We start from the raw sequence: 55,968 nt of genomic DNA on the forward strand, positions 1-55,968 counted from the left end.
GGGCTCAAAAGTCTGGTAGCACGTTATGAAACTTTGCGTTATGCATCTTAATTGAACCGCCGTATACCGAACGGTACGTACGGTGGTGTGAGAGGTCGGGAGTTAATCGCTCCCTCCTACTCGATTGGGGTTTAGATTTCCTTGTCAAAGTGGATGTGTTTCACAGTCCATTCTTCCCCGACCTCCAGAATGCCGAAGGAATATTGTTGCTGCATTCGCTTATCTGTGGGGGAACCGGGGTTGAAAAGGGTCACTCCACCGGTTTCTTTCTTTAAAGGGGTATGGGAATGGCCGAAGATGATCAGGTCAACTTCATCATGTTCAAAAGCTTCCATGGCTCGTTGTTCAGTGGTTTTCCTCAGGCCATCTCCATGGATGATTCCGATTCTCAAGTTTTCCACTGTAAGGATTTTCTTTTTGCCAAACCGGTCAACGATTTCCCAAGGATCGACATTTCCCGCTACACCGACAGTTTCAGCATAGGCCGAGAGTTCGTAAAAGACCTCCAGTGTCTGCCAGTCTCCGGCATGGATGATCAGGTCAGCCTCCTCGCAGGCATTCAATAAGATTTTCGGAAGATGTCTTGCCCGGGCGGGAATGTGTGTATCCGATAGAATGACGATTTTTTTCATTGAATAAGCCTCCTCGTACAGGAATTTATCCCCATGTTATCAAAGACGGCAAACTTAGTCTAAGGGGAATGCCCTAAAACCGGAATGGTTAATATTCCGGAAAAGGGGGAAATACATTACACAGCGCAAGTATAGATGTGGAGGGATTGAAATGGTAAGGAAAAATATAAATAAGCTGGTTTTTGCCGGAACAGCTTTTGCCGGGAGCATAGTACTGTTCAACTCGCTCAGAAAAAATAACGGAAAACGGGTTTGGGTATATGAAGACAATGACATGCGCAACAGCGTATCGGTTGATCGGGAAGAAAGCGTCAATGCCCAATACGATCATGCCGAAAAAGGCCTCACCCAATTGGATTCGGCCCATCGTTCCGAGTGGCAGGCGAACGCCTTTCCCCAAACACATCGGGAACTGGAAGACTTGGATAAGGACAGATAAAAAGCCTGCGGGCGTTTTAGGGCTTGCGTCGACCTGGAAGCTTTCAAAGGCAGGAGGTACGGATAAATGGCTGACAAAAGAAGAATCGTCTGCTATATCGCGGAAAGTCTGGACGGTTATATTGCAACAGAAGATGATTCCCTGGATTGGCTTTTCAAAGTAGACGGGGACGGCGATGCCGGGTATTCGGAATTCATGGAGACAATTGATACCGTAGTTATGGGACGCAGAACATATGACTGGGTGATGGAGATGGAAAAGGGCGAATACCCATATAAAGATCTCAAATCGTATGTTTTTTCCCGAACCATTCCTGCTTCCGAGGCCGGGGATGTCGAATTCATTGATATGGCGATACCGGCATTTGCGGAAAAACTGAAAGACGTTCCCGGTAAAAACATATGGGTGGTTGGCGGGTCAACGTTGTTGGCAGGTTTTTTGGAGGCCGGCCTCATCGATGAGTTTATCATTTCCATCGCTCCGGTAACCATCGGCACAGGAATCCCGCTGTTTCAGAAGTCCGTTCTCACCACAGAATACAAACTTAAGGACGTTAAAAGGTGCGGAGAGTTTGCTCAATTGCATTACGAATTGAAGTGAGATAATATAAAAACACTGCTTTATGAACCTGAAGAACGATAAAAAGAATTTCCTTTGAAATAAAAATAAAATGTTTAGATCTTTTCTCATAGGGAATTTCTATTTAGTAAGCAAAATTTTCCGAGTGTATTTTAAAATAAGGAAAATTTTTTTAGAATGGAGAGGAATTATGAGTATACTTAATCAAAATATATTTGGTGGAGCGGTTTTGGCCGTGATTTTTTTATGTCTTCCTCTGAGTGAAGCCAACGCGGCTCAACACAGAATTTCCGGACCAGGAGTGGAGAATGGGGATGAAATCCAGAAGCAACTGGCCCGGATGGGATATTACGATGAAGACATGACAGGATACTTCAATGTCATTACGAGCAACGCAGTAACCCGATTTCAAGAAGATTATGGATTGCCTCCAACCGGCATTGTCGGTCCCGACACCATGGTCAAGCTTGAAAATGTGGAAATGATGGCGAAGATTGTCCATGGGGAAGCCCGAGGGGAAAGTTTCATCGGCAAAGTGGGTGTGGCAGCCGTCATATTGAACCGGATTGAATCTTCAGGTTTTCCGGACAGCATCGAAGAAGTCATTTTTCAGCGCAACGCATTTACAGCGGTAATTGATGACCAATATTTGCTGACCCCGACCAAAAGCGCATACGATGCGGTGAAAGAAGCGATGGTGGATGATGCGGACCCGACCATGGGAGCGGTCTTCTACTATAACCCGGATGGTGTCAGCGACGAATGGATTTTCTCCAGGACGGTCCTGACACAAATCGGCCGCCATTTCTTTGCAGAGTAAAACAGCAACTGGAAGTTTAACAGTATGAACTCCAAAGACCACATTGAAGTGGTCTTTTTTTGTAGATATAAACGAGGCATTTTGAGATCCTCTATATTATGTATTGAAGAGAACCGCTTTCGCTTTGGTGATGACATGATCTTCGTCATCGTATATCAGGCAATCGGCATGAACCAGGTTGCGCCCTTCTTTGACTGCGAATGCACGGGCAGTCAAGACAGCGGCATTGCTGCTTTTCAAAAAAGTCACATTCAAATCCACAGTCACGGCCTGCTGCCTGCCTTGTTCATCGGGAGCGACTGTATTGCACAAAGCGACTTCGGCCAGCGTGGAAATGATACCGCCATGGATAAGCCCGGCACTGTCGATATACAATTCTTTGATCGGCAATGTTACCTTGACACTATTTTCGGTGGTTCGTTCGTATTCCATTTCGAGGAACTTATCGAATGGCTGGCGGATGAACATGGATGAAACCTCCTTCAACGCATTTATAATCTCTACAAGGATGTATTCGCCCTGCAGGGGCCTGAATCCTTTTCATCTGCCTGGTTAAAATGGCTCTGAGCTGCAGACGTACATTCTCTGCAAGTCCTGCTTGCCAAATTCCGATCTGCTACACGGCTGGTGATGCATGCGGGTCACGTGTTGGTGGGGACCGGCATCCTTCTTATCTGGCAGGGGCCATGGAGATGGGATACTCCCTGGATTGTCTTGACGCTTGCGGTGATGTTTTTGTCCGTGTTTTTCCTGGCCCGGGCATTTTCTCCGGTGCTGAGAAAATTCGAAGAGCCGGCTGCCGACCAAAATGCGCTGACCGCAAAATTGGCACGGTCGCTGTGGATTTACATTGTGCTTTTATTGTTGATGCTGTGATTTATGGTGGACAAGCCCATGCTTTGGCATTAAACAAAAAACGGGTGGCAAGCCGATAAACAGGCAAGCCACCGGTTTTTTTATTTTTGCATAAAACTTTATCCTTTCAACGCGCCAGCGGTCATGCCGGCCACGAAGAAGCGCTGCAGGAAAACGTAGGCAATGACCATCGGAGCCGATGCGATGATAACGCCGGTAAACAGCATCGGGTAATTGGTCGAATATTGGCCCTGAAAATCGAGCAAGGCAAGAGGCAGGGTTTTGTATGCATTATCCGTGATGAAAAGCAGCGGATAAAGCAGATCATTCCAGTGCATGACAAAAAGGAAGATGGCTGTCGCGGATAGGGAAGGCAGAGAAAGCGGAAGGGCGATTTTCGTATACATCTGCCAATTCCCGGCTCCGTCTATCGTCGACGCTTCGAATAATTCCTTCGGCAAAGTTTTCATGAAACCCGTCAGGATAAAGACGGCGATGGGCAGGGTAACAGCGATATTGACCAGAATCAGGCCAAGCAGGCTGTTCGTCAAATTCAAATCCAGCATCAACGAATACAGGGGGACCATATTAACCTGAGCAGGCACCATCATGCCCAATGTAAACAGGGCGAACAGGAGGTTGCCGATCCAATTGTTCAAACGGCTGATGCCATAAGCAATCATGGAGGCGAAAAACAATGTCAATGCGACGGAGAACAAAGTGACAATGGTGCTGTTCATGAAATACCCCGCCATTGTCTGCTCCTGGAAAATTGCGCTGTAATTGCTCCACTTGAAACCGTCTGCAGGAAGCCCAAGAGGATCCCGAAAAGTTTCCTGCAGCGTTTTGAGGGAAGTTAGAACAACCATCAGCAGCGGTATTAAAATCAATAAAGCATAGACTGCCAAGGAAAATTTTCGGAACAGCAAAAAATCCCCTCCTTCTAATAAGAAATCCTGTCCGAACGCAATGCTTTGAATTGCAGGAAAGTGATGGTTGCGATGATGATCATGAAAAGAACTGAAATGGAACTGGCATAGCCGAAATTGTAACTTCTGAAGGCAACATCAAAAATATAAGTGGCAATAATTTCTGTCGAATTGTTCGGACCGCCGCCCGTCATGGCAAAAACCAGGTCAAACGCTTTGAATGACTGGATCGTCGTATACGCGATGACGATAGTGGCGGAAGGAGCAAGCAGTGGCCAGGTGACTTTGGAGAAAGTCTGCCATTTGCTGGCTCCTTCAATTTTCGCCACTTCATACAGATCCTCGGGAATTGCCTGAAGACCGGCAACAAAAATGATCAGCATCTGCCCTGCATGGAACCAAACTTGAGTGATGGCCAGGGAATAGATGGCAATATCAGAATTGCCAAGCCAATTCTGCTGCAGAAAATCGAGCCGCAGCAATTCCAGTATCTGATTCAGGATCCCTAAAGATGGATCGTAGATAAATGACCAGATAAAGGCGACAGAAACCGACGAAAGAATCGTCGGAAAGAAATACAGCGCCCGCAGAAACAAATTGGCTTTCGTATTTTTCAGAACAATCAGGGCGAATGCGAGTGCCGCCAAGGTTTGGAAAATGACAACTGTGAGCATGAATTTCATATTGTTGCCGACAGTCTTGCGGAAAACCGAATCGCCGGTCAGCGCCCGTTCATAATTTTGGGTTCCGATGAATTGGAAAGTATCGCTCAGGCCATCCCAATCAGTGAAGGAATAGAACAAGGCACTGACAGTCGGGTACAGGAAAAAGATGCTGTAAAGAAAGAGCCCCGGTATAAAGAACAGGTAGATCGTCTTTGAAATTTTCATTCATTATTCCCTGTTTTCATCGACTATCTGCTGTGCTTCTTCCGCCGCTTCCATCGGTTCAGCGCCTCCCAGGACATTTTCAATCGAACTCAGGACGGCCGCTTCAATCTGGGCATTCGTAATAAGGAACCGGGGTTGGAATCTGGTTTTTCTTTCATCGATCCAATAGGCGGTATTCTGCAACACTTCAGATTCGTATTCTACGCCGTTTACCGTCAAGTGCTGTCCGGTTTCATTGGCATATTGCGAAGCGATTTCAGGTTTGCTGAGAAAACGGATAAATTCTTTCGCTTCTTCTTTCTTTTCGGATTTGCTGTTGACTGCCAACATGAAAGTGGCGGTATTGATGCCTTCATATTGTGCTTCACTTTCTTCTACTGTAATCGGAGCCATCAAGTCGAGTTCCAAATCAGGATTTAAATCGAGCAGCGATGCCATGTGATACGAGCCTGTGGCAAGCATGGCCGCTTCCTCATTGGCCACCATCGCCATGGCTGAATCCTGGCTGGTTCCGAGGGCATCAGGCTGAATATAGCCGTTTTGCTCAAGAAGCTGGAAATCTTCCAGCGTTTTTACCCACCATTCGTTGGTCAGGGATTCTTCGCCGTTCTGCAATTTTTCGAAAATGTCCTCATCGGGTGCATTGTTCATCATCATGCTGTTCATAAATTGGTTGGGCCCGATATCGGCTCCCGGGAAAGCGATGGGCGTGATGTCATTTTCCAGCAATGTATCGGCCATCTCCTGGAATTCAGTCCAGCTTTTAGGGACTTCCAGGCCAAGTTCATCGAACATGCCTTTATTGTAGACCGGCATATTGAATACCAATTGATAAGGAAGCGCCAATTGCTGACCGTCCTTTTCGCCCACAGTAATTAAACTTTCATCAAAATTATCGACGAAGTCCTCTCCGCTGAGGTCTTCAAAAAATCCGGCGTTCGCGATTGCTTCGAATTGTGCTCCTGGGAAGGAAGTGAAGACATCGCCGGTTGATCCATCAGTCAGCATCCGTTGGCCTGTGGCCTGGTATTGTTCTGATGGGTAGATATTCATCTCAACACTGATTTCAGGAAACTCATCTTCGAATTGGGCGATGATGTCATTGAAAACCTCTTTATCTTCTCCGCGCCAATGGATAAAACTGATTTGCGTTTGATCTTCGGATCCATTTTCCGTCTCTGTAGTGCCGGTTTCTGTGCTTTCTCCTGCACAGCCTGCCAGAAGGAGCGGAAACATGAAAAATAACGAGATAAATGAAGTTTTTCTGCTGATCATTTTAAATCCTCCCTTTTCATTTTTCTGTTTATTGGTTACCTTATCTACTGTTATACCGTATATTTGCCATGAATGACAGAAAAATTAGATTTTTTATTTTTGGGTTGGCGATTTCAGTATATAAAAAGAGCACAAGCGGTGACTTGTGCTCTTTTTATCATTCTTCCCTTATTAATGGAAGGGTAACACAGCGGAATGCACCGCCAGATTTAATGATCTCAGAGAAATCCACTTCGATGACCCGGAAATCATTGGCTCTCAGAAGGGCATTCACTTTTACATTCTGAGGCTGGCTGAAGACCCGGCGTCCGCCAATCGAAAGAACGTTGGTGCCGAGCGCAAATTGTTCTTTGGCATCGACAGGGATGAGTGTATATCGCCTGGAAAGCATATCAATCGTTTCTTTGTCCAAGGCTTCTTCAAAAATCAATGCTTCTGTCGGCGAAAGTATATTGAAGACACAATCCAAATGAAGATACTTTTCGTCAAACGATATCGGGATGACTTTGGAATCAGGAATCTTTTTTTGCAATTCGTCTATTGCATTTTTGCTGGTGCGGCTGCTGATTCCGACATAAATCGTTTCCCCATCGAGGAGGACATCTCCACCTTCAACACGGTTTCCGCCAAGGGTTTCCGACTTGAATTGATTGTTTTTAAGCCATTTCTGCAGGACGCCTTCTTCGCCCTTTCGGATTTCTGCAGCCATTTCGGCAATGTAGACGGTCTCGCCGACTGTAAAACCGATGTCCCGGGTGAAGACTTGCTCCGGAAAATCTTTGGAAGGTTCCAGTAAATCGGTTTCGACACCTTCACGTTGCAATGCCCGGAGAAATTCTTTATGCTGCTGCATCGCTTTTTCGGCATCAATATTTTCATCTTCATATTTCTTCTGGACGTCATTGATGACATCTCTGATTTCCATAAATTCCGGCGGGCACAGCAGAACTCTGCGTAAAGAATCGTATTCACTCTTACATTTGGCCGACGGGGAAGATTTTGTAAATGCTGTCATATTAGCTCCTCCAAAAATTCTAGTTATTAGTAGGGCTATTCCCGTTTTTGGAGTGAATTAAAACATGAAAAATGAGAAGATTGGGGTGGGAAATGGAAAAATAGAAGTAAGGGGGAAATTCATGATGGAAATTATACGTCAGGAAGTTCAGGAAGACCGCGATTTTATTCGCCGGAAAGTTATCGAGCATAACAGAAACAGCCTGCCGGAGCAGCAAGGGAGCCCATACGGCAATACCAGTTTCATGGCAAGAGATGAAAACGGAGAGATCGTCGGGGGCATCACGGGGACTTATTTCTGGCAGCATATGCACATCGATTTTTTGTGGGTCGACCCGGCTCAGCAGGGAAGTGGAATCGCCGCTCAATTGATGGCGAGGATGGAAGAGTATGCGCGTGAATTGGGATGCAGGCTGATAACGGTGGACACGTTCAGCTTTCAGGCGCCGGGATTCTACCGGAAACAGGGATTCAGTGAATTCGGAGTGCTGACAGACCATCCCGCAGGCCACAGCCAGCATTACTTTGAGAAGCGGCTGGTTGAGTAATTACAGGTGAGTTGTATATTATAGAAAACAAAAAACGGACACCCATTGGGTGCCCGTTTTGCTTTGTCCAGACTCCGGCGACCCAACTAAACGGGTGCCGTCGCTTTTCTTTATTCCTGATAAAAGACTTTATCTACATTGTATTTCGCTTTTTGCGTGTTGATCAGGTATGTTTCGTAAATTTCACGCTCCATCGGATCTTCGACGATGGAAATGGTGATGTGGTGAACTTCATCACGGTGATTTTTCAGTGGTGAGACATTGTCCTCGAAATGCTTTTTCACACGCTGGCGCAGTTTGCGGGCTTTGCCGACAAACAGCAACTCGCCGCTGTGGTTAAAGAATTGGATAATGCCGCCCTTGTCGCGTGGAATCTCATGCAGGTCGATAAAACCGTACATCGGCTTGATCACCGCTTCGTCGCCTGTAATTTCCTGTTTGCGCTGTGTAATCGTCACATCCGCTTTTGGTGGTTGAATATTAATCATGCTTATCACGTCCTCTATTATCGTAATGCTCATTTTAACATAAAAGAGAGCGGAAATCCATCCGCTCTCCAGCTGTTATATTAAACAGACTCCAATTGTGTTTCAGCGTCTTCTTCACCTTGCAATATTTCAAATACCTTGCCGTAAGTGTTCTGTCTTTCCAGGACATCCACAAGGACATGAGCAACATCCGCGCGGGGAATTGAACGGCCTTCCATCGATTTGAATCCTTCTGCCGAAACTTCGACTTTTCCTGTTTTTTCTTCATCAGATAAAGCGCCGGGGCGGACGATGGTATAGTCGAGCTTTGTCGCCTGCAGAATTTCATCGGCTGTCCGTTTTGCAACGAGGTAAGGTTTCATCTCTTCGCCGCCGGCATCGGGATTGTCCGATCCCACAGATCCGAGTTGCACAAATCGCTTCACGCCTTTGTCTTCCGCGTACTTGGCGGCTTTCACCGAGCCCCATAAATCGATTGTCAATGTTTTTTCTGCTCCGGTTTTCGGTCCGGATCCGGCGGCGAAAATGACTGCATCGACATCTTCGAAGGCTTCACTGAAATCTCCTTCGAGATCGCCCAGTACAACCTTGGCCGCTCCAAGCTCCTGCATCTTCTCTTTTTGTTCCTCTTTTCGAACCATCGCAACAGCATTGTGGTTTGTGTCAGCCAGTTCTTTTACAATGTTTCTTCCGACTTGTCCATTTGCTCCAATAACTAATACGTTCATTTAAAATCCACTCCTCATAATTATCAATATCTTATTATTATTCCCTAACTTTCAGCGGATAAACAATATATCAGCATATACACCATTTTCCTGTAAGGCATTTGCCGTTAAAGCTTTTAAAACCGGCAAGAACAAGCTAGAATAGAGACAAGACGGAGGTGGACCATATGGAAATTACAGATTTTACATTTCACAAAATTAATGATCCAACGGGCATAATGGAAAGTGACCGTTATGAATTCTTATTGACGGTTGAAGTGGATGAAGAAGACGAACTTTATACGGAAGCTGGCCTGGACCTGCGTGTGATCATGGCTGCCGACGAAAATGGAGCCCGTATCGCCCATTATAATTTCATGGACAAGCAAACCGGAAAAGCGATGGAATTCGCACTGGAAGATGATGAAGAAGCAGAAGTACAGGCGTATTGCCGCGACAAACTGCAGTTGTAAGAAAAGTGCATGCGCCCGTACAGCGCCAACAGGCTTAAAGTGAACTTCCGAAGCGGCGCTCTTTGCCGCACAGTAAGGACAGCTTAAGTCGGAGGGGCTGGCCGTTGGAGTCTGGACAAAAAAACCTCCAACCCGTAAAGGTTGGAGGTTTTCTCATGTTGTTTAAATTTTCACTTCGATATCGGCCGCTTCTTTTAATTCTTCAATGCGGTCGTATACAGCCTGTTTTTCATTCTGCTCTTCCAATGATTGGCGGATCATCGGTTTCATTTCTTCAAATTCCGGTGTTTCACCTTCGGCGGAGTCTACATAACCCTGATAGGCCGCTTCAAGTGCTTCTTCTGTCACTTCAGCGCCTTCAATCTCTTCTGCAAGATAGCTTTCATAGATCAATTTATCCCGGAGCTGGAGCTTCATGTCTTCCAGAGTGAAACCGGTTCTTTCGAGAGTGGCATTCATCTGCTCTTCATTTTCGAATTGATTTTTCATGTCTTCAAAGCGCTGCTCCAAAACTTCCGCATCCACTTCATGCCCTTTTTCAACAGCGTCCTGGATAATCAGTTTGTTGCCTATGATTACAGCAACGGCTTGTTCTTTCACTTGTTCGGCCACTTTCGGATCCGAAGCTTTCTTGCCCTGTGTAGCCAACGAGCTTTCCAATTGGCGTGCTACGCTGTTGTAGACTGTGCCATTGATCTCTTCACCGTTGACCACTACAACCACTGCGTCTGCGGCCGGCAGCTCAAGATCCGTATCCGGTGTGTCGATGACGGGTTCAGCGGCGGCATCGGAGTCGGCCGTCACTTCGGCTTTTTCAGTGTTTTCCGCTTGCTCGCCCTCCGAGCAGGCCCCCAGAAAAAGCAGCGCGGCAAGGGGGAAAACCATTAATATTATCTTTTTCATCGTGCGATTCTCCTCTTCGAATGGTTCTCGTTAAAGTAAACCATACTTGTGGGAAGGTTACAAATACTTGTTTATTATCGAACTCCCGAAAAGATGGTATGATTAACTAATTATTTTTATTACCACCCAATACAATCATGGAGGAATTTGCATGCCGAATATCAGCAACATCAAAACACGTAAAACCCTTGATATTATCCAACCATACTCCCCGGGAAAGCCGATATGGGAAGTTCAAAAAGAATTGGGGCTCGAACGCGTTATTAAAATGGCGTCCAATGAAAATCCACTTGGTCCGTCTCCCAAGGCAGTCCAAGCCATCCAGGCAAGCCTCGCGGACCTGAACCGCTATCCCGATGCAGACGCCAGTGTGCTGAGACAGGCGATCGCCGAAAAATACGGCGTGGGCAAGCAGCAGGTCATCACCACAAATGGTGCGGACGAACTGATTACCCTTATCTCGGAAGCATTCCTTGAGCAGGGAGACGAAATCATTGTTCCGTCACCGTCATTCAGTGAATACGATTTCGGCGCCCACATCATGGGAGCTGTGGTCACCCCTGTGTCTTTTGACGAAGGGTTCGAGTACAATATCGACAAATTAGTCGACGCTGTAACGGATAAGACCAAAATCATCTACATCTGTTCACCCAACAACCCCACCGGGACGTATATCTCCAGAGGGCAGATGGAGGAATTAGTGGAAAAGCTGACAGATGTACTGGTGGTCTTTGACGGCGCCTACAGCCAATTTGCAGATGAAGAGGATTACACGGATGGACTTGAGTTTGTTGCTGCAGGCCACCCGGTGATTGCGTTGCAGACGTTCTCCAAGATTTATGGAATTGCGGGCGTACGGGTCGGCTTCGGCATCGCCTCGGAAGAAATCATCACCTCCATCCTGAAAGTGAAAGAACCGTTCAACGTCAATACGCTGGCCCAAATTGCGGCAGCGGCGGCCATCACCGATACCGATCATGTCGAAGCATCATTCAATGCCAATCTGAAAGGACGCGATTTCCTGTATACCAGCTTTGAAAAGTTGGGCCTGGCTTATACAGAAACAACCGCTAACTTTATCCTTGTGCAGGTCGGCCCTGATGGCGAAGACGTCTACGGGCAGCTGATGGCACACGGAATCATTGTGCGCTACGGAAAAACCTGGGGGTTGCCTGAGCACATCCGGGTCACGATAGGCACAGAAGAAGAAAATGAGCTTTTCATCAAAACACTGACAGGCATTTTAACGCCGTTAAAATAATCGGAAACCGACTCCCCGTTTGGCGGGAGTCGGTTTTTTGATTTTCCGGGAGGGAGTTTATGGAATGCATGATAAGGGAAAAAACAGGGCAATAGCCTAAGGGGAAGAGGTGGAAAGCTTGATACATGATTGTGCCATTATTGGTGGCGGACCAGCGGGGTTGAGTGCTGCACTCGTACTGGGCCGTTCAAAAAGAAATACGCTGCTGTTCGATGATGACCATGGGCGGAATCTGGTGACGAGAGAAGCGCATGGTTTTTTGACGAGAGACGGCATTCAGCCGGAAGAATTGAAAAGGCTTGGCCGGGAAGATGTTGCGGCCTACGATTGTGTCCAGATACAAAAGAAGCGGGTTATCAGCATCAAACGCATTACGGAAACCCATTACCAGTTGGATACCGAAGATGGCGAGACTTTCCACAGTATTAAAGTCATCATTGCCGCCGGTTTGAAGGAAGAGCTGCCGAATATACCGGACATCGAAAAATTTTACGGAACCAGTTTGTTCAGCTGCCCATATTGCGATGGCTGGGAGCTTCAGAATCAGCCGTTGGCAATCATCGCTGATAAGATGGTTTACGATCTCGCGAAGAAAGTTTATACGTGGAGCAAAGATCTGGCAGTTTTTACAAATGGCGTCGGCAGGCTGGAAGAAGATGAAAAAGCGAAGCTGCAAGCCAAAGGGATCCGCGTTCACGAAGAAATGATTGACGGCTTGGAAGGCGAAGGTGGACAATTACGCAGCGTCAGGCTCGAAGATGGCACACTGATAGACCGCACGGGCGGCTTTACGACACCGACATGGAGCCATTCCACTCCTTTTGCCAAGGAGCTTGGCTGTAAAACGAACGAACACGGGGGGATTCTGACCGATGATTACGGCCGGACCAATGTCTGGAATGTTTATGCAGCAGGAGATGCCTCGTTGATTGTGCCGTCCCAGCTGATCATTGCAGCAGGTGAAGGCAGTGCGGCCGGCATCGGCGTCAACGGCGATTTGACCAATGAATACTTTGACGCTGAATAATGTTACTTGATTCGGAGTGCCGAGAAAATAAGGTTGCTTCAGTCATTTCACTCCGGGCGTCGGCAGGTTTTTGGGGGCTGTTTTGCGGAATAGCGGTTGTCATTACATCTTTCTCGACAAGCTAAAAAAAGACTGCCGTTACGGCAGCCTTTTTTGTTTTTTTATGATAAATTGCTTCCACAGGAAAAATTGCAACAGAAATATGACCAGAGCTGTGATTCCTAAGTTCAGGTAATACCAGACCCCATCTCCGAAGAATCTTAGAAGCGTATCAGCGGTCGGCAACCCTGACAGATACAAATAATTGGAGCCGGTCAAAGGGTTTACTGCGAATCCGATGACGACTGCATAGGCGACCAGCAGGCCGAACACTTTGAAAACAGAACGCAGGCTGATGATGTCAGGTTTGGAAAGGGCCGCGAACAGGGAGGCCCAGGGAATGGTCATATGAAGGATGAAAAACACCCAAAACCGGTAATGGTGATAATCATAAGGCATGTCGGGGGTGACCAAAGCGAGAAACGAAGGAACGATGCCGATGAAAAAAGAAATCTGTACCCAAATTTTCCGCAAGGTCAGTAGACCGATCATGGCAATTAAGGAAGCGATCCCGCATAAATGGAGCGGCACATGTCGCGAGAAAGACCAGATACCGTTTGAAAAAGCCCAATATTGATAAGAAGTCTCGCAGAGCACCAACACCGAAAAGAAAATCCAGCGCATGATTTGAAAAGAACGGGATTCCTTCCTCAGCCGTTCCCTGAAAAGGAGCAGCAGAATAATGCCCAGGACCGCCACAGTCAGCACAATGATATGGCTTGTCGAAAAGGGGACGAAATACTCTTCCGATGATATGCCGAACCAGCTGTCCATTCAATATCGCCTCCTTATCCAGAACTTTTGTGTGAAAATTGTATCATTTTCTTTAACCTCCCGTCCATCGGCTTTTAATAGCCCGAGTTGGTTGCCCCAGTAGCTGGGGATGGGGTAAACTGCATAAAAGAGTATGGGGAGGCTTCCGGAAAAATGGAACAATCGAATTTATTGTCTGCCATCACTTACGTCAATACGGAACGTTCCATTGAGGCGGGAGAGATGAAAATTACCAAAAGCGAGTATGATCTTCACCTGTATGAAGATGTGCTTGTTTCTTCCACTGCCACGTTGAGCCTGACGAATGTCTGGGATATTTCCTATAAATCATTTTCGGATAATGCCAATCTGCTTTATCTGCATACACATAGAGGAGTCGTTACGTACAACGTACACAGCGATCCAAATAAGTTTGTCACCACTTTCAAAAGGATCAAAAATGCCAATTACTGAATAGAATTGAAAAACAAAAGCTGCCGGGGAAACCCGGCAGCTTTTTCTGTTGGTTGAGAAAGAAAAGTATGCAATCGATATTCCGCAAAACAGCTCCGCTTGCCAAAACCCGTGCTCCTGCATCGCTGCGCTAGCTTCGTCGCAAAGAGCCGGCCTTGCAGGCTACGGCCAACTCTTGGCTCGCGCTGAGCTAACTCGGTCTCGTTGCACTTCGCCCGAGTGGATCCTGCACTTCGTCGGCATCCGCCTGCTCTCCTGGGCGTCTGCGCTGTTTTGCTCCATATCACCAATCACTTTCAATATAGGATATTCATTTCCGCTTTTTCTGTGGAGGAGTTTTAGCGGACAGCGCATAGGGAAATGAATAAACAAATGCTTTTCATTTTGACTGATTTTAAAAATCGGACTCGAAAAAGGAGTGGGATGGATGACAGGCACAATCGAAACGGCAGAGAAATGGACAGAAAAGGTGAATGCAAAAGATGTAGGCGCGGTGCTGGAGATTTCAGACCACAACATTGAATTGTTGGGGCCCCTTGGGGCATCTGAAGGACATGAGACACTTGCCGAATGGATCCGGAATTCCGACATCAGGCTTGCTACGAAATCCCATTATGCGAAAGGGGATTGTGTGATATGTGAACAGGAAGCCACCTGGGAGCATGAAAGCGGCCACGTCACAGTTTATACATTCATGGAAATAAGAGAAGGCAAAGTCCACAGAATCGGTCGCTTCGACAGCCTTGACGAAGCATTCGGCTATTGTCCTTTAAGCGAAGAGGATAAAGTGGATTAAGCAGAAAGTTCTGCTGCTCATAATATAGAAAAAACCGGCCCCGAAATTTTCGGCCGGTTTTCAGGTTGAGGACATTATTGTTTTCGACGGTGCCCAAAAGCGCTTTAAAAAATGGGGCGACACAGAAAACCGGCTGTTGATCAGCCATCACGGATTTTCTGTATCAGTTCATCTCTTTCCTGAGCTGCTCATGCAACTCGGCCCAGTCACTGAATCGGGGCAGGTTCATGTGCCGGTTATAGGACTGGTCTTTGACAAATACATTCAGGCCTTCGTCCGCCAAGGTTTCAAGCACTGCGGGCTTATCATCAAAATAATAATCGAGGCCGAGTGTCTCGATCACCTGAACTTTTTCATTATCTTTCATTCCGCAGTGGAATTGATCTTCCTGGAGCGGAAAACCCTGTTTTTTCAGCCAGTCTTTTGTGTCCTCGGCGTGTTTTGCGGGCCGTGCAGTAATGTAGTGAATTTCATGTCCTTCAGCGGCGAGCTGCTGCAATACCTCCACTGCGCCTGGATAGGCAGGACAATCCGTGTAATAAATATAATCCAGTGACCGGTTCCACATTTCTTTTCCCTCTTTATCAGTCATGCCAAATGCTTCATGGATTTCAAGACGGTCAAGGGAATGGAATACATCGATCTCCACTTCCTGTCCAAGTTGTCTATTATAATAGTGAAATGCATATTCACGCAAATTGATCAAGGTATCATCTACATCAAAGCCGAATTTCATATTGTTGATTCCTCACTTTTCAGGATAACCGGTAAATTTGAAGTCTTTGCCGATTTTTGTGAATTCACCATCGGTCAGTTCGACGGCATCTTTCATTAGCGCGAACCCGTTGCCTTCAAGAAAAGTCGGCGCATCTTTTCCGCCAACCAGTTTCGGAGCGAAGTACAGCACGACTTTATCAATCAGGCCGTTTTCAAGAAAAGCTGAATTGACGGTGCCCCCCCCTTCGATAAAGAGGGAAGAGACGCCGTTTTCACCCAAGATCCGCAGCAGATCGTTGACATCGGTGCGGGTTTCGCCTGAAGTCACGAAGATGCGTATTCCTGCATTTACCAGCTGAACTCCTTTTGCTCGGTCGTATGTCCGGCTGGTGAAAATCCAGGTCTCTGCCGCCCCGTCGTTAATCACTTTGGCTTTCGCAGGCAGCCGCAGGGAAGAATCGAGGATCACCCGAATCGGATTGCGGCCGTTTGGGACACGGGCAGTCAGCGCGGGATCATCTTCAATGACTGTGCCTACACCTACGAGAATTGCCATATTCTCACTGCGCATTTCATGGACGTCCCGGCGCGCGCCTTCGGATGTGATCCATTTGCTGTCGAGCGTACGAGTAGCGATTTTGCCATCAAGCGTCGATGCGGCTTTTAATGTGACAAACGGCCGCTTCGCCGTGATGAATTTGTTGAATACTTCGTTCATCTTGAGAGAATCGCTTTCCCTGATGCCCGAAACCACATTGATTCCGGCGTCTTCCAGCATTTTCACGCCGTTGCCGGAAACCAGCGGATTCGGGTCGAGTGCGGCTATTATCACTTCTTTTAGGCCTGCATCAATGATGGCCTGGGCACACGGGCCCGTCCGCCCGAAATGGGAGCAGGGCTCCAATGTGACGTAGATCGTGCCGCCGCGCGCCGCTTCGCCAGCCATCCGTAAGGCATGGATTTCTGCGTGGGGTTCGCCGGCTTTTAAATGGGCGCCGACGCCGACAATACGGTTATCGTTGACGATGACCGAACCGACGAGCGGGTTCGGGTCCGTTTGGCCTTTCATGGAACGGGCATTGCTCAGCGCCAGGTCCATGTAAAATTCATGACTTGGCATGGATACTGTCCTCCCCTTTAATGTGGCCGGAGCGTTTTACTTTCGTATCCAGATAAGAAGAATTGTATTCGGATTCATCCCCCCAGAGAGAAGTCCGCTCGGCAATCGCCAATCCGGCTTTTTCAATGGCGTCCACTTTCTTGGGGTTGTTCGTCATCAACGTCACAGGTTTCGTACGCAACGAGCGCAGCACAGCTATGGCATCATCGTAGTTTCTCGAATCGTCCATATACCCGAGGCTTTCGTTGGCTTCAACCGTGTCATAGCCATTTTCCTGAAGCACATACGCCATGGCTTTACTGAACAGGCCGATTCCACGCCCTTCATGATTTGCCAGGTAGAACAAAGCCCCGCTGCCGTGCTGTGCGATGCGCTTCATGGATTGTTTTAATTGGAAACCGCAATCGCATCTTTTGCTGCCGAAAATGTCTCCGGTGTGGCAGATGGAATGCATGCGGATCAACGCGTCTTCAGAGTTTTGAAAATCTCCATAGACCAATACACTTGATTGCTGATATTCAGCCAGGTTCGAGGAAGATAATTTTTCTATGATGCTCTCGTAATCTTCCGTTACTTCATCAAGGTTCAGCCAGCAATACCAGTTGAAAACAATCGTATCGCCCTCCAGATTGACGGGAAGGCGGATTGGACCGACCAGATAAATGGCGCCTTCCTGTAATTGGATCATCTTGATTTTATCTTTTAAAATCGCAAATACTTGCGGTTCCAGCTTCATTTGTGACATTCCAATTCCCCCATAAATACTGTAATAAAATTATCGTACTACATTCAGTTACTAAAAATAAGTAAACGGTACTCGATAAATGAAATGATTTCTCTAATCGATAATTATTATCGATAAAAAATGGTTCTTTTACTATTATAATTGATTATCGTTCTCAATTAAAACATTTATTCTCAATTGCTTTGCATTGGCTGTTCGTTGTGTTATATTATCCACATTAGAATAATTATAATTTAGAAAAGGGAGGAATTAATGATGTTACCAGAAAAATTAACAAACGCACTGAACGACCAGTTTAACAATGAATTACAGGCGGCTCATGCCTATACGGCAATGGCAGCGTATTTTTCGAAAAAAGGATATCACGGATTCGCCAATTTCTATTTGGTCCAATCGCGGGAAGAGCATTTTCATGCGATGAAGTTCTACCATTATTTAACGGCAATGGATGAAAAACCGGCGCTGCAAAGCCTGTCTGAACCGAAAAATCATTTTGTCAGCGCAATTGATGTTCTTGAAAGTTCATTGGCGCAGGAAAAAGACGTGACCAGCAATATTTACGCACTGGTGACTTTGGCGGATGAGCTGCAGGAACACGCCACTCTGTCTTTCCTTGACTGGTTTATTGAAGAGCAGATGGAAGAAGAAAAAACATTCCGCGATATTATTACGCGTGTAAGAGGCATTGAAGAGGGCGGCGAATACTTCCTGAAAATGGACGATGAATTTGCATCCCGAAAACTGGAATAAGAGTGAGGATAAAACAGCACACTGCTGACTGTGTGCTGTTTTTCTTTTGAAGGGAGGACGAAGTGTGACGATGGATTATAAACCGGCCATCCATTTTAACGACGTGAGCTATTCAATAGAAGACAATCAAATACTCCGGAGCATCACCGGTTCTTTTCCGGAAGGAAAAATCACGACATTGGTCGGTCCGTCCGGTGCCGGCAAAACGACGTTATTGAAATTGTGCAATGGCTTGTTGTCTCCCCAAAAGGGGGAGATTTTTATCAAAGGAAAAAAGATCAGTGATTTTGAACCGGTCGAGCTTCGCAGGAAGGTCGGCATGGCTTTGCAGAGCGCACCGATGATCGGGGGCACTGTTTATGAAAACCTGGCATTGCCAATGGAATTGAGTGGAGACAAACTCGGGAAAGAAGAGGCGGAAAGCCTGCTTCAGGATGTGGGGCTGGAAGCGAAATTTCTGGAACGCAAAATTACAGACCTCTCCGGTGGGCAACGCCAAAAGGTCTCCATTGCCCGGACGCTTGTCAATAAACCGGAAATCCTGCTGCTCGATGAAATCACCTCGTCACTGGCCCGGACTTCGCTGAAAGAAGTGGAAGAATTGATCGCATTGATCAACCGGAAATTCGGCACGACCATTATTTGGATCACCCACAACCTCCAACAGGCACTCGACATAGGCGACTATACGTGGGTCATGATGGACGGCGAAGTCGTGGAAACCGGTGAAAGCGGCCTGTTGCGTGCACCGGTCAATGACCGTGTGAAATCATTTGTTCAGGGGGGAGCGGAATGACGTATTTAACATTATCGATCACGCTGATTTTTGTCGTGATTCCGCTTGTCCTGTCCAAGACATTGAATCTGGGTCTGGAACGCGACACCATCATCGCAACAATTCGTTCCATCATCCAGCTTCTGCTGGTCGGGTTCATATTAAAATTCGTTTTTGATTCGGAGAGCCTGCTTTATATTTTCCTGATGGTGACATTGATGATTGTCGCCGCAACGCATAATGCCAGAAACAAAGGGGCGTCGATCCAGGGAATCACCTGGAAGCTGGCAGCCACATTTGTGTTTGTGGAAGTGCTGACCCAGGGAATCCTGATCGGCTTGAATATCACTCCTCCGACGGCACAGTATATCATCCCCATCAGTGGCATGGTCATCGGAAATTCGATGGTGCTGTCCATTCTGTTCCTCAACCGTTTTACGGCGGAAGTCGAATCGCATCAGGATGAAACCGAACTGATCCTGTCGCTCGGGGGGACGCCGAAACAGGCGATCCACCGTCAATTGATCAATTCCATAAAGGCCAGCATGATTCCAACCATTGAAAGCCAGAAAACGGTCGGACTGGTGCAATTGCCGGGCATGATGAGCGGGCAGATCATTGCGGGGGCGGACCCGATCCAGGCTGTTCAATTCCAACTGCTGATCATGTTCCTGCTGTTAACGACAGCAGCAGTGACGAGCGTAATGCTCGGCTTTATGTCCTATCCGACATTGTTCAACCAGCGAATGCAAGTCATACAAAGGAGCTGATCCAAAAGGGTCAGCTCCTTTGCATGCTGATAAGCGGCATTGCCCTCGGTACAGAGGCAAAGAGGTACCCATTGCTTTCATTATTGTGGTAGAATTTCACCATATGCTTACATTAAAAACTGACGTTTTGCGGGATGAAATGCGGAAAGTGCAGGTGCAATAATGATTGTCGGAATAGATGCGGGAGGTACGCTTGTAAAAGTGGCGTATACCGAAAATGGAGTACTTCAGTTCACGAAGTATCCGATAGCTGAAATGGACCGGGTGGCTGCCTGGGTGAACGGGCTGGCTGACGGCGAAATTTGTATTACAGGAGGCAGGGCGGGCGTTCTGCTTTCCCTGTTGGATAACGGCGCAAAAGAAATGGTGGAATTTGAAGCGACGCATTTGGGTGTCCAGTTCCTGCTGCAACGCATGAACCGCAAGGATGATGCGTATCTTCTGACCAATGTCGGAACGGGCACGTCCATTCATTGCATTGAACATAACAAACAGGAACGCGTCGGCGGTACAGGAATCGGTGGAGGCACCCTCGTCGGTCTCAGCCGCTTATTGACCGGTGTGGTGGATTATGAAGAAATGGTTTTGTTGGCCCGCCGTGGCTCACGGGACCGGATCGACCTGAAAGTCAAACAGATCTATGAAGGCAAAGTTCCGCCGATTTCCGGCGAATTGACGGCCAGCAATTTTGGCAACAGAATCTTCGAAGTGGCGGATCAATTGTCGAAGGAAGAGTTGCTGGCAGCGGTCATCGGCCTGGTGGGTGAAACCGTCAGCACCATCAGTGTGCATGCGGCAAAACATTGCGAAAGCTCCACCATCATCTACATCGGCTCTTCCTTTTTCGAAAACCCGCTGTTGAAGGAAGTTGTGGAAAGCTACACGGTTCTCCGCGGTGCAACGCCGCTGTTTCTGGAGAACGGGGAATATTCGGGAGCGGTCGGTGCAATGTCTGTGCTGCAATAAAGAGGGGGATGGCGCCAGCATTGGGCCGTCTTTTTTTAATGCTCCATAAGGATTTTCGCCACAGAAAAGAGACTCTGAAATCAGAGTCTCTCGAATAACCATTATTCTTTGATGATGGTCAATTTCTCGCGGATATCTGTGCGGTCACGTTTTTGCGGTACCGTCTGCGGATAGCCGATCATCATGGTGGCGACGATTTTCTCTCCAGGCTGGACACCGAGCGCTTCCCGGAAGACCGGGTTGTAGATCCAATCATTGGAGCGCCAGATCATGCCGATGCCGCGCTCCCAGGCAGCCAGTTGGAAGTTTTGGAGCAGTGATGAAACGGCTCCCATATCTTCATCGCGCTGTTTCTGGCGCGGATCTTCCGAAATAACAGCCACCAGATGCAGGGGGATGTCCCGGAAGTATTCCGCTTTATTGAGTGCGGCGGGGGATGGTGCGCCGTTTACTTTCGAGGCGCAATCAAGGAAGGCCTGGACGAATTTCTCTTTGCCGGCTTCTACAAAGAGAAGAAAGCGCCAAGGCTCGTTTACATGATGGTTCGGTGCCCATTTCGCGATATTGAGCAGCTCGATGATCTCGTCAGTGTCGACGGGATCCAGCTTGAAATTGGTGATGGAGCGTCTATTCATAATCGTTTGATCAATTGGATTGGTCATCTGTAACTCTCCTTCATTTTCGAAATAATTTTGACGTTACTTTATTACTATATTATCACGTTTAAGAGTAGGCATCCATGGAAGAGGCATATTCGCATTGCTGCACTGCTTACAGTTCACGTAAAATACAAACAAAACCGACTGCAGTGGGACGGGTTTATTGATAAAATGGAATCATCAGTAAGGAGTGTGGTTGGCATGAAAAAAGTGGCGATTATCGGTGGGGGGATTACGGGGCTATCCGCGATGCATTATTTTCAAAAACTGGATCAGCAAAAGAACCTGGATCTGGAATTGGTCCTGATTGAAAAGGATCCGGAGCTCGGGGGCAAAATACGTACCGTGAAAAAAGATGAGTTCATCATGGAAACAGGTGCTGATTCAATTGTAGTAAGACATGGCAGTGTTTGGCCCCTGGTGGAAGAGCTTGGACTCGAGGACCGTGTAGTCTATAACGGCACAGGCATCTCTTACCTTTACACAGACAGCGGATTGCACCCGATTCCGGCGGATACGATTTTCGGCATCCCGATGGACGAACATGCGCTGTTCAGTTCGACTTTGATCTCCGAACAGGGCAAGCAGGAAGCCATGAAGGATTTTGAAACGAAAAATGAACATTTCACGCGGGACAGTTCGATCGGGGAATTTCTTGAAAGTTTTTTGGGCAAGGAATTGGTCGAAAAGCAAATCGCGCCGGTGTTGTCCGGCGTCTATTCCGGGAAACTGCACGAGCTGACGTTGGCCTCGACACTGCCGTACCTGATCGATTATAAAAACGACTACGGCAGCATCATCAAAGGCCTTGAAGCCAATAAAGCGAAATTTCAGGGAGCGGCCAATCGAAAGTTCCTTTCATTTGATGAAGGCATGGCCGTTTTGATAGACAGGCTGGAAGAAAGTCTGGGGGATTCAAAAATTCTCAAAGGCATGGAGGTCTCAAGCATTCAAAGGAATGAGGAAGGAATGACACTCCGGCTGGCGGATGGCAGCAATCTCGAGGCCGACTATGTCGTCATAACGGCTCCGCATGATCTGGCGCAGCAGGTACTGGGCCTGAAAGAACTCGAGCCGGAATTCAAGCAGTTGCATAATTCGTCGCTCATCAGCATTTACCTGGGATTTGATGTTCCGGACACAGAATTGCCGGAGGATGGAACTGGATTCATCGTCTCTGAGAACACCGATCTCCGGTGCAACGCCTGCACATGGACCAGCCGCAAATGGGATTATACTTCCAAGAGGGGTAATTTGTTGGTCCGCCTGTTTTACAAGAGTTCGAACCCTGGCTTTGAAGAGTTGAAAGCCATGACAGAACAGCAACTCGCAGCAGTGGCTTTGGAAGATATACGCAAGAGCCTCAAGCTGGAAGCGGCGCCGACATCAGTGGAAGTCACCGGCTGGAACGGCAATATGCCGAATTACAATATGAATCATAAATCCGCTGTTGAAGGCTTGGAACGCAAACTGGCGGAACTTTTGCCGAATGCCAGATTGGCCGGCGCATCCTATTATGGAGTCGGCATCGGTGCCTGCATCCAAAACGGCAAAGATTTGGCCGAAGCCATTACGCAAGAATTGAGCGGCGAATAAAACAGGAAAGAGGACGCGGGCATGGCGCCTGCACCCTTTTTTAATTTATGCCCAACTTCCCATCATGTAAGGAAACAAAGAAAAACCCGCTCTCCCCAATTCTCGGGAGAGCGGGCTGAATTTTATTGTCAGTCCATTGCGTATAAACGTTTGAAGCCGGCGTAATGCTTGCTCCAGTAGGAGTTGCTCAAGCTGGTAATTTGAACCTGGTCGCCGCCTGCGTGGATGAATTGGTTATTGCCGATATAAATGCCCATATGGGAAATTCCGGGGCGGTAGGTGTTTTCAAAAAACACCAGGTCGCCGACTTGCGGCGAGTTCACATCGTATGAACGTGCATCATAGCCCGTAGTATTGGTGCGCGGAATTTTGATGCCCGCCTGGTTATATACATAATAGATGAAGCCGCTGCAGTCGAAGCCACTGCCAGTTGACCCGCCCCAGACATATGGCGTTCCGACAAGCGATTTTGCCGTTTCCACAAGTTTGCCGACTGTATCTGTGGCTGCTGGCGGAGCCGGATTTGACACAGGTGTCGTTTGTGATGGGGCTGCTGTGGAATTTTCGATTTTAAGAATTTGGCCGATGCGGATCATACTGGAAGAAAGGCCGTTCCAGTTCATCAATTGAGTGACGGAAATGCCGTTGCGGTAGGCAATTCCCGTTAAAGTATCGCCACTGACAACCTGATAGGTTCTTGCTGTTCCGGCCGTTTGTGCCGGCGCTGGAGCCGGTGTTGCTGCAGCCGGTGGATTCGGTGCCGAAACTGTTGGCGTGGCAGCAGCTGCGCTCACTTTCAGTTTCTGTCCAGGGAAGATCAGGTGCCCGGAAATGTTATTGAGGCTCTGGATTTTGCTGACGGTCGTTTTATGTAAGGAGGCAATTTTGGATAATGTATCGCCGGATTTTACTGTGTATGTAGCCGTGGTGCTGCTGGCCGGTTGTGAAGGAGCCGGTGCTGCTGGAGCAGGCGCCGGAACGGTTACGGTACTGCCTGTTGCTGAAGCGGCAACTTTGATGACTTGGTTCGGGTAAATGGCATCTGATGAAAGATTGTTCCAGGTTTTTAAGTTGGTGACGGAGACATTATGCTGGCTTGCAATTTTCCATAAGCTGTCACCGGATTTGATCGTGTATATAGCACTTGCTTCTGCATCTGCGACGCCGATGAAAAGGGCCAGGGAGCCTGATGCAATTACGGAAAAGGCAATTTTATTCATAGTTTCTCTCCTCATATATGGTAATTTTTTATAGTTAATCAGTACAGGATACTTACGAATTTTAGTACTCTCTATTCTATCTGTAACAAAAAGAATAGGCAATATGATTTAATATTACATTTTGATTACAAAGTTGAAAAAGAGGTTTGAAAGAAAGGGGGTCGGGTCTGAATAAATCATCCCCTGTCTTTTAAAAACGTATTGCCAAAAGTTTCAATGTTTGCCATTATTGCATCAAGAGAATGAATTTTGGAAAGAAGGGGAACAACAATGCAAATGAAACCCGCAGAAGAAACGATTGCCGGAGTCCTGGGGATTGAAATGGGCGATATCACGGAACAACGGGTGACAGCGACAATGCCGGTCAATTCCGCAACCCACCAGCCATTCGGCCAGCTGCACGGCGGTGCCTCCGTCGTTCTGGCAGAAACGGTGGCGAGTGTCGGCACCTGGCATCTGATCGATCAGGAGAACGAAATTGCGGTCGGACTTGAAATTAATGCCAACCACATTAGAGGAAAACGCGATGGCATCGTCACCGCGATCGGCACTCCTTTGCATAGAGGGCGCACAACTATGGTATGGGATATCAAGATTATCGATGAACAAGAGCAGCTCATTTGTGTATCAAGGTGCACTGTGGCAATTGTGCAAAGGAAAAAGTAGATTGTTACTTTCCTCCTAATAGAAGGAATTACAAAAACAGCCCACCGGACCATTGGCCGGTGGGCTGTTTTATATAAGGTGATTTAAGGTCTATAGGAGCCGAAATTCCGCGAAGCTGCTCCAGCGGCGAAGCGGTCTGTAAAGTATAATTCTTTTGTTAAATTTAACTGGGTATTCATTATTTTCTTTTTCCAGCTCCCATAGGTAAGTGCTTGAATTCGAGTCCGGCACGGAAGCCGGTCATCGTTCCATATATAAGAAAACAGCGTATTTCTGATTTTACAGCTTTATATCAAAAAATGGCCAGTCAATTTAATGATAAAAACAGCGTATTTCTGTTTTAGTCCTTTTCATTGGGGAATAAGAGAGTTAACATAAAAGGAGTGCAAATATTGCAGATGATCAAGGCGATTAAAAGTTTGCAGCACTCCGACGGGGTCAACAAGAAAAATTCTGACATGCCTCCAAAACGGGCAGAATAGAATATAAAAAATCAGACCACCATTAGAAAAGATCAGTGAGACTTTACTTCCCGCATGTCGGTCTATGCCGGTACTGCGGGTTTTCGTCATAATAAGCAGTCTGTCGCCGGAACATGGGAGAGCCCGAATATTATTGGAAAAGAGTGTGGACGCAATGTTTGATAATATAAAAGAATTGATGGAAGCGAGAGCGATTAAAGACAAGCGTTCGGTCTCGTGGAATACATTATGTGAAACGGAACTGCTGTCGGAAACCTTTATCCGGGACAATGAAGCTCTTGTAAACTGGTATCTTGTTTCCGGTCATCAGCAATTGTCGGAGAGCTTTATCCGGGAATTCAGCGGACGCCTGTATTGGGATGAAGTTATCCGTACGCAAAAAGTGTCCGAGGCCTTTATCGAAGAGTTTGCGGATGCAGGCAAATGGGTGCCCTCACGGGGACAATTGAGTAAAAGGCAGCAAAAAACATGGGACAATGAGGCGAGCCCTTTTAATGCCAGGCAATACTGGGAAATTGTCTCCCGCAAAACGGAATTATTAAATTCCAAGGGGCTTTCACCGATATTCATCGAAAGGCATAGCGATAAATTAGCATGGGTTTCGTTATCCACCTGCCAGCGACTGCCGATGTCGCTGATCGATCGGCATCCGCAGCGTGTCGACTGGATTGCGGTAACCCGTCACCAGGTCTTGTCCGAACTGTTTATCGAAAAGTATCGCAGTAAAGTGGAATGGGAGACGATTACGTTTCACCAGCAATTGTCCGAACGCTTCATCAACAGGCACCATGCGAAAATGGGCTTTATATCTGCGGAACAGAAAAGATCTGAAGCATTTCTTTATACGCATTTGGACAAGATGGATGCAGCTTCCGTCGTGGAACATCAGGATTTTCCAATGATCAGAAATTACGCACCGATGGATGTCTTTGTAATTGCAAAGAATGGCCGCAGAAAATACATTCTGAAGTTTAAAGAGCCGGATACCGAAACATGTGATGAGTATATCAAAGTGGACGAAGAAGAAATCCTGGAAATTCTGCAGGAATATCAGCTGACTGAAATAATTGAGGCTGACTTTCCGGAACTGCTGGTCAGTGAAGGGACGGGTTTTTAACTTTGCAACACTATTTTCCATCGATATTGGCAGGACGGTAATGTGAAATACTGGATTTTAGGCCGGCGAACTGGAGGCAAACCTCCTTTCGCCGGCCTTTTTGTATAAAATAAAAATTGGAATAATCAGAAATAGGTGGAAAGTAATTTTGAAAATGTTAAAATTCCTGTGTAGGGAAGTGTAAAGCGGTTTTAAAAACGTGCAGGGTATTTCTTCGGGAGGCTATTATGGAAAATCGGGTTGGAATAATCGATTTCACAGAACAGGGCGAATCGGTCTATGTAGATTTGGAAGTGTTTGATGCAAAACAAAACAAGTTATACCGGAAAGAAGTCCGTTTTCTCGGCAACCTGCTTTATGGAGATTTTATACACGCCGACAGGTCACCGCTGACGGAAGAATGCCGGCAGCAAACAGTGGAGTATTTGAAGAACTACTTCAATCGCTGAAGAGGAGGGTGAAGATGAAGTTCCAATCGGGCAAAGCTACCAGGAAATCCCTTGAATTGACGATTTACAATAGCGGGTTTGCATCTGTAAAGGAAGTCCGCGACATAAAGGCGGAAAAAGAAATCGATCAATTGATGATAGGGGATCTGCCTGCAAAAGTCGAAGCGGACTCTGTCTATATCAAAGGGCTCCCTGTACTCGAACAAACTTTTGAAAGCGGGCGGACCAATAAGGAACAATTGCTGCAGAATCATATCGGCCGGCTGATTACTGTCAGAAACATGGAATTCGGAGAGGAAATGATAATCCGTCTGGTGGCTGTAAGCCCTGACCTTATCGGCGAAAAGAAAAGCACCGGTGAAATCGTCATCAATCCTACAGGAGACCTTGTTCTGCCTCCGGCTGAACAAGAAATGCTGATACACCCAACCATCTCCTGCCGCATCGAACCCGGAAATTCAGCATCCGGTTTTGATCTGTTTTATCTGACTGCAGGCATCACTTGGGAGGCATCTTATACAGCCGAGCTGCATGAAGGAAAAATTCTCATTGTTGGCTGGATGAATATTGAAAATCATGCTGGTGCGGATTTCGAAAACTGCAGCTTAAAAGCAGTGGCCGGCATCGTAAAAAGAGCGGGAAATAATTTGGCAGCAGTGGAAAATGAATTATTCAGAAGCGAAGCAATGGGAAGACATACCGAAGAATATGGGTTTTCTGATGCAGCTGTCTATAAGATCGGCAACCCGGTTTCCATTGCGAATGGGCAAACCAAACAGATTCAATTCCTGCAGCCTCAACCCATCGCTTTCCAGAGAATCTACAGAATAGAGGACAGCGGTGGAAATGCGGCGGTGTACCTGCAATTCGGTGATGCCGTCGAAGATGCTTTGAACATCCCGCTTCCGAAAGGGATTATGAAGTTATATGAACGTAGTCCGGATGGCAACATGGAGTTTATTGGCGAAGCCAGGATCGGCCATACCCCGGCAAAAGAAAAGCTTTTTGTGAAAATCGGTGAAGCCTATAACCTGACCAATAAAGCCCGTGAGAGGAGCCGCAAAAAAGGGGACGGACATGAATATGTGACTTTTGAGTATCAAATCAAAAACAGCAAGCCGGAAAATGTGGGCGTCCTGGTCGAGCATATTGTCGGCGATCCCTTTTGGGAGATGGAATCTTCGAGCCACGATTATGAGGTAATGGATTCGCATACCCTTGAATTCCATGTGAGGATAGGTGCTGGTAAAACAGTCGAGCTTGAATTTACGTACAAAGCAGAAAGCGATCCGAAAATCCGGTTCCTTTGACAGCCACAAAAAAACAGCTCCGGACCTGTTAATGGTCCGGAGCTGTCAACTTACCCCTCACTCAATTTCCGTCTGCCGAAAATGAAATAATAATAGGTGGAAGAAACGATATACAGCGCCGCAGTGATTGTGAACGCATACGCATAGCCCCAGTAGGAACCGAAGGCGATAACGAGACTGGCTGCAACAGGACCCATCGTCGCCCAGCCGACATTGAAGACCATTTGGTTCACCGAATTGGCAAGTCCTTTGTATTTGTCATGGACCACCTCCATGGCAATGGCACTTTGGATCGGATTGCCCGCATTCATCAGTGCCTGGCGCAGCAAAAATCCTAAAGAAGCAAGCAGCAGGGAAGTGGTGTAGGCAGTTAAAATCAGGAATGGAATCGATAAGACCTGAAAGATAATCAGTGCCTTGACCTTGCCGACCCTTCTGACGAGCATCGGCCCAATCAGCATTGCAACAGCCGTCATGGCCGAACCCAGTGAAAGCACCAGGCCGATATAGGTGTTCGAAGCATCAAAACGGTTGGCAAAGTACAGGTTTAGATAAGGCACCACCAAACCCGAACCGAGTCCGATCAGCAGGCTGGCGAACGAGAAATGGAAAATAACGATCAGGTTGCGCCTGAAGCCGGGATCGTCCGCTTCAATATCGATTCGCGTTTCCACTTTCTCTGATGGGGCGGGAGGTTTATTGCTCAGTTTGAACAGGGGCAATAAACCTGCCGTGAACAGCGTGGCTCCCAAAAGCAGTGACCAGCGGATGGCTTCCACAGCTTCCATCAAAAGAAAGACCTGGAAAACATCTGACACAACGCCGCCAAGCAGGCTGCCGACAACGTTGGCGGCGGTCATCAACGCAAAGTAAATGCTGAACATATGAACCCGCTCAGAAGGCTTTGAATTCTCGGCCAGCAGTGGAACGCCGGAAACCTGGACAAATGCCATAAAAAGTCCAGTGAAAAAAGCTGCTGTTACAAGGGGGGATTCAAAGACGGCAAAACTTCGATAGTATAAGGTTACAGCCCCGAACAACGCCCCGGCGATGATGATCCATTTGCGCCCGAGCTTGTCACTCAGAAAACCGGCAGGAATCAGCATGATGGCCGAAGCCATGGCTGTCATGGAAATGACCTTGCCATTAACGGTTTCCGGCATGCCGAGTTCTTTTATGTACAGATTATACATCACCATGAACACGCCCAACCCGATCTGAATCAGGACATTTGCGAGCATAAATAATTTGATGTTTCGATTAAAGGAAAGGATATTCTCCTTCCAATCCATAAACCAGGATTTCATTGGCTTCCAACTCGTTTCATTTCTGCCTGATATTTCGTCTCTCTAAATATATAGGCAGAAATGAAATAAATCAATGGGTTCCGCTGATTTGTTCTTTCCGCACCCCATCCGCCTTTCCGCGGACTAAAAAACCCCAAACAGGCGACAGGCCATGTTTGGGGTCTTATTATCTGCTTTTTACAGAAAGAAAGTCCAGCATCTGTCCAAAAGTTTCCTGTGCATCCAGCGTATCCAGTGCGTACTGGAATTCGTGCTGAAGATTTTTGTCCGTGCCATCGAAAAATACGGTTTCCACCTCCACGCCTTCCGCTTGTAAAAGACTGGCGAGCTCTGTCGATTGGGAAGCTAAGGGATCACCATCTCCGACAGAAATGAATGCCGCAGGGAAATCCGCAGTAATGTGCCGGACAGTCGACAGCTCATGAATATTTTCAAACGTCTGATATGCAGTTGTTCCGGTATACGCATTCAGGAAATAATCGATATTCGGAAACCCTGTGTCACCAACGGTTTCCATATTATATAAACCGCAATACAATAATGCACCACGCAGGGTCTCGGAGCCAACAGCCGGCTGGATGCCCATTTCGTTTGCCAGGAGGCTGTTTGAAATAACGGCGCTTAGCTGGCTGGCGATTTGCGCACCGGCCGAATCGCCCCCGATAAAGACGCGGCTCATGTCTCCGCCGAAATCAGCGGCATGCTGCTGCAAATAATCCAATGCAGCATTGGCCTGGAAAATTGGTCCGGGATAAAGCTGTTGGGGTGCGAGGCCATAATCCATATTTGCCACAATGTACCCCTCATAGGCGAGTGTCATGGCATAATCTTTCCGGCTGTCTTTTGATCCCCCGACATATCCGCCGCCGTGAATCCACAAAACGACCGGCATCGAATCATCCGCATCCACAGGGACATAGATATCAAGAAGCGCTCCGGATTGTGTTTCATAGACAAGGTCCGGAATCACCTTAACACCAGCTCTCACTTCATCTATGGAGGGAGGGGGAGCAAAGACTGCAGACCCGGCCGGCTCCCTGGAAGCGGCCGCATCTTTCGGAGTCAGCAGCTCCTCTGCCAAAACCAGTGCTGCCAGTAAAAGGACGATGACCAACGGGAAAATCCATATTTTATTCAGCAGAACTTTAGCAGAATTCTTCATAACGCACATCCCAACGTTATTGTTGTTTGGTGATTCGGTAGTATTCTCATCCTATCTGCAATGATTGTAATAAAGAAAGAGACTAACTGCTCAAATCTTGTAATATCTGCAATTCGGGGTTCTTTATGGAAGAAGCGGGTAAATAAACGGGTAATGACTAAAGAAGAGTGAAGAAGCGGAGGTACGTAATTTGTTTGGACTTGTAGACTTATTGGCATTGATAGTTTCAGCGTTTATCATTCTGCCTGTTGTTGTTTTCCTTCGCGAGCTGGGCTACGTGGTGGTCAGTATGATACTGGGCGTAAAAAATCCCAGGTTAACCGTCGGTTCAGGCCCGAGAATTTTTAAAATCGGCATGTTCGATATCCGAAAATACTATCATTTGTACAGCTGGTTTTCCTATGACTCTTTAAAAAAGGAAGGAAAATTTGCTTACATTATGTTATATGCCGGTCCAATACTGTCGAATGTAATTGTGGCTGTGACAATAAATGCAATGCTGGCAAACGATATGATGGAGGACAATACCACTTTCTGGAACCGATTCATTTTTTATGCATTCTACTACGTATTGTTTGATGTTGTCCCGATGAAAACAGCAAACGGTAAGCCGAATAACGGATTAATCATCTATGAAATGTTGCGTTATGGAAAACGGACGGATTATAACGACGAGCCATTTATACCTGGCACATCAGAAGCCGAAGACCAATACAAGGAAGAAATGGAGAAAATAGAAGAAGTGAAAGAACATCAAAAAGATGCTGCCGAAGAAAGTTCAGACTCTAAAAGGGAAGAACGACAGAAGAAAAAAGAAATCGAAAAGGAAAAAAACGAACAAATAGAAGATTTGGAAGAAGCTGGACAGAATGAAGGGTCCAAGTCCAGATAACATGCAGAAAATAAGCTGGAGTAATTAGGAACCTGGTTTTGCCACCAGGTTACATTGGATTTCAGATAGTTTATTGCTATGATTGCGAAAAAGGGAATTACCCTTCAGAGGAGCGGATAAAGATGAACAAAAAAATCACCGGCATCCATCACATCACAGCAATTGTTGGCGACGCACAGGAGAATGCAGATTTCTACGCGGGTGTACTGGGCTTGCGCCTGACGAAAAAAACAATCAATTTTGACGATCCCGGCACCTATCACCTCTATTTCGGTAACACCGAAGGGGAACCTGGCACGATTATGACCTTTTTCCCCTGGGGCAATGCCTATCGCGGAAAAATTGGAGATGGCCAGGTTGGAGTGACTGCCTTTGCGGTACCTGGCAGCACATTGGGATTTTGGAAAGAACGATTGCGGAAATTTGGGATTCCTTTTAAAGAACAAAAAAGGTTTAATGAAGAATACCTGAGTTTTGAAGATCCCCATGGCCTTCGACTCGAGTTGGTGGAAAGACCTGATGGAAAGAACAGCTCCTGGAATTTCGGAGGCATTACAGAAGAAACTGCGATTAAAGGGTTTGCTGGTGCCCTGCTCTTTACAGCCAATGCTGAAAAGACAGTGGAATTGCTTGAATCGGTCATGGGTCTGGAGAAGGTTGGTGAAGAAGAAAACATCATCCGCTTCCGGTCATCCGCTGCCATCGGCAATATTGTGGATGTGATGACCGAACGGCAAGGCACAGGGCAAATGGGCGTAGGAACCGTTCATCATATTGCCTGGCGCGCAGAGGATGATGAGGACCAGCTCGAGTGGAAAGAAAAGATTGAAAACTGGAGGCTCGGTGTTACCCCTGTCCAGGACCGCAATTATTTCAACTCGATCTATTTCCGGGAATACGGCGACATTCTGTTTGAAATTGCCACCGACCCGCCAGGATTCACGATAGATGAACCACTCGAATCTTTGGGCCAGGACTTAAAACTCCCGCCGCAATATGAGCAATTCCGCAAACGCCTGTCCCAGGAGCTCCCTCCTTTGCAGGTGAGGAATTTGGATGAGCGGTAAATAAAAGGAGCAATGGACATTGTCCACTGCTCCTTTTATAAATGATTTTATTTCGACACGATGCCGCGCAGTGCAAGGTTGATGTTCTGCGGGCGTTCCGCCAGTCTTCTCATGAAATAGGCGTACCAGTCTTCACCGAAAGGCACATAGGTGGTGAACGCAAAGCCCTCAGCTGCCAGGTCCTGCTGCATTTCCGTACGGAAACCGTAAAGCATCTGGAACTCAAAGCGGTCATGAGGAATGTCGTTTTCTTCAACGAACCTCTTCACTTCGTTGATGATGTTGTGATCGTGGGTGGCGATGGAAGTAAACGCTTTCCCCAGCAGGCGAAGTTTGATCAACTTCAGGAAGTTTTCATCGATATCCTGTTTGCTTTGCAGCGAAACATCCGGAATTTCCTTATAGGCACCTTTCACGAGGCGCAAACGGACATCTTCCAAATGCTCAAGATCTTTTTCTGAGCGATAAAGGTAAGCCTGGATGACTGTTCCGACATTCGGGTATTCTTCCCGCAGCGCAAACAATATATCGAGTGTTTGCTGGAGGTGGGCGTAGTCTTCCATATCCAGATTGATGAAGATATCATAGTTTGCAGCTGCCTGTGAAATTTCACGAATATTTTCCAGACAGAAATCGAAATCGACATCAAGGCCGATCTGTGTAAGCTTTATAGACATGCTGGCATTGACGCCGTGTTCTTGAATAGCTTCTATTGTATTCAGGATATTTTCTTTTGCAGCAGTTGCTTCTTCTCTGCTGTATACGAATTCCCCGAGATTATCGATGGTTGCACTGATTCCCTTGCTGTTCAATTCTTTGACCGATTTCATCACACTATCGATATCGGTTCCGGCCACCATTTTACCGGCGCCCATTTTTAAACCCCATTTTTTTGCACCGCTGTTTAACAATTGGTTCTTGGACAAAGCAATAAAAAAGTCTCTGGTTACACCCACAATATTTCCTCCTATACTATCAAACGACTTAATTTATCTCGAAAAACCAGCAGTTCGGCAAAGAATTGCATTCAGCTTATTCATCGGGGATTTTGAAAAAAAATCCAGTGAAACGCTGTGCGCCCGTATCCCAGATATATTATAATTGATTGTTTGAAGTCAGCATATCATTAAATATTATAGAATTAAAACTATTCCTGTTAAAAAAATTTATTTTCATGTCTTTTTTAAGAACTGGAGCCTTTGCAAAAGGTCAGATAGGTGTAGAATGGATAACAACTCTGGATAAAACCGGAAAGGAAGAGGTAATTAATGAAAGGTTTCGCAGCAAAAGGTTTTACCTTTTCGGTATCGGTATATGCATTGCTCCATTTCACCACTTACTTTTTTTATAATGAAGCTTTATTCAACGTTTTATCCATATTGGGGCTGCTGACGCTCATTTTTGCGCTTCTGCTGCTCCCTCTGGCCAAGTTGCAGCTGCCGATTTTCCTGTCGACAATTGCAGTAGCTGTCCTTGTTGTTACAGGAGATCCTTTGATGGACGGATTGGCTGCAGGCTTTTTACAGATGCGCAGCCTGATTTCATTATTGCTGATTGTTCCGATGATCAGCTGGGTGTTGAACGAAGAACCTTATATAGATGAAATCATGAGCTATGGCCACAATTTCCTCAATGAAAGCCGGAAGTTTTATCTGGGCCTGACCGGGATGACGCAGATTATTTCTCATTTCCTTTTGTTCGGTGCGGTCCCGATGATGTACAGCTTTATTGACACTTTTTTAAAGGAGCAGAAAAGCGAAGCTTGGGAAAATTTTAAAGGAACTGCGATTTTGCGCGGATTTGCCTTATCGACCTTATGGGTCATCAGCATTCCAAGTTTTATATTCGCGGTAGAGGCGCTGGGAGCGACTCTGTGGAAATCAGTCCTATTGGGCTTTGCTGCAGCTGCAGGGGGAAGTCTGCTGGGCACAGCTTTTGCTTACAGGCAGGAAAAAAGAGATCAGGAAAACTTTACTGCTGTCCTGCAGACGGAAATAGCCAAGGCGATGAAAAATTCGAGAAATACAGGGAAATGGAATCGCGATGTAGCCGAGTTTGTTTTTCTTTTCATATCGTTATTCGGCACAATCTTTTTTGTCCAGGGCGTTTGGAACATCGATTTCCTGGTGGCTATCCCACTGGTGATTCTGTTTTGGACATTGTTTTATTTCCTGATGAAAAAGCGCATGGGCAGCTATATTGCAGACGGCCGGAATTATTTCTCAACCGGTATTTCCAGGCAGGCGCAGCAGTTCAGTATTTTGTTGTCTGCCGGCTTGGTAATTTATGCGCTGAATAAATCGGGTACGGGCTCTTATGTCATCGATGGGATGAATTATTTAACTGAAATTGTGCCGTACCTGAACATATTGCTGCTTCTGCCGTTCATCCTGATCCTTCTCGGGTTTGTCGGACTGGGCCCATTGCCGGTCATCGTGCTGGTGACGGGTATTTTGGAAGGGGTGGCCCTGCCGTATCCACCGGAACTGGTCGTGCTGGCGGTGACATCGGGCAGCGTCATTTCAATCATTCTGTCCCCTTTCGTCATGCCGGTAATTATTCTGAGCAGTATGAATGGTTTAAGTGGAGTGCGCAATGGCCTTCGTTTCAATTTAAAATACGCCATCGCTTTTTACGTTATGATACAGGTGTTTATCCAGACAAGTATTTTACTATAATAAAAACGAATCCACCCGGGCTGGGTGGATTTTTTACGGTTGGCGGGAAGTGGGTGTTTTGGTAGGCTGTATATAACTTCGACCGAATTTAACTGAAAACGGAAAGTGGAGAATTCAAAAAAGGAGGAATTTCTTTGGCTGTTCTTTATTTGCTAACAGGTTCTTACGCAGGGCGGGAAGAGAAAGGCATCAAGCTGTGGCAGTTTGACACGGATTCGGGGGCATTGGAGCAAGTGGATGGAGTCAGCGGGATTGCGCGTCCGTCATTTTTAGCCATTCATCCGACAGGAGAAATGTTTGTGTCGGGCAGCGAAGATTTCAACGGGGAGCTTGCATCTTTCGAAATGGATTGGGAGAGCGGGAAGATTGCGGAGTGCAGCCGGCGGGATGGCAACGGGGATCATCCCGCTTATGTGACGATTGACCGGAGCGGCGAATGGTTGCTGTCTGTGAATTATTCCGGTGGCAATGTGAATGTCTTCCGGCTCCCACAAGACAGGACGATCGGGGAACAGACCGATTCTGTGCAGCACGAAGGTTCGGGACCGAACAAGGAAAGGCAGGATGCAGCTCACCCGCATTCCGTTATCCAGGTTCCGGAAAGGGATCTGTTCGCCGTCTCAGACCTTGGAACAGATGCAATCTATTTTTACCAGCTTCATCCGGAGAGTGGAAAGCTCTCGCTGCACCAGGCGCTCCATGCAGAAGGAGGAAGTGGACCGAGACATCTGGCGTACCATCCGGACTTGCCGGTGTTCTACTCGCTGGGGGAACTGAGCTCCACAATAACGGTCTACTCTTTCAATCCCGATGATAGTATTGATCAGATGCAGCGCGTGTCGCTCCTGCCTGCGGGATATAAAGGGGAAAATACTGCAGCGGAAGTGGCAGTGTCTGAAGACGGAAAAATCCTCTACGCATCAAACAGGGGACATGACAGCATCGTCTCTTTTGAAATCGGTGAAGACGGCAGACTGCAGAATCCCGAATTCACCAGCAGCGGAGGACAGGGCCCGCGTCATTTCACACTTGTCCCGGGCGGAGACTGGCTGATCGTGGCCAATGAAAAATCCGATTCCCTCACCGTCTTGAAACTGGAAAGCGGCCGGCCGGTCGGGCTGGTACAGGAAGTGGAAACGGACTCACCGGTCTGTGTGAAATTCATCGAGCGAATCAAATAAAAACAGGCATCGGACAAAAAATCCGGTGCCTGTTTTTTGTTGAGAAAGAGGATGTTGCCATATAAGCGATATTCCGCAAAACCGCTTCGAAGACATCGGCCGACGCTTGCGAGGCTAAGTCTTTACGACGAAGCAGCGCAGCAATGCGAGAGCACGATTTGTTTCTCCACATTCACCAATCCTCTGATTCTTTTTCGATCACGCCGAATTCTTTTAAGATGCTGGTAAACCGGCTTTCGTTGTTGCTTTTAAAAGCTTCTGCGGTGCAATCTGAATGCGGGGGGTACTCCAACTCTTTTGCCTGCGCCAGCGTCGACTCTTCGAGAAAATTCGTTGCGTCCGCTTCCTGGAAACAGGAAGGAGCGATATACGTCCGGTAGGTGTGCTCCAAAACAACACGCGTGTTGGGGGGAGGAACATTTTCGCGCGGCACGAAAAGAAAAATCAGGAACGCCGTTGCAGCTAAAATGCTGAGTATGACCCAGATGTTCATTTTCTGCATCGGTCAGTCCTCCGCCGACAGAATTTCAATATCGTTGATGATTTCTTCGACAGGAGGATCGATGCCATCGTAGAATTTCCGGACGACGCCGTCGCGGTCGACGAGGTAAAAGGAGGTGCCGTGGACAACCTGATCTTCATTTTCCGGTTTTCTGGCAACGGTCTTGAAACTCTCCATTGCAAACTCGTCGATTTTTTCAGGTGAATAGCCGGTCAATAGATCCCAGCTGTTCAGATCCGCTCCGTAACTTTCGGCGTAGGATTTTAACACTTCAGGACTGTCAATCGTGGGGTCGACACTGAAGGAAACGATTCTTACATCCAGTCCCTCCTGCGCTATTTGTTTCTGGAGCCCGGTCATGTTCGCCATCATCGGCAGGCAGACGGTTGTACAATTGGTGAATACGAAATCTGCGAGCCAAATTTCCCCTTCGAGATCGTCGAGGCCGACCTCTTCATTCTCCTGATTGATGAAAGTGAATTCTTCTATTTCCCAACTGACGGAATCTTTTATTTCCTGGCCGCATCCGGCTAAGAAAAGGCTTAAGGTTAATATGAGGGCAAACCATTTGGTTTTCAGCAAGACTACCCGTCCTTTCTGAATCTTTCCTGAATCTTTCTAAGCGTAGTAGATATAATGGTGGCTAACAAGTACCAGAATTCAAAAACATGTGTAAATATTTCGAACGGCCGGAAAAGGTCAGCAGGAATGCCGGAGCTTGGAATGTAAAGTGACCGAAAACAAAGTTTACGAATAATTTAGTCAATTTACAGAGGATTTTCAATAGGCGTGTAGAATCTACTAAAGATAGATAATAAAGGAAGGCGATGCCAGGAGGTGGTTTCATGATTATCCGGGAGGAGAAGTTGACAGTAGCTAAATTAAAGGATTTTCATAATGGCCTTATGACCGATGCCTATCTTTACTTCGGAGCAAAGGTCGAAGCGGGAGAAACATCCTTTACGCTATGGGTACCGGATGTTGAAGGGGTTACGGTTGTTGCATTTGCCCCGCAGACCAATGAAAGAAAATCTTACGGGATGAACAGGCTGCCGTATGATGAGACTGTCTGGCAAACAAATATCCTTGAAGATCTGACAGGCTATTCATATGTCTACGAAATATTGTTGAAGAATGGGGAACTGCTTGAGAAATCCGATCCCTATGCCAGGCAAGGGGAAATGCGGCCGAAAACGAAGTCAGTAATTCCCGGAAAATCGCGGCATGAATGGAAAGAAACAATTTTGCATGCAAAAAAGACAATCACTGAAAACCATTTTGAAAAGCCGATGGCGATTTATGAGCTGCATATCGGTACATGGAAACGGAATGAGCAGGGAGGTTTCTTGAATTATCGGGAACTGGCCGCAGAATTGGTACCTTACGTAAAAAATATGGGCTTTACACATATCGAAATCATGCCGATTACAGAACATCCGCTCGATGAATCCTGGGGGTATCAGGCAACCGGCTATTTCGCGCCGACAATCCGTTATGGTTCAGCGGATGACTTGAAGTATTTCATTTCAGTTTGTGCGGAGAATGGAATTGGCCTTTTTCTGGACTGGATTCCCGGACATTTCTGCAGCGATGTCTTCGCGCTGTCCCTATTCAACGGCAAGGCGCTTTACGAAGAAGCGAGGGAAGAACGGAGAGTGAACCTCGATTGGGGCACCTTGAATTTTGATGTTCGGAGGGGCGAAGTGGTCAGTTTTCTGTTGTCGAGTGCCCATTACTGGGTAAGGGAATTCAAATTTGACGGCTTCCGCATGGATGCCGTAATCACGCAGCTTTTTATCCCGAACGCTGAAACACGAACTTTTAATGAGGAAGGAAAAACCTTTTTAAGAAAACTGACCGCCAGTCTGAAAAATGAATTTCCCCAGGTTATTCTGGTTGCCGAAGATGCCTGGGATCATCCGAAAGTTACACATTCAATAGAGGAGAACGGAATCGGCTTTGACTATAAATGGAATTTCGGCTGGATGCACGACACACTTGAATACATGAAAAAGCCTCCAGCGGAGCGGCCGGAAAACCACCGCCAGATAAATTTTTCACTCGTGTACCATTACGATGAGCGCTATATATTGGCTCTGTCACATGACGAAGTTGTGCACGGGGAAAAATCATTATTGAATAAATTGCCGGGTCCACTTAGGGAGAAGTTTGCTCAATTGCGGCTGTTGCTGGGGTTTTGGATAACTCATCCGGGCAAGAAACTGCTGTTTATGGGGCAGGAATTCGGCCATTCAAGAGAATGGGATTTTACATCTGAAATGGATTGGGATTCACTGGAGTCGGAACCGCAACACCTGGCTGCCATTTTTATGAGTGATTTGTTGGACTTTTATAAGAATGAGGGTGCGTTGCATCAAATGGATAATGACCCAAAAGGTTTTATCTGGCTGGACGCGGATAATCATGAACAAAGCGTGGCTTCTTTTATACGGCGGGGAAGGAATCCTGAGGATGAATGTGTCGTTCTCTGCAATTTCTCGAATAATGACTACCCTCAGTTCCGGGTGGGTGTGCCGCAGGCCGGAAACTATCAACAAGTCTTCTCGAGTGCGGCTGCCAAATACGGCGGCATGGAAGAAAACACTGCCATCACAGCATCAGCTGATGATATCCCGGCGGACGGACAGGAAAGGTCGATGACTATCCAGTTGCCTCTGTTTACAATATGTATCTGGAAATTGATGGAGAAAGGGAGCGAATTGGATTGAAAAAACAGATTGTTGCAATGCTGTTGGCCGGCGGACAAGGGACACGGCTGAAAGAATTGACCTATACAGTTGCCAAGCCAGCGATTCCGTTTGGCGGTAAATACCGCATCATAGATTTTCCGTTATCCAATTGCACGAACTCAGATATCCAGACAGTAGGCGTTTTAACTCAATATCAGCCCCATCTCTTACACCAATATATCGGTCTCGGCACACCATGGGATCTTGACCGGAGAAATGGCGGTGTAACGATGCTTCCACCCTATGCGGAAGCGGATGGCATAAAATGGTACGACGGAACAGCCAATGCAATTTTTCAGAATTTGAAGTTTCTGGAAGCCCACGATCCGGAATACGTATTGATTCTGTCAGGAGATCATATTTATAAAATGAATTATGGAACGATGCTTGAATACCATAAAAACCAGCAGGCGGATGTGACCATTTCAGTTGTTGAAGTGCCATGGGAAGAAGCCAGCCGTTTCGGCCTCATGGAAACAGATGAAGAGATGCGGGTCACAAAATTTGTGGAAAAACCCGAGAATCCGAAAAGTAATCTGGCATCGATGGGCGTCTATATTTTTAAGTATGAAAAACTGAAGCAATACCTGATCAGCGATTTGAAAACAGAAGGTTCGACCCATGATTTCGGGAAAGATATTATTCCGGCGATGCTTGAAAATGAAGAAAAATTGATGGCATACCGCTATAAAGGATATTGGAAAGATGTCGGAACGGTGGAAAGCCTCTGGGAATCGAATATGGATTTGCTGGATCCTGACTCTGGACTGGTGCTCCACGATTCGGCATGGAGAATCTTTTCGTCCAATCCCCAGCTTCCTCCGCAGGTTGTGACGGCGACTTGCGACATTCAGGATTCTCTTGTAAATGAAGGGTGCATCATCGAAGGGAAAGTCCGGAGGTCCATTATTTCGCAGGATGTTCATATTAAAGAAGGCGCTGAAGTGGATGAATGCGTCGTAATGGCGGGAACGGTTATTGGAGCTGGTGCGAAAATCAGGCGCGCAATCATTACGCCTGACCTGGACATTCCCGTCAATTTTGAATTGCAGAAAAAAGATGGGGAAATTACGCTTTTGACAGAGCAAACCATAGGGAATTGGAAAGGGCGTGAAGACAATGCGTTTAGCCGCGGTAATTGATGCGACAGTGAATATTCCGGGTTTGAAAGAATTATCGATGTACAGATCTTCGGCCTCAATTCCTTTTGCCGGAAGATATCGTTTAATCGACTTTGCATTATCCAATATTGTAAATTCGAATATCGGCTCCGTAGGGATTTTCGCACCTGAAGGGAGCATTTCCCTGCTCGACCATATTGGCAAAGGCAAAAGCTGGGACCTTGACCGGCGACGAAACGGCCTTTTCTTCCTTCCCACATCACAGCGTGGAGGCGATCAATTGAGTGTGGGTGCATTTGCCGCGCTGGAAGATCACCTGAGTTTCTTCAAGAAAAGTACGCAGTCCCATGTCCTGGTGACCAGTGCCTTTTCCATCTCACAACTTGATTACACCGATATGCTCGCAGCCCATTTGGCTTCCGGCGTGGACATCACTGAGGCAGTGAGGGATGGAGACTGCATGAAATCCTATATCTTATCCAAAGATTTACTATTGCAGATGATTAAGGGGTTTCGGGAAAATCGGGTAGTCAGTGTAGAAGATGTTGTAAATTTGAAAAAGAAACCATATTCTTTTGCTCAATACGAGTACGATGGCTATTTTGTCTTTATCGATTCAATGGAAAGCTATTTCAATGAATCAATGGCTTTACTTGCGGAAAAAGACTGGCGTGCCCTGTTTTTGCCGGAACGGCCGATTTACACGAAAGTCAAAGATGAACCACCAACGAAGTATCTGAAAGGATCGTCGGTTAAAAGGTGCCTGGTAGCGAACGGCAGCATGCTCGGGGGGAAAGTGACAGACAGCATTCTCGGACGTGCTGTAGAAATTGGCAAAAACTCAAAACTTGATAAATGCATTATCATGCAAAAATGTGTGGTAGAAGAAAATTGTGATCTGCTGTATGTGATTGCAGATAAGGATGTGTATATCAAAGCGGGAAGTGTCGTCCACGGGACGAAAGAAAAACCGGTAGTCATCCGGAAAGGCAGTGTGGTAGGGGAAGGGGATGTGATATGAAAATTGTTATGGCTGCGGCGGAATGTGTACCTTTCGCCAAAACCGGAGGCCTCGCTGATGTAATCGGGGCATTGCCGAAGGAATTGGCCGATTTTGGGCATGATGTTACTGTATTCATGCCCAAATACGCCTTGATACCGGAAAAATTCGTTCAGGAATTCTCATTGCTTGAAGAAATTGCCGTCCCTTTTTCCGGCGAGCAAAAAATATGCGGCGTCTACGAATATACAAACGAAAATGTGCGTTACCTTTTCCTTGGGAACCGTGAATATTACGAGCGGTCTGAAATATACGGCCAGGCTGATGACGGAGAACGATTCGGCTTTTTTAATGCTGCGGTACTAACCGTGATGGTACAAATGGAACTTGAAGCGGATATTATCCATGTCCATGACTGGCATGCTGCGGTTATCCCTTTCTTACTGAAAACGGACAGCAGATTCAAACCGCTCGGAGCAGCAGGCAAAACGGTCTTGACGATTCACAATCTCCAGTTTCAGGGCAGTTTCCAGAAATCGGTCTTCACTGATGGATTCGGGCTGGAAGAAACTCAGTTTGAGGCCGGGGCGATTGAATGGAACGGCCGGTATAATATGCTGAAAACCGGCATTTTATACGCCGACAAAGTGACGACAGTAAGTCCGTCCTACCGGGATGAAATTATGACTTCGCAATACGGGGAAGGACTGGAACAAGTTCTGCAAAAACGGGAAGAGGATCTGGTTGGCATCCTGAATGGCCTGGATACCGATTTTTATAACCCCGCCACGGATTTGGCGATTGAAATGGAGTTTGATCAATCGTCCATCGAAGGCAAGGCGGTGAATAAACGTTCCGCTCAATCCATGATGGGCTTGCCAGTTAAAGGGAATGTTCCATTAACCTTGATGGTTTCCCGGCTTGCGGGTCAAAAAGGAATCGACATTTTGGAAGACGCGTTGCCGAAATTGCTGGAATCCCATGATATGCAGTTTGTTTTGCTGGGTTCCGGAGAAGCGAAATTCGAAGAATTCTTTCGGGGATTGGCTCGGCAGCATCCCGAAAAAGTGGCGGTAAGGATCGGCTTCGATGAAAACCTGGCACATCAGCTATATGCAGGTGCCGACATTTTCCTAATGCCGTCGCATTTTGAGCCCTGCGGCTTGAGCCAGCTCATATCCATGCGATATGGCACGGTTCCGGTAGCAAACAAGACGGGCGGCTTGAAAGATACAATCGTCGAATATGACCGCCGTACGAAGAGAGGCAACGGATTTCTGAGTGATTTCGCGCGGAACTCCCCTTTTGCCGAAGCAGTGGAGCGGGCACTGACGCTTTACCAGGAATCTGAACATTGGGACACACTCAAGCAAAATGGCATGAAAGCGGACTATTCCTGGAAACAAGCGGCCGGAATATACGCAGAGCTTTATCAGAAATTGGTAAAAGGAAGGTGATTCCATGAATGACAAATCCTTCGATAATACGGATTTGACTGACTATAAAGCAAGTGGGGTCCTTGAGGGGAAGGTCGCCATCATTACCGGCGCCAGCAGCGGCATCGGCCAGGCGGTGGCGATTGCCTACGCTAAAGAGGGCGCAAAGGTTATCATTGGTTACAAAGGCAACGAAGCCGGAGCAGAAGCGACGCTTGATCTTATTCAGAAATACGGCGGGACTGCAAAAGCGTTTCAAGGCGATCTGGGGAAGTCGACTGAATGCGACAAACTGGTCCAGTTTACGCTGGATGCCTACGGCGCAATCGATGTGGTGGTCAATAATGCGGGCTATCAATACCCGCAGACTTCTCCGCTCGATATAAGCGATGAACAATTGCTGAAGACATTCGAAATAAAGGCTTTCGCGATGTTCTATCTGGTCAGGGCTGCTTTGCCGCACCTGAAAAAGGGCGCGCGCATCATCAACACAGCATCCATCAACGCCTACCGTGGCCACTCCGATCTGATCGATTATTCGGGTGCGAACGGCGCGATGGTGGCGATGACGCGTTCACTGGCACGGCGGCTTGTCCGGGAAGAGATTGCGGTGAACGGCATCGCGCCAGGTCCCATCTGGACACCTTTGATCACCAAAACATTTGGTGATCTGAACCCTGACGTTGCGGATGACTTTGGTGAAGATGTCCCGGCAGGCCGCCCGGGACAACCGTATGAACTGGTGAAAGCGTATGTGTTTTTGGCAGACCCGCAAAATTCCTATATGACAGGGCAGTTTCTCCATATGAACGGCGGAGATTATATGTCGACATAACATCACAGTCCGGCAGGGGCACAACCTTTCTGCCGGCTTTTTTGTTGCTCCCGTATTTACGGCACTTATACTCTGGGCGCTATCCGTTTCAGCGAGCGCTGTGATAAAATTCACTGTGAATGAGGGAGTGAGTTTTTGAAAAAATTAGTATTGATGCTACTCGTTTTGCTTTGGCTGATTTCAGGCTGCCGGGAAATTTCTGAAACTGCGCCGCAACCGGAAAAGCAAAATGATCCGGATGAAAAATCGGTGGAGGCCCTATTAAAAGTGCATAAGGCAGTAAGTACAAACGGAAATGAAATTGCAGAATGCCCTGGACCATTGATGGTCCAGGGCGTTCGATGTCAGCGTTGCTTTTCGATCAGTTCGAGATAATAATCTGCAACTTGGCCTTCTTTGTATAAATCCGTACGATCGGTCGCATAATTATGAATAGTGGCAGGAAACTCCAGGTTCAGTTCAGGCACGCAAACCTGAAAGTCATTTTTATACAGCAGAACAGCCGTATCGTGGTATTGTTCGCTGCTCACAACAAAGGAAAAGGAGATTTTCACCACGTCCTCCTCTGTGACCGATGCTTTCAGAAGTTCTTTTTTGAAACCTTGAGCGTGTATCTGCTTCTCATCAATCCAAACTATAGTCTCCACAGGGAAAACCGCCTTTCAAAAATTATTTAATATGACTTTACCATGAAAAAACCGTCAAACCCTTAGGGAAGGGTTTGACGGTCCGTTGTTATGCTGAAGCTTTTTTATTGCGTGCGTATCGGATGTTTGCCACAAAGAGGCTGACAACAAGGAACATCCCAAGTAATCCGATGATTGGATAGAATTCGCTTACGAGTTCGGTGAATCCTCTGAAGCTTAACAAATATGCGAGCGTGACAACGGTTACGACAGTGATTTTGAAACGCTTGGTATTCAGATCTGCAAAGCGGGCTGTAAACGAAAACAGCATGCTTACTGCCGTGTTGTAAATCATGGCAAACAAGATTAACGAAATGAAGATTCCGAGGATCGGTGAAATGTCATTGGCCATCTGAAGAATGGGCATATCCGAGTTGCCGACTTGGTCGACAGTCGAAAAAATGGCCAAATGGCTGAGAATGATCAGGACCCCAAGTCCGAGACCGCCAATAAAACCGCCGCGTGCAGCGATTTTCTCATCCTTTTCGACACCCCCCATGACAATTGCCATGGAAGCACCGACCGCTATATTGAAAGACACATAATTGATTGCCGAATAGAACCAATTGGATAAAGCGGAATCCTGCTCTTTGGCGATTGGTTCAAGCGCTGCAAAAGAAGCATCCATCGTCAGTAGACTGTATAAGGCAAGGCCGATGACCATGACCACCAGAAATGGTGTTATGCTGCCGATGATGGCGATAATTTTTTGCACATTGAGCATAATTGTCGCCATGACGATCAAAGCCATCACAGTATTTCCAAGCACAGCCGGTAAGCCGAATTGCTGGGAAAAGATGGAACCCGCGCCGGCTATCATCACCACGCCGACACCGAATAATGTCAGAATGATAATGGCATCCATGATAAATCCGCCGATCTTCCCGCCGATGCCATAAACGGCCTCTTTATGGGAAGTGGTTTGCATGCGGCTGCCGAGTCTTGTCAAACTCATTCCCATATAAGCGAAAAGAGCAGTCGCTAAAATGGCCGCCAATGTACCAAGGTGACCAAAGCTCGTAAAATACTGAAGGATTTCCTGACCGGACGCAAAACCTGCACCGACGATAATACCGATAAACGCACTGCCCATTTTTAAACTTTTCTTCATGATGTACCTCCTGGTGTATTCAAACTCGAAATTAAAACTTATGTAAATATAGCAATAAAATAGCGTTATGACAAAATTTAATCCATAATACTCAATTATTTTTTTGAAAAAGTTATTGTAAAAACATTAAAGTTGCTGAAGCACAGGTACAAAAAAAGGCTGATGCCGGAAAACTGGCATCAACCTTTTGGTTTAGTATAGGGCTCAGTGGTTTTTATTTGCGATAATTACTAATTTGCCTTTATCAAGTTCTTCTTCATAATCTTCTGCTTCCTGCTTTGTCAGCCCGGCGCCTTCCATTTTAGCTCGCAATTCGTCGCCGCGGGAACTCGTCATGTTTTTCATGCTGTTCAGGAAGCCTTGCTCTTTCATGCCGACACTTTCTGTGTCAAGGGCATCAGAGACATCCTTCTGGCGTTTTTTATCATGCGCGAAGACGAAAATGTCGTCATGGGTGAATCCTTGGGTTTCGAGTTTTTCAATTTCCGCTTTTGCCTGCAATGCGTTCTCAACTGTCATTTTAATAGTCAAAATAATCCCTCCTATTTTTTCTATCCACATGTTCTTTACCACTTAACCCCTTTGCTTAAACAAGTAAGGGCTTGTGTATTGAGGTATACTGAAGAAAATCCCGCGAACAGGAGTGTTGAATGTGAACATCACAACGATCGGAGTTTGGGGCGGCTACCCCAAAAAAAATGAAGCGACCTCATCATTTTTCATTGAACAGGACGGCTTTCGCTGTTTGATCGACTGCGGAAGCGGCGTGCTGGCCGCCGTACAGAACTACACGGAATTGCGTAAGCTGGATGCAGTCATCATCACCCACTATCATCCTGATCATATAGCGGACATCGGAGTTCTTCAGCATGCGGCGATGGTAGGGATGCAATTGAAGGAATGGAACACGCCTTTGCCAATTTATGGCCATAATCGTGATGCCACCGGTTTCGAGAACCTTTCCTACAAAGGCGTCACAGAAGGACGGGAGCTGCATGTTTCTGAACCAGTCCGCATTGGGCCGTGGGAAGTCTCATTTTGCGAGACGGTGCATCCGGTTTATTGTCTGGCGCTGAAATTCACTGCGAATGGCAAATCGGCTGTTTTTACTGCTGACACTGCCTGGAAAGAAGAACTCGTCGATTTTGCGGCGGGCGCTGATTTCATCGCGGCAGAATCGAATCTGTATGAAAAATATTTGGGCATTATCCAAGGGCATATGAGCGGACGGCAGGCCGGAGAACTTGCAGCCAGAGCCGATGTGAAGCAAATGGTGTTGACGCATCTGCCGCAATATGGAGAACTCGGGGAAATTTTGGCCTCTGCAAAAACTGCCTTTTCGGGACCTGTTGAGTTTGCTGAAATCGGAAAAACGTATCGGATTTGAATGTGTTAACGCTTCAGATATGGATCATCGCCTTCTCTCTTTAAAAAAATATGGCCGGACAGGTGTTTTCGTTCTCATTAATGGGAAGTTAGTAATATAGAAGGTATTGAAGGGAGTTTGAATGAGAATGAGGGAATTATTCGGCCTGATGAAATTTGGAGCCAAATCAGCGTTATGGGCAGCAATTATAAATACAGTTCTTGGCATTATTAAAACCGCTGCTTATTTGATTACAGGAAACGTGGCAATGTTTGCTGAAATGATGCACAGTTTCGGTGATGCGGCCAACCAATTTTTCGTGTTTATCGGTTCGGGACTCAGCAAAAAAAGTCCGACGAAACGATTTCCGGGAGGCTTCGGCCGACTGGTGAATCTTGTGCTGCTTGGAGCCGTGCTGATTGTCGGAATCCTGGCCTATGAAACAATTGTGGAAGGAATCCATCATATCCAATCTGGTGTTCATTCTGAAGACTGGTTCTGGTTGAATGTTGGAGTTCTGGGCATAGCGATTGTACTTGAATTATTCGTTTTGCATAAAGCCATGAAAGAAATAACGCATCACATCCCGAAAGAACAAACAAAAGGATTGAAAATCGTTCCGTTATCCTTCAAACATGTAAAATCCGCCAATCCTGCCACAAAGCTTGTGTTCCTTGAAGACCTTGTCGCAGTCGGTGGTGCTGTACTGGCACTTATTGCAATTGTTATTGCCACCTTTACTCCGTTCCACAGCGCGACTGGCTATGCGTCGGTCATCATCGGACTGATGCTGGTCGTTGTAGTAGGGCGCATTTTCCTTGATAATTCCGCCGGTGTGCTTGGTGTTGCGGATTTGGATATGGAAGAGCGCATGGGTGAAGAAATCATGAAGCACCCAAAAATCAATGATATCCAGACTATTGACGTAATCCGGGAGGGTGATGATCTCCACGTGGAATTGAAAGTGGAAGTCGAACCGGGTATGACCATTCAGGAAGCGGACAAAATCCGTGAATATATTAAGGGGGAAATCGATAAACGGGTCCCGAATGTCACGGACGTCATTATCGAATTCGACCAGGACGATAACGTCACCCACTGGAAAAAAATAACGAAGGTTAAACCTGTCGAGTAAGCAGAAAGTGAACGGCTCTATTCAAGCAAATTGATTGGAGGGATTGTGATGAAAATCGGTATCATAGGTGCAACCGGGAAAGCGGGAAGCCTGATTTTAAAGGAAGCGAAATTCAGAGGGCATGAAGTTACAGCCATCGTGCGAAATTCACAGAAACTCCAGGAGGAAGAAGATGTGGCAGTTTTGGAAAAGGATATATTCGACCTCGATTCCAATGATCTGAAACAATTCGATATCGTCGTCAATGCTTTTGGTGTTCCTCCCGAAAAAGCGGAACAGCATGCAGAGGCCGGCCGTTCGCTGATCAAAGCGCTGAAAGGGGCAGAAAATACGAGGCTTCTGGTAGTCGGTGGAGCAGGCAGCCTGTTCGTCGACGAAGCGAAAACCACACGATTGAATGAAACTCCGGAATTTCCGGCAGCTTTTAAAGCCATTGCTTTAAACCAGTCCCAAAATTTGGCTGACCTGGAACAGTCGGAAGGGATCCAATGGACATTCCTGAGCCCTGCGGCATTTTTTGATCCTGAAGGCACGCGGACTGGAAAATACCAAATCGGTGAAGATGCTTTTCTGGTGAACAGGAAAGGCAAGAGCTATATAAGTTATAAAGATTACGCCATCGCTATGGTTGATGAGATCGAAAACGGCTGGCACATCAATAAACGTTTCACGGTAGTTGCGGAAAAAGGATGATAAAGGAAAACCGTTAGGCGAAGAAGTTTTCGTCTAACGGTTTTTTCCGGTGTCCAGACTCCAGCGCCTAGCTCTTCGGGTCATAAGTCAACCCAGCTGCGTGGCAAAGAGCGCCACTTCGCTGGTTCGCCTTATGCCTTTCAGAGCTGGACAGGCACTTCCGCTTTTCGGTTTTGTCCAGACTCCAACGGCCAACTCCTCGGACTTAAGCTGTCCTTCCTATGCGGCAAAGAACGCCGCATAGGAAGTTTATCAAAACCAAATGCTCCTGCATCGCTGCGCTAGCTTCGTCGCAAAGAGATGGCCCAAATTCCATTTGATCCATCTCTTGCCTGTCGGAGCTGAACGGCCGTTTCCGCTTTTCTTTATTGTCCAGACTCCAGCGCCCAGATTCTCGGGTCATAAGCCACTCCAGCTATGCGGCACAGACCGCCGCTTCGCCGGAATGTCTTATGCCTTTCGAATCTAAATGGGCGCTTCCGCTTTTCTTTATTGCCACTAAACGTTCACCTTCATCTCTTCAATCCATAAACGAATCATGTATAATGAATTGAAACTTGAAGGTAAAGGTGGGTAAACACGATGGAATTTCTTTATTTTCCGGAAGATAAATCAGAGTACATCCCAGGCATCATTTCCATAATTGTTATCTTCATTCTGTCGATGCTGATAATCTGGCTGCTGGTCAGAGCTTCAAAGAAACAAGTTAAGCAATTGGAAGATCAGGGATATTCGGTTAATTACGAAATAAAAAACAGCGAAAAACCGCTGAACATAGATGAGAAGCCGGAGAAAGATGAAGTGGAAGATACTTCTGGAGATCGAAACGGCAAGAAGGGGTCCTGACAAAATTCAGGGCTTCTTTTTGTTGTTGCCAAAAAAGTACATACTGATACGGCATCATCATTATTGAAGAATTGGAGATTTACATATGTTGAAAAATCTTTTTGGCGGTCTGCAATGGGCCGTTTTCCTTTTGGCTTCGTCCATTGCAGCCCCGATTGCCATCGCAAATGTTTACGGAAGCCGTGCCGTTCGACAGTGAGACTTTTATCTCGCTGCCTGAAATGCTGGTCTTCGGGCCTGTCATCTGGGATCGACCTTGTCGAACGGCTTGATCACGGGAACGATTATCGCGATTATTCTTGAACAGGCGCTGATCTGGAGAAAGAAAAAGAGGTGACAAAAAACGTGCCACATCGAATAGATGCGGCACGCTTTTTTATTTTGAAGAATTGGTGGTGACTTCGCCTTCAATTTCTTCTGTCAGTTTTTCCAGTTCATCGATCAGGTCGCCGATGTACGCGATGGTGTCGCGCAGCGGCTGGTCGGTTGTGATGTCGATGCCTGCCATTTTCGACAGTTCGACCGGTGATTTGGTGCCGCCGGCTTTCAAGACTTCGAGCCATTCGTCGACAGCGGGCTGGCCCTCGTCAAGGATGCGTTTTGATACTTGTGTTGAAATGGTCAGACCGGCACTGTAGGTGTACGGATACAAGCCCATGTAATAATGCGGCTGGCGCATCCAGGTAAGCTCGGCGCCGTCGTTGATTTCAACGGCATCGCCCCAGAATTCTTCGAGCACGCCGCGTTTCAGATTGTTAAGAATACCCGCATTGACGCTTTGACCCGAATCGATGCGCTCATATACCTTGCGCTGATAAGCTGCTTCGAGAAGGTGCGTCACGAAATTATGGTAATACGTGCGGGCCACAATCGATGAAATGACCCAGCGTTTGAATTTTGGATCTTTCGAATTCTCCAACAGGTGGTTGGCCATCAGCATTTCATTCATCGTTGAAGGGGCTTCGATAAAGTAAAGCGATGGACGCGCATTGAAGATATTCTGAGCACGGTTTGCGTTGTAAAAATGGCCCGCATGGCCAAGTTCATGCGCCAGCACAAACACTTCGTTCATCCGGCCGGTCCATGAGATCAGGATATACGGATGGTCGCCGTAAGGACTCGAACAGAAAGCACCCGTCGATTTGCCTTTATTCTGTGCGAAATCGATCCAGCGTTCCGAGTAGGAGCGTTCAATCATTTCGAGATAATCTTCGCCCATGATTCCGAGCGCATCGTTGACGTATTTCTTGGAGTCTTCCACCGTGATTTCCGGCTCGTATGTTGGGTCCAGCGAAATCTTCAAATCCGCAAATGTCATCTTCTCCAGGCCGTGCGCTTTTTGCAGCAATTTTGCGTATTTGCGCATATGCGGCGCCAATTCGCTGGTAATCAAATCGATTTGGCGGTTATACAGCGAACGGTCCACTTCCTGGTTGAACAGTAGATAGTCAAAAATCGAATCATAGCCACGCAGATCGGAAGTCGTTTTTTCCGTCTGCAGCTGCATATCGTAGGTTTTCGCAGTTGTATGCTGATAATCTTTTAATTTCTTCGAAAATGCGTCAAAGGCTGCGCGGCGCTTGGCTGTATCCGTTTCCGCTTCCCAGTCGCCTTCAAACGATACATAGCTCAGCGGATAGCTTTTGCCGTCCACTTCAAAGTCATCGAATGACATATCCACCATTTTCGTCGTATTGTAGAGGCCATATGGAGCGTTGAATGTCGATGAATAAGCTGCCAGTGTCTTTTCAACTTCCGGATGCAATTGGTATTGCTTTTTGCGGATCAATTTCTCCAAATAGACTTTGAATTCTTCGGACTCCTTCATCGCCTGTTGGAGTGTCTCTTCCGGCAAGGCCAATAATTCGCTCGTCACGAAGGACAGCTTGCTGTTGACTTTGGCGGCAGCTGAACCGAATTTGCTCGCCAGCATCTGTGCTTCGTCGTCTGTCTGATCCGTGCTGAGTTTCAGGCTGGCGTATGTACCGACTGGAACAAATTTTTCATTTATTTCAGCGTAGGCTTGCAATAATTCATTGACTGAAACCGAAATTCCTGTGTTTCCTTTGAAGTGCGATTCGAACGTTTCCACATCTTTTTCCAGAGAAGAAAGGGCTGTGTGGAAAGCCTCGTCTGATGCGAATAAAGAATTCAAATCCCATGTTTCTTCACTGTTTATTTCCGAACGTGCAGGCATGCTCTTGACCATTTATCTCTCTCCTTAAATTACGGTTATCGAACTATTTCCAGTATAGCGGGCAACCGGAAAAAAGTAAAAATAATTTATCAAATTAATTAAAAAATTCGCATAAATAATGTTTAAAAAAGCAGGTTTGTGGTATACTATGAGTACAAGGCGGAACCACCGTAGGGAGAAACGAGTAAACAGTTTAGTTGTTTATAATCGCCTCCAGACGAGGACATGCACAGCCTTGGCGGAAAATTTGCTTTACTGACGATTGCGATCTCGTCGGGTATCAGGTTTGTAAAGTTTTCTGAAGAGAAAGTGTTTCAAACAAAGTTTGGTAAGTTTTTTGTGTAAGTGCAACTGAATATCTGACTGCAGAACATCGGATTTGCTGCGAGGTAGATGCAACAACCATCTAAAGATGCAGACAGTACAAGAAGCTGTATTGACGGGATGAGAACATTCGTCAACCTTTGTAAGAGTGTAGAAGTAACATTACAAATTTTCCGCGTGCAAACTCCTCCGTGAGTGGAGGAGCTGCAAAAGGGGAAGCGTAGCCTGATGAAAAGGGCTGCGCTTTTCTGTTTGTCCACATCCATTAAAAAATGGCCCGCCGAAGCGGGCCGTTTTTTAATATTCTCTTTCGTCCACGACTTTATGGTCTTTATCCAGAATCTGAAGTTTGCTCGGACTGTTTTCTTTAGCGAGTTCTTCAGCAGCGGCAATTGCCCCGTTTTTACTCGGGAATGACTCGGTCGGAGCCACGTCCTCCAGTTTGACGATCCAGCGGGTTGCATCTTGGTCCGGCGCTACACTATAGCATTTCATTCGTATCAAACTCCTTTCTTTTCTACTTTTCTCTTCCCTTCAAATATAATTTTAAACAATTCACTCTGAAGGATAAATTCAGAATTGTTAGTCCTTTCAGTGGTTATTATGATAAAATGAAGGGAATATCTGTCATAAAAAGAAAGTATCTCAGGAAAAGAGGGGAAAAGATGAGCGACACAAAGATTACAGCAATTCAGGATGAATATGCAGAAGATTTTGCCCATTGTTACGGCTGCGGACGCTTGAATGAAGAAGGCCACCATTTCCGCACGGTCTGGCATGGTGAGAAGACATATACCGAATACGAGCCGGACAGTAAACACACAGCTATTCCGGGATTTGTCTATGGGGGAGTTATTGCGTCACTCATAGACTGCCACGGAACCGGCTCTGCATCATTGGCGCTGCACCGAAAAAACGGTTTTGAGCCGGGCAGTGGAGAGGAGCCTCCCCGCTTCGTGACCGCTTCATTACACGTGGATTATTTAAAGCCGACTCCGCAGGGCATCACATTAAAAGCTGTAGGGGAAGTCGAAGAAATCCATCCAAAGAAATTCAAAGTGAATATTGAAGTCACAGCTGACGATGTGGTTTGTGCAAAAGGAACTGTGATGGCTGTCGTCATGCCATCATCGTTTGGAAAATGAGTCGGGCGCAATCTGAAAATCGACAGAACGGCCAGTTCTGAAAGCACGTGACACAGCAAGTCGTTCAAAACCGGACCCAAGTAAAAGCGGGAGCCGGTTTTTGGTTTAACAGAGCAGTAATTAGGGAATTTTCACATGAGGCAGAACTACAGGAAGCGAAAAGGAGGAGTGAGCAAAAATGGAAAGAAAAGACGAATCGACAGCGATGGAAAATACAGAAATGAAAGACCCGGAAACAAAAATTCCAACAGATGAAACATCATCACAATCAGAGAAACCAACACCAATGAAGCCGACGAGCCCACCGGAAACCCCGGAAGAGCCGATCGAAGTGCCGGCTGAACCATCAAGCCCACCGGAAACTCCGGAAGAGCCGATCGAAGTGCCGGCCGAACCGGCAAGCCCACCGGAAACCCCGGAAGAGCCGATCGAAGTGCCGGCCGAACCGGCAAGCCCACCGGAAACTCCGGAAGAGCCGATTGCAGAAGCACCAAAAGAAAAAGCTCCACGCGACTCTGCCAAAGACCGTAAAACATCGGAATCGGTCGAAACGGAAGAACCAGTGGAACCGGAAGAAACAGAAGAGCCAGTTGAGGAAGAGAACGAAACCAGCCGCTTCAATAAAATCTACAGCAATGTAGCTTCCAATCGCTTTGAAAATCTGCGGACAAGTTATATAGAAAACAAAGCGAAAGAACTGCGGAAAAAAAGAAAATAGGAAGGGGGCGGCATGTTCCGCTTTTTATTTTCTTTGTATTCTTTCCATTTCTTCAGAGACGACAAATGCCAGATCATCATTCCCGAACATTTGCAGCAGCTCGAGAAGCGTGTCATCGCCTATCTCCATGTCGAATGATTCTGTTTCCTCGACAGCCAGAAGCAATGCTTCATTTTTGATCTGCGACGGATACGCGCGCTGGTACAACTGAACCGGATCCAGGTCATTGCGCATTGCCCAATTTACAAACAGCTGGATCATCACAGCTTCATCCTGCTGATATTTTTTAATGATAAACTCATCACGATTTTCATGTTCCATCCTGCTTCAGCTCCTTATGGATAATCTTTTGCTTAAACATACCAAAGAATACAGGTGGATGCTTGGACTTCTCTTTAATTATCCTCTAAAATTTAATGTAAGGCCCATGATAGTATCGGAGGGAAAAAAATGAAATTAATTCAAGTTAGAAAAGGACAATTTGTTTACTATAATAACGAGTTGCACAAAGTTTATTCCGTAAAACCGCTTGCGAAAAAATCGGTGCTGATGTTCCGCATAAAAGACATGGAACAGGTAGCCAGCAAAGCGGATGAAGTCACCCATTACAAACCGCGTCATCTTGATTCTTTCCTGTTTTTCGGAAACCGTTATACGCTGCGTGATGACATTCCACCGGAAGAAGGGGGCTATATCCTGATCAGCAAACCGGATCCGGATTACATGGACCATTACTCCCTTAATGAATTTGAAAAAGTGGAATCGGTAGAAGGCAAGAATGTGCTGACTACCAGACAGAATACGGTGAAATCCAGGGAATTCTTTGTGATGGAACCCGGCGAGGCTAAGGGCAGCAAGGACATCGCTTACTTTGATAAATCGAGGGTGGATGCCAGCCAGATAGAAGCTGATAAGGAGTTGCTCGATAGAATCCGCGAGCGCGACGCCATCCGTCCATCCATTGGTGACGTGTATCTGAATTTGGATGACGCTTCGACTGCTATGGTAGTGGCAATCTCAAGTGATGAAGTTACACTCGGAAACGGCGACCGCCTGACATTCCACGAGCTCTACAAAGCGGACAACTGGAACTTCCTTTACAACGTCGTGGACGGCGAGTTCGGTAAATCTTAATTGTTTATGAATTTAATGAAGCCAGCGAAGGAGTTATTCCTTCGCTGGCTTTTTGCTTCCTATAATGGATTCAGTGCTTCAGTGCGGTCAAAGAACAGGTAAGCGTCGTAGCGTTTTGAAATCATGGATGGCACGTAGTTGCCCTGCGCTTCGTAAGCGGGATGATAGACCACTCCGACTGCACGGTGTCCGATCCAGCGGTCGAACAGTCGGCGGTTGTTGTCATCAAAAATCAGCAATTTATCAAAAGCACCGGTCTTGTGCAGCAGGTGCTCCCAGGAATTCTTTTTTCCGGGCGGCAGAATCATTTCTTCTGGTGGCGCTTCCCAGGCTTTCGCTGCGATGACACTGCCTTCATACGAACCAAAGCCGATTGTG

62 protein-coding genes (1 of these 62 only partly in view) are annotated in these 55,968 nt (G+C 46.8%); 35 read left to right on the forward strand and 27 right to left on the reverse strand.

Annotated elements, in window-relative coordinates; genetic code table 11:
- Window positions 1–131 precede the first annotated feature (131 nt).
- A complete protein-coding gene (locus DIJ65_RS04715) occupies window positions 132–632 on the reverse strand; it encodes a metallophosphoesterase family protein (RefSeq protein WP_117301716.1) in 501 nt (166 codons plus the stop codon).
- Between the two features lie 151 nt (window positions 633–783).
- Here DIJ65_RS04715 and DIJ65_RS04720 point away from each other — a divergent pair, with 151 nt between their 5' ends.
- The 3 genes from DIJ65_RS04720 (at window position 784) to DIJ65_RS04730 (ending at window position 2,470) form a co-directional block, all read left to right on the forward strand.
- Window positions 784–1,071 carry a hypothetical protein gene (locus DIJ65_RS04720; RefSeq protein ID WP_117301714.1) on the forward strand — a complete coding sequence of 96 codons (288 nt, stop codon included), beginning with the start codon at window positions 784–786 and terminating at the stop codon, window positions 1,069–1,071.
- Between the two features lie 66 nt (window positions 1,072–1,137).
- Window positions 1,138–1,671, forward strand: a complete 534-nt coding sequence (locus tag DIJ65_RS04725; protein WP_117301712.1) for a dihydrofolate reductase family protein — start codon at window positions 1,138–1,140, stop codon at window positions 1,669–1,671.
- Window positions 1,672–1,840: 169 nt separating this feature from the next.
- Window positions 1,841–2,470, forward strand: coding sequence for a cell wall hydrolase (locus tag DIJ65_RS04730; RefSeq protein ID WP_185959490.1), 630 nt, complete (start codon window positions 1,841–1,843; stop codon window positions 2,468–2,470).
- A 96-nt stretch (window positions 2,471–2,566) separates the two neighbouring features.
- Here DIJ65_RS04730 and DIJ65_RS04735 read toward each other — a convergent pair whose 3' ends face one another.
- The gene (locus tag DIJ65_RS04735; protein WP_117301708.1) at window positions 2,567–2,938 is read right to left on the reverse strand and encodes a PaaI family thioesterase; all 372 of its coding nucleotides are present in this window, start codon (window positions 2,936–2,938) and stop codon (window positions 2,567–2,569) included.
- 183 nt (window positions 2,939–3,121) lie between these two features.
- Here DIJ65_RS04735 and DIJ65_RS16645 point away from each other — a divergent pair, with 183 nt between their 5' ends.
- Window positions 3,122–3,346, forward strand: a complete 225-nt coding sequence (locus DIJ65_RS16645) for a hypothetical protein (protein ID WP_313903007.1) — start codon at window positions 3,122–3,124, stop codon at window positions 3,344–3,346.
- A gap of 98 nt (window positions 3,347–3,444) precedes the next feature.
- On the opposite strand, the gene DIJ65_RS04745 is transcribed toward DIJ65_RS16645, so the two are convergent.
- The 4 genes from DIJ65_RS04745 to DIJ65_RS04760 all read right to left on the reverse strand — a co-directional run bounded on the left by DIJ65_RS04745 (window position 3,445) and on the right by DIJ65_RS04760 (window position 7,434).
- The gene (locus DIJ65_RS04745; protein ID WP_230321376.1) at window positions 3,445–4,254 is read right to left on the reverse strand and encodes a carbohydrate ABC transporter permease; all 810 of its coding nucleotides are present in this window, start codon (window positions 4,252–4,254) and stop codon (window positions 3,445–3,447) included.
- A 14-nt stretch (window positions 4,255–4,268) separates the two neighbouring features.
- The gene (locus tag DIJ65_RS04750) at window positions 4,269–5,144 is read right to left on the reverse strand and encodes a carbohydrate ABC transporter permease (protein WP_117301706.1); all 876 of its coding nucleotides are present in this window, start codon (window positions 5,142–5,144) and stop codon (window positions 4,269–4,271) included.
- A gap of 3 nt (window positions 5,145–5,147) precedes the next feature.
- Window positions 5,148–6,419: an ABC transporter substrate-binding protein gene (locus tag DIJ65_RS04755; protein WP_230321374.1), complete on the reverse strand. Its 1,272-nt coding sequence runs from the start codon at window positions 6,417–6,419 to the stop codon at window positions 5,148–5,150.
- Window positions 6,420–6,576: 157 nt separating this feature from the next.
- Entirely contained in the window at window positions 6,577–7,434 is an 858-nt protein-coding gene (locus tag DIJ65_RS04760; RefSeq protein WP_117301705.1) for a dimethylarginine dimethylaminohydrolase family protein, read from the reverse strand.
- A 124-nt stretch (window positions 7,435–7,558) separates the two neighbouring features.
- Here DIJ65_RS04760 and DIJ65_RS04765 point away from each other — a divergent pair, with 124 nt between their 5' ends.
- Window positions 7,559–7,981 carry a GNAT family N-acetyltransferase gene (locus DIJ65_RS04765; protein ID WP_117301727.1) on the forward strand — a complete coding sequence of 141 codons (423 nt, stop codon included), beginning with the start codon at window positions 7,559–7,561 and terminating at the stop codon, window positions 7,979–7,981.
- 110 nt (window positions 7,982–8,091) lie between these two features.
- Here DIJ65_RS04765 and DIJ65_RS04770 read toward each other — a convergent pair whose 3' ends face one another.
- Window positions 8,092–8,469: a nucleotide excision repair endonuclease gene (locus tag DIJ65_RS04770; RefSeq protein WP_117301703.1), complete on the reverse strand. Its 378-nt coding sequence runs from the start codon at window positions 8,467–8,469 to the stop codon at window positions 8,092–8,094.
- 80 nt (window positions 8,470–8,549) lie between these two features.
- Window positions 8,550–9,197 carry an SDR family oxidoreductase gene (locus DIJ65_RS04775; RefSeq protein ID WP_117301701.1) on the reverse strand — a complete coding sequence of 216 codons (648 nt, stop codon included), beginning with the start codon at window positions 9,195–9,197 and terminating at the stop codon, window positions 8,550–8,552.
- A gap of 167 nt (window positions 9,198–9,364) precedes the next feature.
- Here DIJ65_RS04775 and DIJ65_RS04780 point away from each other — a divergent pair, with 167 nt between their 5' ends.
- On the forward strand, window positions 9,365–9,649 hold the full coding sequence (locus tag DIJ65_RS04780) for a DUF6509 family protein (RefSeq protein WP_117301699.1): 285 nt from the start codon (window positions 9,365–9,367) through the stop codon (window positions 9,647–9,649).
- Window positions 9,650–9,811: 162 nt separating this feature from the next.
- Here the strand turns inward: DIJ65_RS04780 and DIJ65_RS04785 are convergent, their stop codons facing one another.
- The gene (locus DIJ65_RS04785; protein ID WP_117301698.1) at window positions 9,812–10,552 is read right to left on the reverse strand and encodes a SurA N-terminal domain-containing protein; all 741 of its coding nucleotides are present in this window, start codon (window positions 10,550–10,552) and stop codon (window positions 9,812–9,814) included.
- Between the two features lie 151 nt (window positions 10,553–10,703).
- On the opposite strand from DIJ65_RS04785, the gene hisC reads away from it, so the two are divergent.
- Complete coding sequence (gene hisC / locus DIJ65_RS04790) at window positions 10,704–11,813, forward strand: histidinol-phosphate transaminase (RefSeq protein WP_117301696.1); 1,110 nt, start codon at window positions 10,704–10,706, stop codon at window positions 11,811–11,813.
- Between the two features lie 109 nt (window positions 11,814–11,922).
- Entirely contained in the window at window positions 11,923–12,840 is a 918-nt protein-coding gene (locus DIJ65_RS04795) for an NAD(P)/FAD-dependent oxidoreductase (RefSeq protein ID WP_391527595.1), read from the forward strand.
- A 138-nt stretch (window positions 12,841–12,978) separates the two neighbouring features.
- On the opposite strand, the gene DIJ65_RS04800 is transcribed toward DIJ65_RS04795, so the two are convergent.
- Entirely contained in the window at window positions 12,979–13,713 is a 735-nt protein-coding gene (locus DIJ65_RS04800) for a YwaF family protein (protein ID WP_117301693.1), read from the reverse strand.
- A gap of 153 nt (window positions 13,714–13,866) precedes the next feature.
- On the opposite strand from DIJ65_RS04800, the gene DIJ65_RS04805 reads away from it, so the two are divergent.
- A complete protein-coding gene (locus DIJ65_RS04805; RefSeq protein WP_117301692.1) occupies window positions 13,867–14,166 on the forward strand; it encodes a hypothetical protein in 300 nt (99 codons plus the stop codon).
- A 427-nt stretch (window positions 14,167–14,593) separates the two neighbouring features.
- Window positions 14,594–14,962: a nuclear transport factor 2 family protein gene (locus tag DIJ65_RS04810; protein ID WP_117301690.1), complete on the forward strand. Its 369-nt coding sequence runs from the start codon at window positions 14,594–14,596 to the stop codon at window positions 14,960–14,962.
- A 163-nt stretch (window positions 14,963–15,125) separates the two neighbouring features.
- Here the strand turns inward: DIJ65_RS04810 and DIJ65_RS04815 are convergent, their stop codons facing one another.
- Genes DIJ65_RS04815 through DIJ65_RS04825 form a run of 3 tightly spaced genes read right to left on the reverse strand, consistent with a single transcriptional unit; the run spans window position 15,126 to window position 17,544 of the window.
- Complete coding sequence (locus DIJ65_RS04815) at window positions 15,126–15,698, reverse strand: 5' nucleotidase, NT5C type (protein WP_117301688.1); 573 nt, start codon at window positions 15,696–15,698, stop codon at window positions 15,126–15,128.
- A gap of 12 nt (window positions 15,699–15,710) precedes the next feature.
- Window positions 15,711–16,799 (reverse strand): bifunctional diaminohydroxyphosphoribosylaminopyrimidine deaminase/5-amino-6-(5-phosphoribosylamino)uracil reductase RibD, encoded by a 1,089-nt coding sequence (gene ribD, locus DIJ65_RS04820; RefSeq protein ID WP_117301687.1) that lies wholly within the window; start codon window positions 16,797–16,799, stop codon window positions 15,711–15,713.
- Complete coding sequence (locus DIJ65_RS04825; RefSeq protein ID WP_117301685.1) at window positions 16,786–17,544, reverse strand: GTP cyclohydrolase II; 759 nt, start codon at window positions 17,542–17,544, stop codon at window positions 16,786–16,788. Before DIJ65_RS04825 ends, ribD begins: the two co-directional genes overlap by 14 nt.
- Window positions 17,545–17,799: 255 nt before the next feature.
- On the opposite strand from DIJ65_RS04825, the gene DIJ65_RS04830 reads away from it, so the two are divergent.
- From DIJ65_RS04830 to coaW, 4 genes are all read left to right on the forward strand, one after another.
- A complete protein-coding gene (locus DIJ65_RS04830; RefSeq protein ID WP_117301683.1) occupies window positions 17,800–18,294 on the forward strand; it encodes a ferritin in 495 nt (164 codons plus the stop codon).
- 64 nt (window positions 18,295–18,358) lie between these two features.
- Entirely contained in the window at window positions 18,359–19,090 is a 732-nt protein-coding gene (locus tag DIJ65_RS04835) for an ABC transporter ATP-binding protein (protein WP_117301682.1), read from the forward strand.
- On the forward strand, window positions 19,087–19,839 hold the full coding sequence (locus DIJ65_RS04840; RefSeq protein ID WP_117301680.1) for an ABC transporter permease: 753 nt from the start codon (window positions 19,087–19,089) through the stop codon (window positions 19,837–19,839). Before DIJ65_RS04835 ends, DIJ65_RS04840 begins: the two co-directional genes overlap by 4 nt.
- A gap of 162 nt (window positions 19,840–20,001) precedes the next feature.
- Complete coding sequence (gene coaW, locus DIJ65_RS04845) at window positions 20,002–20,805, forward strand: type II pantothenate kinase (RefSeq protein WP_117301679.1); 804 nt, start codon at window positions 20,002–20,004, stop codon at window positions 20,803–20,805.
- Window positions 20,806–20,906: 101 nt separating this feature from the next.
- On the opposite strand, the gene DIJ65_RS04850 is transcribed toward coaW, so the two are convergent.
- Window positions 20,907–21,467, reverse strand: coding sequence for a nitroreductase family protein (locus DIJ65_RS04850; RefSeq protein WP_117301677.1), 561 nt, complete (start codon window positions 21,465–21,467; stop codon window positions 20,907–20,909).
- A 198-nt stretch (window positions 21,468–21,665) separates the two neighbouring features.
- Here DIJ65_RS04850 and DIJ65_RS04855 point away from each other — a divergent pair, with 198 nt between their 5' ends.
- Window positions 21,666–23,060 carry a protoporphyrinogen oxidase gene (locus DIJ65_RS04855; RefSeq protein WP_117301675.1) on the forward strand — a complete coding sequence of 465 codons (1,395 nt, stop codon included), beginning with the start codon at window positions 21,666–21,668 and terminating at the stop codon, window positions 23,058–23,060.
- 128 nt (window positions 23,061–23,188) lie between these two features.
- Here DIJ65_RS04855 and DIJ65_RS04860 read toward each other — a convergent pair whose 3' ends face one another.
- Complete coding sequence (locus tag DIJ65_RS04860; RefSeq protein ID WP_071152373.1) at window positions 23,189–24,280, reverse strand: C40 family peptidase; 1,092 nt, start codon at window positions 24,278–24,280, stop codon at window positions 23,189–23,191.
- Between the two features lie 270 nt (window positions 24,281–24,550).
- On the opposite strand from DIJ65_RS04860, the gene DIJ65_RS04865 reads away from it, so the two are divergent.
- The 4 genes from DIJ65_RS04865 to DIJ65_RS04880 all read left to right on the forward strand — a co-directional run bounded on the left by DIJ65_RS04865 (window position 24,551) and on the right by DIJ65_RS04880 (window position 28,304).
- Complete coding sequence (locus DIJ65_RS04865; protein ID WP_071152374.1) at window positions 24,551–24,946, forward strand: hotdog fold thioesterase; 396 nt, start codon at window positions 24,551–24,553, stop codon at window positions 24,944–24,946.
- 636 nt (window positions 24,947–25,582) lie between these two features.
- A complete protein-coding gene (locus tag DIJ65_RS04870; protein ID WP_071152375.1) occupies window positions 25,583–26,545 on the forward strand; it encodes a hypothetical protein in 963 nt (320 codons plus the stop codon).
- Between the two features lie 227 nt (window positions 26,546–26,772).
- Window positions 26,773–26,994 carry a hypothetical protein gene (locus DIJ65_RS04875; RefSeq protein WP_117301673.1) on the forward strand — a complete coding sequence of 74 codons (222 nt, stop codon included), beginning with the start codon at window positions 26,773–26,775 and terminating at the stop codon, window positions 26,992–26,994.
- Window positions 26,995–27,008: 14 nt separating this feature from the next.
- A complete protein-coding gene (locus DIJ65_RS04880; protein ID WP_117301672.1) occupies window positions 27,009–28,304 on the forward strand; it encodes a DUF4139 domain-containing protein in 1,296 nt (431 codons plus the stop codon).
- 50 nt (window positions 28,305–28,354) lie between these two features.
- Here DIJ65_RS04880 and DIJ65_RS04885 read toward each other — a convergent pair whose 3' ends face one another.
- Window positions 28,355–29,611 carry an MFS transporter gene (locus tag DIJ65_RS04885; RefSeq protein WP_117301670.1) on the reverse strand — a complete coding sequence of 419 codons (1,257 nt, stop codon included), beginning with the start codon at window positions 29,609–29,611 and terminating at the stop codon, window positions 28,355–28,357.
- A 166-nt stretch (window positions 29,612–29,777) separates the two neighbouring features.
- On the reverse strand, window positions 29,778–30,773 hold the full coding sequence (locus DIJ65_RS04890; RefSeq protein WP_185959491.1) for an alpha/beta hydrolase: 996 nt from the start codon (window positions 30,771–30,773) through the stop codon (window positions 29,778–29,780).
- A 190-nt stretch (window positions 30,774–30,963) separates the two neighbouring features.
- On the opposite strand from DIJ65_RS04890, the gene DIJ65_RS04895 reads away from it, so the two are divergent.
- Complete coding sequence (locus DIJ65_RS04895; protein WP_117301669.1) at window positions 30,964–31,665, forward strand: hypothetical protein; 702 nt, start codon at window positions 30,964–30,966, stop codon at window positions 31,663–31,665.
- Between the two features lie 122 nt (window positions 31,666–31,787).
- The gene (locus tag DIJ65_RS04900) at window positions 31,788–32,732 is read left to right on the forward strand and encodes a ring-cleaving dioxygenase (protein WP_117301667.1); all 945 of its coding nucleotides are present in this window, start codon (window positions 31,788–31,790) and stop codon (window positions 32,730–32,732) included.
- Window positions 32,733–32,779: 47 nt separating this feature from the next.
- On the opposite strand, the gene DIJ65_RS04905 is transcribed toward DIJ65_RS04900, so the two are convergent.
- Window positions 32,780–33,688 carry a proline dehydrogenase family protein gene (locus DIJ65_RS04905; RefSeq protein ID WP_117301666.1) on the reverse strand — a complete coding sequence of 303 codons (909 nt, stop codon included), beginning with the start codon at window positions 33,686–33,688 and terminating at the stop codon, window positions 32,780–32,782.
- Window positions 33,689–34,000: 312 nt separating this feature from the next.
- Here DIJ65_RS04905 and DIJ65_RS04910 point away from each other — a divergent pair, with 312 nt between their 5' ends.
- Complete coding sequence (locus tag DIJ65_RS04910; protein WP_117301664.1) at window positions 34,001–35,410, forward strand: hypothetical protein; 1,410 nt, start codon at window positions 34,001–34,003, stop codon at window positions 35,408–35,410.
- A gap of 134 nt (window positions 35,411–35,544) precedes the next feature.
- Window positions 35,545–36,591, forward strand: coding sequence for a lactonase family protein (locus DIJ65_RS04915; protein WP_117301662.1), 1,047 nt, complete (start codon window positions 35,545–35,547; stop codon window positions 36,589–36,591).
- 172 nt (window positions 36,592–36,763) lie between these two features.
- Here DIJ65_RS04915 and DIJ65_RS04920 read toward each other — a convergent pair whose 3' ends face one another.
- Window positions 36,764–37,093: a hypothetical protein gene (locus tag DIJ65_RS04920; protein WP_117301660.1), complete on the reverse strand. Its 330-nt coding sequence runs from the start codon at window positions 37,091–37,093 to the stop codon at window positions 36,764–36,766.
- A gap of 3 nt (window positions 37,094–37,096) precedes the next feature.
- On the reverse strand, window positions 37,097–37,675 hold the full coding sequence (locus DIJ65_RS04925) for an SCO family protein (protein WP_313903008.1): 579 nt from the start codon (window positions 37,673–37,675) through the stop codon (window positions 37,097–37,099).
- A 263-nt stretch (window positions 37,676–37,938) separates the two neighbouring features.
- On the opposite strand from DIJ65_RS04925, the gene glgB reads away from it, so the two are divergent.
- Genes glgB through DIJ65_RS04950 form a run of 5 tightly spaced genes read left to right on the forward strand, consistent with a single transcriptional unit; the run spans window position 37,939 to window position 44,235 of the window.
- Window positions 37,939–39,822 carry a 1,4-alpha-glucan branching protein GlgB gene (glgB, locus tag DIJ65_RS04930; protein WP_117301658.1) on the forward strand — a complete coding sequence of 628 codons (1,884 nt, stop codon included), beginning with the start codon at window positions 37,939–37,941 and terminating at the stop codon, window positions 39,820–39,822.
- A complete protein-coding gene (locus DIJ65_RS04935; protein ID WP_185959492.1) occupies window positions 39,819–40,985 on the forward strand; it encodes a glucose-1-phosphate adenylyltransferase in 1,167 nt (388 codons plus the stop codon). The genes glgB and DIJ65_RS04935 overlap by 4 nt, the downstream gene beginning before the upstream one ends.
- Window positions 40,963–41,985 (forward strand): GlgC family sugar phosphate nucleotidyltransferase, encoded by a 1,023-nt coding sequence (locus tag DIJ65_RS04940; RefSeq protein ID WP_117301654.1) that lies wholly within the window; start codon window positions 40,963–40,965, stop codon window positions 41,983–41,985. The genes DIJ65_RS04935 and DIJ65_RS04940 overlap by 23 nt, the downstream gene beginning before the upstream one ends.
- Window positions 41,982–43,421 (forward strand): glycogen synthase GlgA, encoded by a 1,440-nt coding sequence (glgA, locus tag DIJ65_RS04945; protein ID WP_117301652.1) that lies wholly within the window; start codon window positions 41,982–41,984, stop codon window positions 43,419–43,421. Before DIJ65_RS04940 ends, glgA begins: the two co-directional genes overlap by 4 nt.
- A gap of 4 nt (window positions 43,422–43,425) precedes the next feature.
- Window positions 43,426–44,235, forward strand: a complete 810-nt coding sequence (locus DIJ65_RS04950) for an SDR family oxidoreductase (RefSeq protein ID WP_117301650.1) — start codon at window positions 43,426–43,428, stop codon at window positions 44,233–44,235.
- A 344-nt stretch (window positions 44,236–44,579) separates the two neighbouring features.
- Here DIJ65_RS04950 and DIJ65_RS04955 read toward each other — a convergent pair whose 3' ends face one another.
- From DIJ65_RS04955 to DIJ65_RS04965, 3 genes are all read right to left on the reverse strand, one after another.
- Window positions 44,580–44,882: a DUF3219 family protein gene (locus DIJ65_RS04955; protein WP_117301649.1), complete on the reverse strand. Its 303-nt coding sequence runs from the start codon at window positions 44,880–44,882 to the stop codon at window positions 44,580–44,582.
- 88 nt (window positions 44,883–44,970) lie between these two features.
- Entirely contained in the window at window positions 44,971–46,032 is a 1,062-nt protein-coding gene (locus DIJ65_RS04960) for a YkvI family membrane protein (RefSeq protein ID WP_117301647.1), read from the reverse strand.
- Between the two features lie 204 nt (window positions 46,033–46,236).
- Window positions 46,237–46,563: a YflT domain-containing protein gene (locus DIJ65_RS04965; RefSeq protein ID WP_117301645.1), complete on the reverse strand. Its 327-nt coding sequence runs from the start codon at window positions 46,561–46,563 to the stop codon at window positions 46,237–46,239.
- A 121-nt stretch (window positions 46,564–46,684) separates the two neighbouring features.
- Here DIJ65_RS04965 and DIJ65_RS04970 point away from each other — a divergent pair, with 121 nt between their 5' ends.
- The 4 genes from DIJ65_RS04970 to DIJ65_RS04985 all read left to right on the forward strand — a co-directional run bounded on the left by DIJ65_RS04970 (window position 46,685) and on the right by DIJ65_RS04985 (window position 50,072).
- Window positions 46,685–47,419, forward strand: coding sequence for an MBL fold metallo-hydrolase (locus DIJ65_RS04970; RefSeq protein ID WP_117301644.1), 735 nt, complete (start codon window positions 46,685–46,687; stop codon window positions 47,417–47,419).
- A 127-nt stretch (window positions 47,420–47,546) separates the two neighbouring features.
- On the forward strand, window positions 47,547–48,533 hold the full coding sequence (locus DIJ65_RS04975; RefSeq protein ID WP_117301642.1) for a cation diffusion facilitator family transporter: 987 nt from the start codon (window positions 47,547–47,549) through the stop codon (window positions 48,531–48,533).
- Window positions 48,534–48,581: 48 nt separating this feature from the next.
- On the forward strand, window positions 48,582–49,226 hold the full coding sequence (locus DIJ65_RS04980) for an NAD(P)-dependent oxidoreductase (RefSeq protein WP_117301641.1): 645 nt from the start codon (window positions 48,582–48,584) through the stop codon (window positions 49,224–49,226).
- A 582-nt stretch (window positions 49,227–49,808) separates the two neighbouring features.
- Entirely contained in the window at window positions 49,809–50,072 is a 264-nt protein-coding gene (locus DIJ65_RS04985; RefSeq protein ID WP_117301638.1) for a hypothetical protein, read from the forward strand.
- A gap of 376 nt (window positions 50,073–50,448) precedes the next feature.
- Here the strand turns inward: DIJ65_RS04985 and pepF are convergent, their stop codons facing one another.
- Together pepF and DIJ65_RS05000 are read right to left on the reverse strand one after the other, a co-directional pair.
- A complete protein-coding gene (gene pepF / locus DIJ65_RS04995) occupies window positions 50,449–52,281 on the reverse strand; it encodes an oligoendopeptidase F (protein ID WP_117301636.1) in 1,833 nt (610 codons plus the stop codon).
- A 609-nt stretch (window positions 52,282–52,890) separates the two neighbouring features.
- Window positions 52,891–53,088: a DUF2188 domain-containing protein gene (locus tag DIJ65_RS05000; RefSeq protein ID WP_071152075.1), complete on the reverse strand. Its 198-nt coding sequence runs from the start codon at window positions 53,086–53,088 to the stop codon at window positions 52,891–52,893.
- A gap of 170 nt (window positions 53,089–53,258) precedes the next feature.
- Between DIJ65_RS05000 and DIJ65_RS05005 the strand changes: the two genes are divergently transcribed.
- Both DIJ65_RS05005 and DIJ65_RS05010 read left to right on the forward strand, forming a co-directional pair.
- A complete protein-coding gene (locus DIJ65_RS05005; RefSeq protein ID WP_071152074.1) occupies window positions 53,259–53,738 on the forward strand; it encodes a PaaI family thioesterase in 480 nt (159 codons plus the stop codon).
- A gap of 178 nt (window positions 53,739–53,916) precedes the next feature.
- On the forward strand, window positions 53,917–54,456 hold the full coding sequence (locus DIJ65_RS05010; RefSeq protein WP_117301634.1) for a hypothetical protein: 540 nt from the start codon (window positions 53,917–53,919) through the stop codon (window positions 54,454–54,456).
- 24 nt (window positions 54,457–54,480) lie between these two features.
- On the opposite strand, the gene DIJ65_RS05015 is transcribed toward DIJ65_RS05010, so the two are convergent.
- Window positions 54,481–54,777 carry a hypothetical protein gene (locus DIJ65_RS05015; protein WP_071152073.1) on the reverse strand — a complete coding sequence of 99 codons (297 nt, stop codon included), beginning with the start codon at window positions 54,775–54,777 and terminating at the stop codon, window positions 54,481–54,483.
- A gap of 129 nt (window positions 54,778–54,906) precedes the next feature.
- On the opposite strand from DIJ65_RS05015, the gene DIJ65_RS05020 reads away from it, so the two are divergent.
- Complete coding sequence (locus DIJ65_RS05020) at window positions 54,907–55,590, forward strand: hypothetical protein (protein ID WP_071152072.1); 684 nt, start codon at window positions 54,907–54,909, stop codon at window positions 55,588–55,590.
- A gap of 59 nt (window positions 55,591–55,649) precedes the next feature.
- Here the strand turns inward: DIJ65_RS05020 and DIJ65_RS05025 are convergent, their stop codons facing one another.
- Window positions 55,650–55,968 carry the end of an erythromycin esterase family protein gene (locus tag DIJ65_RS05025; protein ID WP_071152076.1) on the reverse strand. 923 nt of this gene lie beyond the right edge of the window, so only the last 319 of its 1,242 coding nucleotides appear in the window; the start codon falls outside the window, past its right edge — the gene reads right to left on this strand; its stop codon occupies window positions 55,650–55,652.

Source organism: Planococcus salinarum (genome assembly GCF_007004625.1).
GTDB lineage: Bacteria > Bacillota > Bacilli > Bacillales_A > Planococcaceae > Planococcus > Planococcus salinarum.

Bases quoted from the DNA above. Each gene is read 5' to 3' on its own strand.
- DIJ65_RS04760 (WP_117301705.1), bottom strand. From the start codon at position 7,434: ATGACAGCATTTACAAAATCTTCCCCGTCGGCCAAATGTAAGAGTGAA.
- DIJ65_RS04940 (WP_117301654.1), top strand. From the start codon at position 40,963: ATGCGTTTAGCCGCGGTAATTGATGCGACAGTGAATATTCCGGGTTTG.
- DIJ65_RS05000 (WP_071152075.1), bottom strand. From the start codon at position 53,088: ATGAAATGCTATAGTGTAGCGCCGGACCAAGATGCAACCCGCTGGATC.
- DIJ65_RS04980 (WP_117301641.1), top strand. From the start codon at position 48,582: ATGAAAATCGGTATCATAGGTGCAACCGGGAAAGCGGGAAGCCTGATT.
- DIJ65_RS04960 (WP_117301647.1), bottom strand. From the start codon at position 46,032: ATGAAGAAAAGTTTAAAAATGGGCAGTGCGTTTATCGGTATTATCGTC.
- DIJ65_RS04755 (WP_230321374.1), bottom strand. From the start codon at position 6,419: ATGATCAGCAGAAAAACTTCATTTATCTCGTTATTTTTCATGTTTCCG.
- DIJ65_RS04950 (WP_117301650.1), top strand. From the start codon at position 43,426: ATGAATGACAAATCCTTCGATAATACGGATTTGACTGACTATAAAGCA.
- DIJ65_RS04805 (WP_117301692.1), top strand. From the start codon at position 13,867: ATGGAACAATCGAATTTATTGTCTGCCATCACTTACGTCAATACGGAA.
- DIJ65_RS04850 (WP_117301677.1), bottom strand. From the start codon at position 21,467: ATGACCAATCCAATTGATCAAACGATTATGAATAGACGCTCCATCACC.
- glgB (WP_117301658.1), top strand. From the start codon at position 37,939: ATGATTATCCGGGAGGAGAAGTTGACAGTAGCTAAATTAAAGGATTTT.
- DIJ65_RS04735 (WP_117301708.1), bottom strand. From the start codon at position 2,938: ATGTTCATCCGCCAGCCATTCGATAAGTTCCTCGAAATGGAATACGAA.
- DIJ65_RS04985 (WP_117301638.1), top strand. From the start codon at position 49,809: ATGGAATTTCTTTATTTTCCGGAAGATAAATCAGAGTACATCCCAGGC.
- DIJ65_RS05020 (WP_071152072.1), top strand. From the start codon at position 54,907: ATGAAATTAATTCAAGTTAGAAAAGGACAATTTGTTTACTATAATAAC.
- DIJ65_RS04725 (WP_117301712.1), top strand. From the start codon at position 1,138: ATGGCTGACAAAAGAAGAATCGTCTGCTATATCGCGGAAAGTCTGGAC.
- DIJ65_RS04870 (WP_071152375.1), top strand. From the start codon at position 25,583: ATGTTTGATAATATAAAAGAATTGATGGAAGCGAGAGCGATTAAAGAC.
- DIJ65_RS04855 (WP_117301675.1), top strand. From the start codon at position 21,666: ATGAAAAAAGTGGCGATTATCGGTGGGGGGATTACGGGGCTATCCGCG.
- DIJ65_RS04910 (WP_117301664.1), top strand. From the start codon at position 34,001: ATGAAAGGTTTCGCAGCAAAAGGTTTTACCTTTTCGGTATCGGTATAT.
- DIJ65_RS05005 (WP_071152074.1), top strand. From the start codon at position 53,259: ATGAGCGACACAAAGATTACAGCAATTCAGGATGAATATGCAGAAGAT.
- ribD (WP_117301687.1), bottom strand. From the start codon at position 16,799: ATGCCAAGTCATGAATTTTACATGGACCTGGCGCTGAGCAATGCCCGT.
- DIJ65_RS05015 (WP_071152073.1), bottom strand. From the start codon at position 54,777: ATGGAACATGAAAATCGTGATGAGTTTATCATTAAAAAATATCAGCAG.
- DIJ65_RS04730 (WP_185959490.1), top strand. From the start codon at position 1,841: ATGAGTATACTTAATCAAAATATATTTGGTGGAGCGGTTTTGGCCGTG.
- DIJ65_RS04840 (WP_117301680.1), top strand. From the start codon at position 19,087: ATGACGTATTTAACATTATCGATCACGCTGATTTTTGTCGTGATTCCG.
- DIJ65_RS04750 (WP_117301706.1), bottom strand. From the start codon at position 5,144: ATGAAAATTTCAAAGACGATCTACCTGTTCTTTATACCGGGGCTCTTT.
- DIJ65_RS04830 (WP_117301683.1), top strand. From the start codon at position 17,800: ATGTTACCAGAAAAATTAACAAACGCACTGAACGACCAGTTTAACAAT.
- DIJ65_RS04860 (WP_071152373.1), bottom strand. From the start codon at position 24,280: ATGAATAAAATTGCCTTTTCCGTAATTGCATCAGGCTCCCTGGCCCTT.
- DIJ65_RS04770 (WP_117301703.1), bottom strand. From the start codon at position 8,469: ATGATTAATATTCAACCACCAAAAGCGGATGTGACGATTACACAGCGC.
- DIJ65_RS04875 (WP_117301673.1), top strand. From the start codon at position 26,773: ATGGAAAATCGGGTTGGAATAATCGATTTCACAGAACAGGGCGAATCG.
- DIJ65_RS04765 (WP_117301727.1), top strand. From the start codon at position 7,559: ATGGAAATTATACGTCAGGAAGTTCAGGAAGACCGCGATTTTATTCGC.
- DIJ65_RS04780 (WP_117301699.1), top strand. From the start codon at position 9,365: ATGGAAATTACAGATTTTACATTTCACAAAATTAATGATCCAACGGGC.
- DIJ65_RS04975 (WP_117301642.1), top strand. From the start codon at position 47,547: ATGAGGGAATTATTCGGCCTGATGAAATTTGGAGCCAAATCAGCGTTA.
- DIJ65_RS04885 (WP_117301670.1), bottom strand. From the start codon at position 29,611: ATGAAATCCTGGTTTATGGATTGGAAGGAGAATATCCTTTCCTTTAAT.
- DIJ65_RS04775 (WP_117301701.1), bottom strand. From the start codon at position 9,197: ATGAACGTATTAGTTATTGGAGCAAATGGACAAGTCGGAAGAAACATT.
- hisC (WP_117301696.1), top strand. From the start codon at position 10,704: ATGCCGAATATCAGCAACATCAAAACACGTAAAACCCTTGATATTATC.
- pepF (WP_117301636.1), bottom strand. From the start codon at position 52,281: ATGGTCAAGAGCATGCCTGCACGTTCGGAAATAAACAGTGAAGAAACA.
- DIJ65_RS04810 (WP_117301690.1), top strand. From the start codon at position 14,594: ATGACAGGCACAATCGAAACGGCAGAGAAATGGACAGAAAAGGTGAAT.
- DIJ65_RS04880 (WP_117301672.1), top strand. From the start codon at position 27,009: ATGAAGTTCCAATCGGGCAAAGCTACCAGGAAATCCCTTGAATTGACG.
- DIJ65_RS04890 (WP_185959491.1), bottom strand. From the start codon at position 30,773: ATGAAGAATTCTGCTAAAGTTCTGCTGAATAAAATATGGATTTTCCCG.
- DIJ65_RS04865 (WP_071152374.1), top strand. From the start codon at position 24,551: ATGCAAATGAAACCCGCAGAAGAAACGATTGCCGGAGTCCTGGGGATT.
- DIJ65_RS04920 (WP_117301660.1), bottom strand. From the start codon at position 37,093: ATGCAGAAAATGAACATCTGGGTCATACTCAGCATTTTAGCTGCAACG.
- DIJ65_RS04815 (WP_117301688.1), bottom strand. From the start codon at position 15,698: ATGAAATTCGGCTTTGATGTAGATGATACCTTGATCAATTTGCGTGAA.
- DIJ65_RS05010 (WP_117301634.1), top strand. From the start codon at position 53,917: ATGGAAAGAAAAGACGAATCGACAGCGATGGAAAATACAGAAATGAAA.
- DIJ65_RS04900 (WP_117301667.1), top strand. From the start codon at position 31,788: ATGAACAAAAAAATCACCGGCATCCATCACATCACAGCAATTGTTGGC.
- DIJ65_RS04720 (WP_117301714.1), top strand. From the start codon at position 784: ATGGTAAGGAAAAATATAAATAAGCTGGTTTTTGCCGGAACAGCTTTT.
- glgA (WP_117301652.1), top strand. From the start codon at position 41,982: ATGAAAATTGTTATGGCTGCGGCGGAATGTGTACCTTTCGCCAAAACC.
- DIJ65_RS04715 (WP_117301716.1), bottom strand. From the start codon at position 632: ATGAAAAAAATCGTCATTCTATCGGATACACACATTCCCGCCCGGGCA.
- coaW (WP_117301679.1), top strand. From the start codon at position 20,002: ATGATTGTCGGAATAGATGCGGGAGGTACGCTTGTAAAAGTGGCGTAT.
- DIJ65_RS04785 (WP_117301698.1), bottom strand. From the start codon at position 10,552: ATGAAAAAGATAATATTAATGGTTTTCCCCCTTGCCGCGCTGCTTTTT.
- DIJ65_RS04825 (WP_117301685.1), bottom strand. From the start codon at position 17,544: ATGTCACAAATGAAGCTGGAACCGCAAGTATTTGCGATTTTAAAAGAT.
- DIJ65_RS04800 (WP_117301693.1), bottom strand. From the start codon at position 13,713: ATGGACAGCTGGTTCGGCATATCATCGGAAGAGTATTTCGTCCCCTTT.